Genomic DNA, 57,671 nt, shown 5'->3' with positions numbered 1-57,671 from the left:
GCGTCGAAGTCCTGTTGCTCGCGGTCCCAGCCCGGCATGTCACCCGGCCAGTTCGGACGGCCAGAGGCCACGGCCTCACGGTGGTAGTCGTGCATCAACCAGTCCCGGTGTTCGTTGATGTTCACGTACCGCACCTGATTCTTCATGCCCGGCCCGAGCAGGAAATACGGCAGGTTCGTGCCCGCGTAGGCGATCCGGGTCCCGTCCTCACCCGCCAGGCGGTCGAGCGTTAGCCAGCCGCGGTAATAATCGACAAAGATGGGAAAGAATCGCAGCGGCTCAGACATTCCCCAGGGAGTGGTCACCAGCCCTCCGATCAGAAGCAAGGCCGCCGTTGCTCCCACGGCCGTTGTTCTCACTCTGGCCTGTCCAGGACGGTTCACAGCCCGGCCGATCGCCGCCGCAGCCAGCACGGCCAGAACACCGATGACCCAGGGTCCGATTACCAGAAAAAACATCCGGATCAGGTCTGCCCACTCGCCCGCATCGACCGCCGCCGTCAGCGAATTCCACCAGTTGCCGCTCGGCATCAGCAGCCGGACAGGGCCGGGGGTGGTGTTCGGAATCATTGGAGAGAAGTCCCAGGGAATCTTCTGGTCCTCACCGAACCTCGCCCAGGGCCACCCCTGGCCCGTCATCGTATGCAAGGCGAGCAGCAACACCCCAAGCCACCGCAACACCTTCGACCGGTCCAGGAGCACCGCCACCGGCACCGCCGCCATCCCCACGGCCGGAAAGAGAAACCGCTGCTGGGTCCGATACGGAATGATTCCCCAGTAGATCACCGCGTTGATCACCGCCAAGGCCGCGATCGCCCAGACCCAACGTGCCCGCGCCTTCGCCCGACGCTTGCCGATCCTCCAGAACCCCAGCAGCGCCAACAGCCAGATCGGGGCCATCCTCGGATCGAACACCTGGAGGAACATGTCGATCCCCGATCGCCAGTCGCGGGGATCAAGGTAGTAGCGACTGCCTTTCATCACCTCGGGCGCATACCAGCCGGTCAGCAACGTTCGTCCGAAGGCCTCAACCTGCACCGGATACAGCGGATTCCCGGTCAGCCAGGCATTGCGAACATACCAGTACCCGGCCGTCAGCATCGGCGCAAGGACCAGAATTGCCAGATGCCCAACCTTCGATCGCCATCCGATCCGTCGCACGAGCACGGCCAACCCTACAGCCGCCAGCAAAGGGGGCACCAGCACCAAACCCGTCGGCTTGCATCCCCAGCAACATCCGGCCGCCAAGGCCCCCAGCGCAAGGGCTCGAGGTCCGCCCTCTCCCATCGCGTACCGTAGGAAGAAAAAGGCCGCCGAAAGATAACCAGCCTGTAGGATCGTATCGACATTCGCCTCGAATCCGAAAATAAGGTAGGGCGAACACGTCAGCATCCAGGCCGCGGCGATCATCGCCGTCGATCGCCCCGCCCCCACTTGCCGGGCCATCGCGAAAACGGCCATCCCGGTCATGACGTGAAACGGAGCCTGCCCGACCTTCGCCAGCAGGTCTCCTCCCCAACCGATCATCAGCCAGGCAAACCAGAGATCGCCGATCGCCGAGAAGTACGTCACGACATTGTCGCCAAACGGCGCAGCGATCAGATCAAGCGATCCCGATTCCCACCATCGGGCCGCGAACCAGAGGTGATAGATCGGTCCATCGCTCATCACCTTGACCGGCAACAGCAGCGACCGCATCCCAAGCAAGACCGACGCCCAGAGCGTCAAGCCAAGCGCCACCGTCGCGTCGAGGTGCCAGGTCGGATCGCTTTCCGGAAAGACCTCGTCTTGGTCCGTGTCCGGGATCGGCTTCGGCCATCGCTTTCGAGCCGCCCACCCGAGCGCCCCTCCCGTGATCGACCAGGACAGCAGTGGTCCCCGGCCGAGGACGCCCAGCGTCCCGAGCACCTCCATGCCGAGCGTCACCCAGGTCCAGGCAATCACCGCCGTGGCCAGCCATCGGACCACCCCTTTCGTTTGCCCGAAGCCGTGTCCGGACACCCAGAAGGCTCCAGCCAGCACCGGCGCATTCAAAAGGATCGTCCAGAGGAGCCCGAGGCCGATCGCGGTCATGGCGAAGATTCCTTCTCTGGTTTCCGCCCCACGGCGATCGTCGACAACGCAGGCCAGCCGGGAATGCGCTCGATCAACTTCGCCACCGGCAAGAGCAGATCAAAGAGCCTCATTTGCCCCGGAGAAAGCCGATCGCGCCCTAGGATCTTCCCGCTCACATACCAACCGACCGTCCCGAATCGATTGAAGCCTTGTTGATGGACGACCTCGAAGCCAGCGGCTTCCAGCTTTTGGCGCAATTCCTCCTCCTCGTAGCGCCGCTCGTGCCCGAGTGCCTGGTCGGTCGGCGTATAAAGCCAGGGGTGTTGCGGCACGAGGATGATCGCGTGCCCCCCGGGCTGCAGTACCCGGAAGAACTGTCGAAGAACCTCCTCATCCGGGGCGATATGTTCCAGGACATTCAAACAAACGATGGTATCAAGCCCTTCGGCCTCGATGCGATCGTAGTCGGTCGATCGGGTGAGGTCCATCTCGACCGTCTCGACGTTTTCAAGGTGGCCAAAGCGCCGGGAGATCATCTCGACATAGAACGTCTCGTTGTCGGTCGCGATCAGGCGATCACTGTCGAGCAGCAGTTCGGTCAGGTTCCCGATCCCGCAGCCGGCCTCCAGGACCCGGGAACCGATCCAAGGTTCAATCTGCCGGAGCAACCATCGATTCAGTCCCCGAGCCTTGCGCATGGCGACCAGAATCGCGTACCCGTCGTGCGTCGTGAAGCGGCGATCGAAAAACCGGCAGCGAATCATCACCCCGATCGCCCGCAAGCCGTCGACCCAGCGAACCTTCTTGCCTTCCAGATAGGTCCGACCGGCATAGCTGATTGCCACCTCGTACAACCGAACTCCCCACTGAGCGAGTCGGACGGTGAGCTCGGGCTCGAAACCGAACTTCCGGCTTTTCAGCGGGGTTTGCCGGAGCAGGTCGGCTCGGATCGCCTTGTAGCCGGTCTCCATGTCGGTCAGGTTCAGGTCGCAAAGCACATTGCAGAGCCAGGTCAGCAGCCCATTGCCCAGGCTGTGCCAGTAATACAGGACCCGGCGATACTCTCCGCTCAGGAACCGGCTGCCAAAGACTGCATCGGCCCGACCGTCGAGGATCGGCTGAACGAGTTTCGGCAGGTCGTTCGGGTCGTATTCGAGGTCAGCGTCCTGAATGACGACGATCTCGCCCTTCAGGTGGGGCAAGGCGGTCCGGATCGAGGCTCCTTTGCCCCGATTCCTGGAGTGATGCAGGACCCGAATCCTCGGGTCGGCCTCAGCCAGTTCCCGCAGCACCTCGTTCGACCCGTCCGTCGAGCCATCATCCACGGCGATCAACTCGATCGGTACTGTCAACGGCGCCTCGAAGACCCGACGGACAATGGTCCGCAAGGTCCGCCGCTCGTTATACACGGGCATCAGCAGGCTCAAGATCGGTCGAGAGTCGGGGTCTGAGTCGCTGAAGGAATCAGGCTCGGGCATGCGCTCGCTTCGTCTTCGTCAGGAACAGGGTGTTGGGGAAATCCGGTTGATCCAGCCGAAACGGGCGACGTGAGAGGGATCATGCCGGAGGCTCGCAAAAAAAGGGTGACAGACGCACGGGGCCGTCGTCCAGAGGGTTCCCGGCTCCAAGACAGATCGGATCGGCACGCCAGTCAAGGTCCATCCTGGTGTCCATGATCGTCATGAGCCTGAGGACGCCGCCAGCGACGATAGGTCGTCAGCAAGGATCGGGCGGCCCGCTCACTGCCGATCCGAGAGAGCAGATTGCCCAGCGCCTCGGCATGCATTCGAGGGCGATCGGCTCCAGAGGCGGGGGCCGCTCGCGGACGGCCAAGAATCACCGCATGCGCCAGCGCCGCGATCAGGGCCAGCATCATGAAATGAACGGCCACCATCCCCAGTTCCGGCACCTGACGAATCACCCGCCAGGGCGTCGGCATCGACGAATCGGCCCCCAGCAAAAACGACCCTTCGACAAACGCCACGTTTCGAGGCGAGGAGCCGACCCAATCGGCCACCTTCATCGTCAACGGTCGGCGAGCATGCGGAACAATCGCCGCGTTGAGCAGGAACGATCCATTGGCGACGACAAGCACCGCCGAGGGATCGCCATCCTCAATCGGGTCATCCCAGGACCAATCCATCACGATCACCCGATCGTCGTCTCCGGTCAGCAGGGCCGTTTCTGCGGGGCTACTGACCTCCAGAGCCCGGTTCAAGGGAAGGGCGGCGGCCTTCGGATCGATCCCTTCCCCCCACGGGCCCCCGAGATTCCCATTGGGTCCAGCCCCTCCGATCTGCTCGTCGAACCGGAACCAGTAGTCCGGATCGGCGGTCTGGAACCCCGGAGGGGGACCTTCCGATTCCCAGTCCGGAGCCCTCGTCAGCTTCTCCTCGATCCGATCGCGTTGATGCTCCGGGGCGTCCTCGGGAAGGCCCTTCAGTGCTGATTGCCAGTACTCGGCTTCGGCGCTCCCGTCGCGGCACACAAGGATAAGGCGACGACCGTAGCCTCCCATCTGCCAGTCGAAGTACCAGTCAGCCTCCTCCTGGCCCACAATCCCCGGCTCAGGAAGGAACCGGACGATCGTCTCGGCCCAGGCACCCAGTTCCTCGTTGAGCCGACGGGCCGCGCGGACCTCGTGCCCTTGATCGCGGAGCAACGAGGCAAACACTCCGGTGCCGTTCACACTCCGACCGGCGATCCGTCCGTAGGTCGTGTCGATCCGTGTTTCCCCACACCCCGAACCCACTGAGAGCAGGCCCAGGGCCAGGATCCGGAAGACCAGCCCGTTCGGTCCGGTTCGCTTTGATCGAGTCATTGGACCACCCCCGACGCAAACATCGCGTCCAGCGACTCGGCTTCCGCCCAGAGGGCTTCGAACTCCTCGGCATCGGGCTCCTGATGGCCGTAGTACACGGCTTCGAACATCCGGAGCGTCCGACCGACCACGCCTCGAACCACGTCATCCTCGATCGTCCGGACCAATTGCCGGCCAGTCCGCCCCGGTGAGAGCCGGATCATGCTCATCTGGTCAAGCACCAGCAATTGATGGGCAAAGAGCAAGACAACGGCTCGGCCTCGCTCGCCCTGTGTGCGCAGCTGCCTTGCAGCCTCCAACGGATCGGATTCATCAATGACGAGACCCGTCGGCAGTGAACCAACCCGAGCGGCCGATCCGATCACCTGCGCGGTTTTCGAGGTCGTTCGGGACTTCGCCTCCTCATCGATTCGGCGTTGCCAGGTCCGGGCCAGGTAGAGAATCAGGGCCGTCAGCCCTGCGGCGAGCAAGACGAAGATGATGAGCCGACCGAGTTCCTCCAGGTTCATCGAAGGCCAGTCGAACCACGATCTTCCTCCAGCCCCACGCAACCGAGGATTCGGCGTCGAGGGAGGCCGGGGAGGCATGACCGGACGGTACGCATCGTTCCGTTCGTCGTACCAGGGGAAGCTTCGGTCAGTAAATGCCTGGCGAACCGCTTCGACCGCCTCGGGATCGACCGAGGACGCATCGGAATCAGCAAACCCAAGCACCACGCTGAGCGGCCCGCAACCCACGACCAGAGCAATCCACCCGACCATTCGGCTTACCATGCGTCGGAGGCCTCCTTCATGGCCCGTCCGACCGCCCGAAGCCGCAACTCGACCTCCCAGCCTTCAAGACGGATCCGTTGATCGATGTACGTCAAGAATCGGACGATCGCGAAGAAGGCCACCGCAATCCAGACACCGACGAAGATCCATGCGTTGAACACAAAATCGAGTTCCGAGTAGCCCCAGGTCAGTTCCCCTTCGAAAACGCTCAGAACCTGTCTCGTCGCAAACCAGAAGGCCAGGGTGAACATGCCCCCGAAGGCCATTTGAATCATCCATTGCCCAAACAGCTCACCCCCGCGATCACTAGTCAGGTCGGTGCAGCGCGACCAGGCCCGTCGCCACTTGCCACGCTCCAGCAAGAGTACCTCGTTCATGAAGACTTGACGGACCGGGATCAACCATGCCAGAACCCAGGATAGAAGCAGTAAACTTCGCAAGAGAAACTGATACAGCAGCATCGGCACCAGTTGACGAAGCATCGTGCCGACCACCTGGCCCGGCCTCGGCGAGCTACCGAACATCATCGCCCCGAGCACAATCGTCAACGGGGCCGTGGCGAAGGGCGCTTCGAGCACAATCGCCCCCAGATGGACCATCGCCCGCCCATCCTCCACCTCCGACAGGATCCAGGCATTGAGCAAGGCCCAGGGGACAATCCCCAGTGCCGCCGTGGCCCCAATCGTGATCGGTCGGTGCCGTATCAGCACGAGAGCCAGGTCGAGGATATCCAGGTATGATCGCTCTCGAATCTGGACCAGGGTTCGATCAACGGCCACGATCTCGCTCCGAAGTGTTGCCGACGAACTCGGTGTCGCTTCTCGCGTCTCCTGCCACGCCTCGCCCCCCCGCCACCAGATACACCACCAGCAACAGCGTGCTGCCGATCGCCACCCCCGCCTTCCCCCAGTAGGGCATGGCCGAGGCCGAGACAAAGCCCTCAACGAAGGCTGCCAGCACGAACAGACAGACCGCCGTCCCGACAATTGGCAGCGAGGCCCTAGCTTCCCGAGCCAGAGAATCAAGCCGCCGCTGTCCCTTCGTATCAATCAGGCCCCAGCCGAGCCGCAGACCCGCCGCGCCGGACATGACGATCGCCGTCAGCTCAAACGGCCCATGCGCAGTCACAAACTCATAAAAGTTTGCAGCCGAGGGAGTCGTGGCCATGTGGCCGAACATCGTCCCGAGGACGATTGCCTGAAAACTCAACTCGTAGAGCGTCATGATGCCGAAGGTCAGACCATAGGCAAAGCACTTCAGGCCGATCGCTGCGTTGTGATTGATGTAGAACCCGGTCATGAAGGCATCTTCACGAGGCATTTCCGTCAAGGGCTGAGCATACATTGCTTCCAGATTGGCAAGTTGCTCCAGCCCGACAATCTTCTCAGAAAAGCCGGGTCTGCCGGCGCCCAGCAACCCTGCCAGAATCATCAGGCCCCAGAACACCACCGACGCCAGCTTCAAGAACGGGTCCGATCGCAACCGGCGCGGCACCACCTCCAGCAGCTCCGAGGCCCAGTCGCGGACCCGAAATCCTCGCGTTCGGTAGATCGAATTATGGGCCCGACCGACCAGCGCATGAAGATAGGCAACCGTCTCTCGGGGCAGGTCATACGCCTCGGCCAGCATCAAGTCCGCACAGGCCGCTCGATACAGCTCTCCCAGTCGCACAACCTCAGCGGCTCCGATCCGACCCTCGGGAGACGGCAATGTCGGGTCGTCCTGCTGCTCAGCCGCGATCGTCTGTTTCCAGGGTAACAGCCGACGGCCCCTCAACGCTCCGGCATGCTCGAAACGGATCAAGAGCGCGTCCAGCTCTCGCCAGACCTGCTCGCGACGGGCAAGGCGCTCGGCGACCTTCATGCGCGATCACTCCCCCAGGAAGACGCGGTGGTACAGGGCGCAGAGCACGGCATCCCCCGGTGCGTCGTCCGGCAATTCGTACGTCTTCCGGGCCGGACCGGCGAGATGGGCGGCCATTTCCTCTCGGCGAGACGGGCTAAACCGCTTCCGGTGTGTCACGTAATCGGCCAGTGCTCTCGAAAGTTCCGGCCCCGCGTCGATCCGGGCCGGCAATTGGGGCAACAGGGCGTCAACGACCCGGTCTTCCAGCAGCGCGACCCCAACTCGCGTCGGCCGCTGCTCGACAATCACCATCGTCCGCGCTGCCAGGTCGCCGAGTCGCTGAAACCGCCGGGTCAACATCATGCTGGCAATCGCAGGCAAGTACCCGAACGGCACGATTCCATCGAAGCACCAGAGCAGGTTTCTCAGGAACGCCTGCCCCCCGTTGATCGGCACCCCTTCGACCGAAACCACCCGGATCCCCATCGCCCGTTTGCCGACCGTCTGGCCGTTGAACACCCCTTCGAGCAAGGCTCCATACCCGAACCGAAGCCCGAACAGGATGACCAGAAACAGCCCGCCCCCCGCCGCCGTACCCAGCGCCAACAGCAACGACACCATCAGTCCCAGGAACAGAAGCATCCCCAGGACTCCCAGATCAATCAAATACGCCACCGCCCGCCGAAACGGCCCCGCCAGCGGATACTGAAAGGTAATCCGCTCCGGAGTGATCAGCCGGACGGTCGTATCGAGCGCCTCGCTCGTCGCTTCGAGGGCCGCCGTGGCCATGTTGCTCTCGACGCCGCAAGCCCCGGGCCGATTTCACGCTCCGGGCCATCCGGCGCGACGACTCGACCCGTCTTCAAGGTCGATTCATGCTATCCCCCCGACTGCCGATCGGCAACGCGCCGAACACCCTCGTTTGGTCAATCCAGACCCTGAGGGACCGGGCCGGTACACAATCAGACCGTCAAGGCGAGGTAACGGCTCAGCCCCCGGACTCATCCGTTCTGAGATGCCTCGGCACGTATTCTCGGAAGACGGTCGTGACCACGGCTCCGCGGTACAGGTCTTTCAGATACGCATCGACCAGCTCGGTTTGCTTGCGTGATTTCAGGAGATCGCGGATCTCATCCTGCACCTCCTCGAACCGCTTCCGACCGGCCGGGCGAACCGTTTCGAGCCGAACCAGATGGAACCCGTTCGGGCCTTCAAGGACCGTGCTGATCTGACCCGGCTTTAATTTCCCGAGGGCCGCGTTCACCGAGGCAACCGCATAACTTCCCGGCGCCGTGGTCCAGAGACCGCCGGTGTCGACATTTGGCCCCTCTCCCATCGACCGGGCAATCTCCTCGAACGGTGCCCCCTTCGCGATCCGGGCTATCGCCTCGTCCATTTTCGCTCGGGCCGCGTCCCGACTCGGATGATTGGCAAAACGCACGTGGATCTCACGCCATGTCAGTTGCGAACCTTGTTGGAATCGCTCCTTGTCCCGATGCTCGAAGTAATACGCCCGCATCTCCGGCAGATCGACGTGCACCTTCGAGGCGACATTCATCATCAGAAACTGCTGATAAATCGTTTCCAGCTTGAACGAGTCGAGGATTTCTTCGAACGATTCATTCCGTTCCGAGAGGACCCGCTCCAATGCGTAGCGGTCTTCCACGTTGTATTTCTTCAACAGGGCGGGAAGCCGTTCTTTCTCGAACAACTCGACGGCAAACTTGTTGATCAACTCCCATCGTTTCGCGTCCTTCAACTCGTTCCGCCTGGCCCGCTGAATGACGAGTGATCGGTCGATCAGGTGATCAAGCACGTTGGCCGCCAACGATTCCCGGACTCCGGGGGCCATTTGCATCTGGGGGTCGAGTTCCCGGAATCGTCGGGCGACCTCCGACTGCAACTCGTTCCACGTAATGATGTCACTCTCGACCCGAGCCGCCCATTCACCAACCGGCTCGCCGATGGGTAGCTCGACCTCTCGCTCCTCCCCTGTCGCATTCGGGTCGGTCCTGAATCCCATCCGAGCGTCCGACTGATCCGTCGCAACCTCAACCTCGGCCGAGGCTCGCATGACCTGCGGATCGACCCGAGCCGCGTCCGGAGAAGAAGGAAGCGGAGGGATCGCAAGCGATTCCTGAACAGGACTCTGCCCGTCCCGCTTCTCCTGATCGGCCGATGCCAGGACGTCCGGCATCTCGGCAGGCAACTCCGGCAGATCGGCGGGAACCGACGCCGGATCGTCATGCGCCGAGGCCCCTTCTGCCGGCGTTGAAGCAAGCCGGACGGGGGCTTCCGCAACCGTCGGGTGCTCAATGACCCGTTCCAATGTCTCCGCCGCCGGCTCTCCCATCGAAGCGCCATCGAGCATACGCGGCGGAAACGGATCGGGGCCGGCGTTGACCCGCTCCTGAATCGGTGGCAAGCCCGGAGGTAAGGCGGCAGGAGGCAAGCCCTCGGTCGGACGAAGCCCTTCCCGGTTCTGACTGCAACCGATCAAGGCCCCCGCAAGAATCCACAGGCCGACCAGGCGATTCATCGACACCCTCCTCCACGCTCGACGACCGGGATAACGGTCGATTCGAGCCACCGAATCCGGATGGAGCCATCACCCGTGTCTCAAAGGCTCGCCGAGACTCAAGACAACGACTTCAAGGCGCCCACCGAACACACGAGAACTCGTCGAACGGATGTGCGATCTGGTGATGCGGGGACGGGAAGCCGGGACAGTACGACGAGCCTCCCTGCTTGGCAAGTCCAGATTCAGCTCGTCCTGCTCCTTCTGGTCCGCGAGCGGCCTTGACCCCCTTGACCGCTCGGCTTATGGTACGCCCGCCTGAGCTACAGGCATCAATCCGAGGGAAGGAACCCGTGGGCACCGATCGCACCTGCATCCTGGTTCTCAACTACAACGGCCGAGACCTGCTGGCCGAATGTTTGCCGTCGATTCTCGACGCCGCGAAGCGTGCCCCCATGCCCTGTTCTGTTGAGGTGATCGATAACGCCTCCACCGACAAGTCGGTCTCCTTCCTCCACGATCACTGGCCTTCGGTCCGTATCGAGCACGAACCCAACCGCGGGCTCGCGTCATTCAATCGTGTTCTTGCTCGCCGCGATGAAGACGTGATCTTGCTGCTCAATAACGATGTGAAGCTCGACCCCAATGCCATCGCTCCCCTGGTCGATGCCGTTCGCCGTCACCCCGACGCTCTGTTCGCCGCCCCCCGCTGCTGGACCTTCGACGGCCAGACCTACGAGGGCATGCGCACTCGCGTTCGAATGCGCTTTGGCATGGTCCAGGGCTGCTGCCGCGTGCCTGGCTTCGATGCCCACATCGACACCCCCAGCCTGACCGCTGGCGCCGGGCCGATCCTGGCCGTCGATCGCGTGAAGTTCCTCGCCCTCGGCGGTTACGACGAGCTGTACTTCCCCGGCCGGATCGAAGATCTGGATCTCGGCTTCCAGGGCTGGATGCTCGGCTGGAAGGGGTATTATGTTCCCGAGTCGACTGCCTACCACCGTGGTTTTGGGTCCTTCGGACCTGCCTTCGGTTCGGCCGGCTGTGATCGCCTGGCGATCCGCAATACCTTGCTCTTCTGCTGGAAAAATCTCCGCGGCCGACGCCTGTTCACACATCTCTGCTGGCTCGCCGTCCGGTTGATCGCCGCGATCGCCCTGGGCCGGTTCGACTTCCTCAAAGCCTTTCGAGAGGCTCTTGGCAAGCTCCGTGAGGCAATGGCCTCGCGTCGCCGCGTCCAGACCGGGCATCCTGACTGGATGACGTGGCAGAATGCATTCTTCAAGGAATTCCAGTGGGAAACTCCTCGTCCGCGCCGGACGGTAGGACAAGACCATCCTCGGTCCTCCCCTGAGAAGGCTCACCGGTTCGTCGGCCTCGGCGTCTTGCTTCAAGGTCGGCAGACCTGACACGGACGACCGCTTCCACCAGCCATCGACCGACCCGCTCGACCCGCCGGCGCATGGAGGCGCCCGATGCCACGATCTCGGCCCTTGCCACCGCTGATCATCGACGCCCGCCCCCGAGGGCCAGAGGGGCCGATGGCTGGCGTCCCCTTGCTCGGCCGGCCGGTGATCGCCCACCTGGTCGATCTGGCCTCGGGGGTCGCAGCCCATCCCACGCTCACCGTCCATGCTCGTCTTGAGGAACACGAGACGCTCCGCGGACTCCTCGGCCAGGCGGTCCCTCGAAACACCGGCATTACCTTCGCCACCGGCCCCCCTCCGGAAGGGGCGGTAATTCTCCGAACCGACCGGCTTTATGATCCCTTTCGTCTGCGTCGTGTGGCGAAGCGCGGCAAGGATGCCGAGTCGGCGGTGGTCTGGCGCCTCGACTCACCGCATGGTCTGGCCGGGGCCGAGGCTGAGTTGGTCCGACGCCGCTGCTATCAACCGATCGGCCGCTTCTGGTCGGTCGGCCTGGCCGGAGTCCTTGTCCGGTTGTTGACGCCGACTCGAATCCGACCCCACGCACTCACGGTCGGATCGTTCCTGTTTATGATCACCGCCGCCGCGATGGTCGCCTGGGGATCGCTTGACCCTTGGCTCCGATGGTCCACGGCCGGGGCCCTGGCCATTGCCCTCGTCCTCGATGGTGCCGACGGCCGCCTCGCCCGACGCCAGGGGACGGCTTCCCCCCTCGGCCGATGGCTCGATACCACGCTCGACGAAAGCGGCGAAATGATCCTCCATGCTGCCATCGCCTTTGCCGCTTTCTCCCGGACCGGTTGGGCCGGTTGGCTCGGGGTCGGCATGGTCTTCGCCATGGGGAAATATCTGTTCACACTCAGTAACGACGAATGGAACCGCGCCGTCGGCCCACGCGACCGCTCGCCGGCAACACCCCAGGAACCGCTCGATGCCCAGCCTCAGCCGCTCAGCCCGACCTGGTGGGGCCGCAAGCTCGGCCATGCCGACATTCGCTGGCACCTCTGGATCGTTGCCGCTGCGGTCGGGCACCTGGAATGGGCGTTAGCCGCGTATGCCGCCTATTTTCCCACCCGCGCCCTTGCCGGCGCCATTCGAAAGGTAGGACCGACATGGCGAAGCGATCGCGCATCTCGGCCCTGATCATCGCCCGAGACGAAGCCCGGAACCTGCCCGGCTGCCTCGCCTCGCTCGGCTGGGCCGACGAGGTCGTGGTGGTCGTCGACGCCGCCAGCCGCGACGAAACCCTCTCCATCGCCCGGCAGCGGGCCGATCGCGTCATCGTTCGCCCGTTCGACGACTTCGCCTCGCAGCGTAACGCAGCCCTCGACGCCGCCAACGGGGACTGGGTCTTCGCCATCGACGCCGACGAACGCGCCACCCCGGCCCTTGCCGCCGAGATTCGTGGCGTCGTGGCCGATCAGAAAGCCCCTCACAACGGCTACCGCGTGCCGATTCGCAGCGAAATCCTCGGGCGTCCGTTTTCCTACTCCGGCACTCAGGACGACCGCCCCTTGCGCCTCTTTCGTCGGGGCCGGGGCTGGTGGTTCGGCACCGTGCACGAGACCGTCTCCCTCCGCGGTTCGTACGGCACCCTCTCGCAACCGCTCCTGCACCGCACCATTCCCACCATGAATGTTTTCCTCTCCAAACTGAACACGTACACGTCTCTGGAGGCGATCGAATTTGTCCGACGGGGTCGGCCTGTTCGCACCTTTGACTGGACCGTCCGCCCCTTCTGGACCTTCGCCAAGCTCTACGTCGGAAAGCGGGGCTACCGAGACGGTGCCGAGGGCCTGGTCTTTTGCGCCCTCTCGGGCGTCTCGGTCGCTGTCCGACACTGGAAACACCGCGAACTCGTTCTCCGGGCCGAAGCCCAGGGGAGGGCGGCGTGACGATAGCCCCCCGAACCTTCCCCCGGTTCGAAGCCGAGGTTGCCTGCCGTTTCGACGCCCTGGAGGCCCGCTTCAAGGACGAAGTCGCCGCCGATGATGTTCGGCTCGACGCCATCCTCCGCCACCTCGGGCCGCTCGAAGATCGCCTTGTACTCGACGCCGGCTGCGGCAAAGGCCGATTCGCGGCCCGGTTGATCGAACAGGGTGCCCGGGTTCTTGGCATCGACCCCTCGGTCGGCATGCTTCGGGCCGCCCACCTCCGTGGGCTACCGGTCGCCCGCGCATCGGCCAGACGCCTGCCCTTGTGTCAGGCTTCCGTCGATGCAGTGATCTTCGTCGAAGTGCTCGAACATATCGAATCTCATCGCCTCATGGAGACATTCCGCGAAGCCGCTCGGGTGCTTCTCCCAGGCGGCCGGATCGTGATCGTCGACAAAAACGCCGCCTCACTCGACCCGGTCCGCCCCTGGCTACCCGCCATCCTGGTCAAGCGGATCGACGAACGACGCGGACGGTGGATGTACCCCTCAGGATCGAATGTCCGAGAGCGCTGGTTCTGGCCTGGTCAGATACGGCGATGGCTCCGACACGCCGGGTTCACCAACATCCAGTCCGAGTCGCTCCTTGATCCGCTTGAGCGTCGATGCGTTGCCTTCCGAAGCGTTCCGATGACCCGGCGGTTCGTCGTCTGGTCGGCCACTCGACCGCAGGAAGGGAGCGGGCCATGATCATGAGCCTTGCATCCGTGTCACTCTCGGAGATGGCCACGGCAGCCGCCACCGGCCCGCCACTCCTGCCGCTCTTGCTGTGGAAAACCCCTCCAGGCCTGGAGTTAATCCTCCGCCAGGAAGGCATTCCCTTTGAAACGATCAGTGAACCGCACCCGATCATCCTGCATCGCGGTCGGTTCGTCCTGTTCGACAGCCAGTCCGAGGAGTCGTCCCTCGGCGTCCCCGTCGGCGTCGGTCAGGTTGCGATCGACATTCACGGACTCCGCGACGGCTGGGCGTTCGACCCGTTCGCCGCCCTGATCGACACTCAAGCCGGGCTTTGCTCCTGGACGATCGCAGGGGTATCCCTCACGGAGCGCGTCGCCGTGGTCGACAAGGGGAGCATCCGACGCGCCTTGCTCGCCCGGCTCCGCGAGGACGTCACGCGACTCGGCGGGCTCTGGATTCGCCTTGCTTGCTTCCCCTATCCCTACCGAGGGGCCTTCAACCTCCGGCTTGATCTCGACGAGCCGATTCCGACCGATTACCACCGCTTCGCCGAGGCCCGCCGACCGCTCGACGACTGCACCACTCACTTCGTCAGCACCGCCGCGTACGGCCTCGACGAAGCCGTGCTCACCGACCTCAAACACGTTGACACACAATCTCATGGACATTTTCACGTCGTCTACCGCGACCCGGCCAGCAACCGCCGCAACCTCGAACGCGCCCACGATTGCCTGATCGCCGCCGGGTTCGATCCCGTCGGCTTCGCCGCCCCCGAAGGACGATGGAACCCCGGGCTCGACGACGCCATCGAGCGGCTCGGCTACCGCTACTCGTCCGATTTCTCGATCGGCTACGATGATCTTCCCTTCTTCCCATGGCGGGGCGATCGCTTCTCAAACATCCTGCAAGTGCCGATCCATCCCATCTGTGAAGGCCTCTTCGTCGATGCCGGACGCGACGACGGCGCGAGCATCGCCGCCCACCTCGTCGAGGTCGTCCGCGCCCGGATCGACCAGGGCGAGCCCGCTTTCGTCTACGGCCACCCCGAGCGCCGCCTGGCCCGATTTCCGGAAGTCCTCGCCGCCCTGGCCCGGGAAATCGAGCGCTACGACCTGCTCTGGCGTACCACCTTGACCGAGTTCTCGCACTGGTGGGCCTGGCGAGGCCGACGCCGGTGGTCGGTCACGGCCCGAGGTGCCGGCCGGGTGGAGGTCGCCTTCGAGGACTGGAGCGACTCCTACCCCCTGACTCTCGAAATTGTCCGAGGCGCTCACGTCGCCAGCCTGCCCATGGTCCGCCCCCGTGGCACGCTTCAGCTTGACGGCCTCTCCTTCGAACGCTCGACCTCTCGGGTCGATCTGTCCACCCCGTCGCTCGTCCGTCGCCCCTTCAGCCTCAAGGCCGCCGTCCGATCCGCGATCGACTGGGAGACGGTCACCCCCGTCGACGAACTCGACGACTCCTCCCCCAGCCTCCTCCTCAAGAAAACCCTCCGCCGCGTGCGCGATCGCTGGCAATCAACGGGTTAAGCAGCGGTCGGCATTCGCTTCGATTCCCGTCACCGTTGATGGCCTGGTATTCCGAGGAGACACTGGCGCATCGGGCCACAATGGTCCGTACTGTGCCTCGAATCGGCCCGGCAGCACGAGGGAGATCGGCCATTGGGAAGCAACGACCCGAAGACCTGGGATCAGATCGAAGCCATCCGGAAGCGTCCTTCGATGTATGTTGGTGATGCCGGCCTCTTCGGCCTCATCCACTACCTCGTCTGCCCCGTGAGTCTGCTGCTGGAACGCCATCCGACTCGAATCGGAATTGAGGCGGGCGATGATGGCTTCGCCGTCGAGGCCGACGTGGTCGTGCCAATCGAAGACGCGCCGGACGATCGCATCGCACCGTTTGAAGCGGTCCCGACCGGAGAACCAGGACGGCACTTCGAAGGTGCGATCCTGACGGCGCTCTCCGCGCACCTGTCCATTGAGGTTCGCAGTGGGTCGCGAGCCGAACGGCTAGAGTTCCGCCAGGGGACGCGCGAGTCTCGCAGCGTCGAGGCGATCGAGCCCGCAGGAGATCGTACGACCCTCCGCTTCGCCCCCGACCCCGAGTTTTTCCAGGTGACCGACCTCGATCCAACTGTCTTCGCAAGCTTTGCGAGGAGGAACAGCGCGCTCCATCGCGGGGTCCGCTTCACGGTTTCGGCCGGAGGCACGAGACACGAGTTCGTCTCCGATCGAGGGATCGCCGACCTGTTCGACGCCGTGTCCGCGCCTTACCAGATCATGCACCAGCCGATCCGGATCGCGTCCGAGGACGGCCCTCTGACGCTCGAAGCGGTCTTCGCCTACCAGAGCTGGAAGGATGACACCCTCTGGTGTTTCATCAACAACGGCCGGGCCGTCGAGGGAGGAACCCACGAGGACGGCGTCCGCGAGGCCCTCCGAACCCTCTCCACGACCCTCAAGCCTCCGAACGGACTCTCCAACGGCGTTGTCGGCGTGGTCTCAATCTGCTATCCCCAGGCAACCTTCGAGGGCTGTATCAAGGCCAGGATCGGCAATCCGGAACTCCGTGAGCTCGTTCGCGACCTGTTTCTGCGCGAATCACTCGTCTGGCTCGACACCCACCCCGAGGCCACTGTTCGGCTTCGCCAGCTCCGGACCTTTACCTTTCCGGACTGGTGGACGCAGTAAAGTGCGAACCATCGAGTCACCCATCGTACGATCAAGAACGAGTTGCTCAGGCAGACGATGACACCACCCGATGACCCTGCAAACACCCTGGCTGATCGACGGAGCCCCTCGCAGGTCTCGTCGATGGACTGGCTCGGGCATCGCTCACTCGGCCCGATCGAATCCGGCGCGGTCCTCCTGCACGCGCCCTCCCATGCGTTTCAGTCTCCTGGCGGAGGAGAGGTCCAACTCGCAAGAACGGCCAGACATCTTGACGCCCTCGGCGTTCTCGTCCGGCCGATGAACCCCTGGGCCGATCGGCTGGAGAAGGCCCGGATCTTGCATCTGTTCGGCATGAGCCGCGAAGGGCTGGAGCTGGCGAAGGTCGCCCAGTCGCGAGGAGTGCCCGTCGTCCTCTCACCGATCTGCTGGTTCGAGCCCTCGGCGCTGGCCGCCCTGGCCGGAAGTCGCCTCAAGGCGGCAAGTGCGCTGGCGGCATGGGGGGTGAGACGGGCCGTTCCTCGTGTGCCGGGATGGCGGAAGGAGTTGTTCCGGCGATCGGATGCCGTCTTGCCAAACTCCGAGGCCGAAGGCGAGCAACTGGCCCGCCTCTTCGGACTCGACCGGCGGAAGCTTCGGGTCGTGCCCAACGGTGTCGAACCGACCGTGCTCGGAGCCAATCCGGAACCGTTTCGGGCGCTCATCGGGCTCGACGAGTTCGTCCTCTATGCCGGTCGCATCGAACCGAGAAAGAACGTCCTCGGGTTGGTGAAGGCTTGCGAGAAAACCCGCTTGCCCCTGGTTGTCGTGGGCGATCCGGTGCCAGGGAGCGAATCGTACGCCGAGCAGTGCAGGGGGGTGCCACTCGCCTCTGTGACCTGGGTGCCTCGGATGGACGCCGATGACCCCCTGCTCGCCTCGGCCTTCGCGGCAGCTCGGGTCTTCGCCCTGCCAAGCTGGTTCGAGACGCCCGGCCTGGCGGCGCTTGAAGCCGCCCTGGCCGGCTGCGCCATCGTCATCACCCCCTTCGGGTGCACCCGCGAATATTTCGGAAACTGGGCATTCTATGCCCGACCAGACAGGATCCAGGAGATTTCCAAGGCCTTGACCGAGGCATGGGAGGCCGGTCGGGGCAGAACTGAGCTTGCCGAAGTTGTCCATCGGCGGTACCTCTGGGCAACCGTGGCCCGAAGGACGGCGGAGGTTTATGACGAAATCGCCCCGACAGGATGATCGGGCGCCGAGCCCCGTGCCGGTGCGTCGCTATCGCTACAGCAAGTGGCGCTGGCGCGTCCTGGTCGGCACATTGGATGCCGTGGGGGGGCTCGCGATGCGCCTCTGGCGCGTCGTTCGGCCGATCCCAGCCTGGTCCGAGCCACGTCGAATCCTGGTCGTGCAGCTCGATCATCTAGGGGACTCGGTCCTCTCCAGCCCGCTTTTTCCGAGGCTCAAAGCGCACGCTCCCGACGCGGCGATCGACGTGCTCGCCTCGCCGAGCAATCGAGCCGTCTTCGAAGCCGACCCCCTCGTCGATCGGGTCCTCCTTGCCGATCGCAACTGGTTCGAGCGTCAGCCGGGCCGCTGGGCACTGGCTTCGGCCGTTTGGTCAATCGCTCGGATGATCCGCGGCAAAGGGTATGACCTTGGCATCGACGTCCGGGGCGATGTGCTCTCGGTGCTCGTCCTGGCATTGGCCGGCATCCCGCGTCGGGTCGGCTGGGCGATGGGAGGCGGCGGCTTCCTCTTGACCGACCTGGCCGACTGGGTCCCCGGCCGTCACGAGGTCCGTTCCCGCCTGGCCTTGCTCGACGCGATCGCCTTGCCTCACGCCGCAGGAGACGACCGGCCCGTTTCGGCCCGCGTCTCGGTCTACGTCTCCGACCGCGACCGCTCCCGGGTTGCCCGGATGCTCGCCGATGCCTGGGAATCGCCCGCTCCTGGCTCGACCCGATCGATGCGACGATCCGTGCGCAAGGCCTCGGCGGAACTAGTGATCGTCGGCCCCGGCACTTCAAGCAGCCTGATCGACGAGGACTTGGTCTGCGATCCGGATTCAGAAACCCACATCGAGGTTCACCCTCTCCCAACCCTCTCCCCCGCTCGCGGGGGAGAGGGTGGCCGAAGGCCGGGTGAGGGGGTCCGCTCCGCTCGGCTCGGCCGCGGGAACAACCTCGACACCGCTCCCAACGATCCCTCGAACGGCTCCGAGGCCGACTGGCTGCACGCCGGGCGGTTTGGAGCCTCGGCCCCGTTGCTCGCCGTGCATCTCGGTGCCGGGACGCCCGCCAAGCGCTGGCCGATCGAGCACTGGGACTCCCTGCTTGCCCGGTTCCTCCGCGACGGCTGGCGCGTGCTCATCGTCGGTGGCCCCGACGACGCCGAGCTTGCCGCCCGGCTCACCCCCCACGATGCCCTCCGCGACTGGACCGGCCGTCTGGCCGTGACCGAAACCACCGCCCTTCTGGAACGGGCCGACCTGTTCCTCGGCTCCGACAGCGGCCCGGCCCACCTGGCCGCCTGTGCGGGGGTGCCCTCGGTCGTCCTGTTCAGCGGCACAAACCGGGTCGGCCAGTGGCGTCCCTGGTCGCGCCGGAGCCTCGTCCTGCGGCACGATGTCCCCTGCAACCCCTGCCACCGCAAGGTCTGCCCGCTGGCCGATCACCCCTGCATGACCGGCCTCACGCCCGACCGCGTCTACCAGGCCACCCGCCGCTGGTGGTCGCGGATGCATCGCGCGGAGTCTCCCCATGCCCCGCTCTGATGGCCCGATCGAACTCAGCTCCCCCCGGATCGACTGGCGATCGTGGCTCGCCCTGGCCTGGGTGATCGCTTTCGGATCACTCTACGCCCGGATGGTCCTGCAGGAGCGTGCGCCCGGCCTCTGGGACCTGATTCGCGGGTTCCTACCCCTCGACTGATCCCTGAGCGGGCAAGCCCTGGGGAGTCGAAGTCGGGGGCGGACAGAGTCTCCGCAACGTGTCTGGCTCGACCGGAAGCGAGAGCTTTCTGACGCGAAAGTCGGCATACTGCACATTCCGGAGATTTGGGTGGGGAGAACCTTCCCCCCGAGCCGCCTGATCGCGGAACGTGTCGAGGTCCAGATCCACCGGCGCGGTCCAGGGAATCTCACTCTCCCCCAGCTCGACCAGCAGGACGGTTTGATCCCGCACCCCGTCGAATTCCCTCGTGTTCGCCGCCCGATCGGGCGGGAAGCAGGTCCCCGGCCCGACGAGGGCGACGACGCTCGTGAATCGGGTCGATCCGCCTTGCTTCGCCTGATCGGTCGGACACTCGAAAATCGACGGCATTTGATCGATGAGCCGGCGGTTGTTCGGCCCGTCCCACGGTTCATCGAACCGATACGAGGCGTAAAGCGCATGCCCCTCCATGTACGGCAGAACGAGCACCCGCCAGCTATGCCAGGGGCTCCCGTCGGGGCCAGGCACGACGGCCGGAGGCAACGTCCCGTATGCACTCTCGTAATTCGCCAACGCAAGGCTAAGTTGGCTGAGCACCCCGACGCATTGCGATCGCCGGGCCGCTTCTCGTGCCGAATTCACCGCTCGATACAGCCAGGTAATCGGCGCCAGGACGAGGGCGATCACAACAATCCGCCGCATCCATCCCCGAACCGTCAATTCGCTGTGGCCTGGGGGATCGCTCGGTGGATCAGCCATCGGTGTGGCCCTCGACCGAAAGCAGGCTTCGAGAAGGAGGGGACGAAAGAAAGAATGGAAGGCTTCCGCCCTCTCCAATCACTGCTCCCGAAAGCCTTTGTGTTACGAGGTCGCGGCCTGGCTCGCCGTTTCGTCCATCCGGGTCAGGAAGGCCCGAAACTCGTCGATGTAGGCCGAAACCTCGGGACGCATCCCCCCGTAAAGGTTTTGTTCCAGCATCAACAGGTCTTTCTCCAGGACGTTGCTACAGGTCACGTGCGTCCCCTGGAAATCGACCGATTGCCCGGCGACCGTCAGCAGAGACGACCGAGCCTCCTGCATCGCCCGGGTCGCCTCCTCCAGCCGCTCGGGGTGTTCCGACAGGCTTTCGAGATACCAGAGGTAATGCAGCCGCCAGGCGAGATCGACCTTCTGGCCCCCGTTGAACCGGAGAAAGGTGCTGCACAGGTTCTTCACATGGGCGAACGCGTCCGGCCCGAGACTCGGCACCACGCCTCGCTCGGGCGAAAGCGTCTGGATGTACGAGAACGGGTCGAGGTCCACCAGGCGACCGTTGACCATCGCCACCTTGTGGTAACAGTCGGTCGGCCGATACTGCGAACGGACCCACTGCGCATCGAGCGCGAGGTTCCAGCTCCCGAAGATCAGGTCATCGGGCGTCAACCCATCGAAGCGAGCCGTCTCGTATCCGCCGAAACGCCACTGGTTGGCCTTCAAGGTCTCGTACATCGTGGCGAAATAGAGGGGGTCAATCGGATATAGGTCGAAATCGTGCAGGATCGCGTAACGGCTTCGGCAGGCGGCCAGCCCTCGGGTCCAGTTCATCGCCGAGTAGAATTTCGACTGATTGACCTTCTGGGTGATCCGGCCCGAAATCGGCGCGAGAAACTGCATGTCGAGCGGCAACTCGGGGAACCGCCGCCGGATCCCTTCAACAAAAGCATCGCCTCCCGGCTGCTCGATCCGGTCGAACACCACATGCACCCCGACCAGATCATCACGCTTCTGCTGACTGACAAACCGCAAGTTGACCGCGAGCAGGTGGCGGAGGTCCCACGGAACCCCCAGAATAACGCTGAATCCGGGACTGGGCTGATCCAGCTTCGACCACGTCAGCAAGGGGTTGAGGACCTGCTTGATCAGCTCGCGCTTGTTCAACATGGAGACGCTCGAATCAAGAACCAGGAGGAATAGGATTTTCGGCCTGGGGCTTCGAAAATCCTGCATCGTCGTGTGTCAATAGTCCTTCTGATCTTAGCTTCTCCGGCGATGGTTGACAGTCCCCCAGCCATCGGCGATTCCCAAGAGTCCCCATCACCGCCCCCCAACCCCTCTCGATTCGAGCATCCGGCAGCCCGCTCGACTCCCCTATTCCAGAACGACGCGAATTCCAGACGCCGCCCTGACTCCCCTCTCGACCCAAACACGGATGGGCCACGCGGTAGGCGCGGTTACGGGGGCTCTGATACCTTGAACGCAAGGCATCGGCCCTCGACGATCGGGCCGAGCAAGGGGAGTCGTGCGCACCGGAGTCGCGCAGACTCCCCACGCAACAGATTCCCATGAGTGATTCCAATAGCCAACGGGACGGACATGGCCGCGGTCGACCCCTATTCTCCCTGCCCGTGCGGAAGCCAGGAAAAGTACAAGTGGTGCTGTCACAAGGCTGAAGATTGGGCCTTGCGCGCCGAGCGCCTGATCCGCTCCGAGCAGTTCGACCAGGCCCTCAAAGTCATCGACGAGGGGCTCGCGGGCAAGGCCAAAGGGGCCTTCTGGCTCCTCATGCAAAAGGCCATCGTCCACGAGCGTCGCGACGAGCCCGAGCCCGCCCGAGAGGCGGTCAACGCCATCCTTCATGCCAGGCCCGACCACCTCGGCGCCCTGGCCCATCGGGTGCAATCGACCCTGATGGCCGAAGGCCCCGAACCGGCCGCGGCCGACCTTCAGGCCGCCCTCACCGCCATGAAGCCGGAAGACCGCCCCAAGTTCGCCGGCGTCTTCCGCATGGTCGGCGTGATGCTCGTCCGATCCGGGAGCATCCCCGCCGGCATCGCCCACCTCGAAATCGGGACCGCCGCCGATGCCGAGGACGACCCGATCGCCCAGCCCGCCCTGCGATCCCTGATGACCGACCCCGGCGTCTCGGCCTGGCTAAAAAATCCGTACGACCTGATGACCACTCCTCCGGGGCTCGATCCCGAGGCGCACAAGCGGTTCGAGGCCGCGCTGCAAGCCGCCGACGAGGCCCTCTGGGGCCAGGCCGCCGCCGGGTTCGAAACCCTCTCGGCCGACGGCGTTGCCGAGGCCGACCGCAACCTCGGCCTTTGCCGCCTCTGGATGGCCGACGATACCGGGGCCATCGCCGCCTTCCGCCGCTACGCGAAGTTCACCGGCCCGACCGCCGAGGCCGTCGACCTCGAAGCCCTCTGCCAGCAGATTGAGCCGATCGGCGACGACGATCTCATCGAGCACGTCCGCCTGACCTGGCCTTTGAACAACCGAGACGCCTTGATCCAGGCCCTCAAGAACGCCGAGCAGAACGACAGGACCATCGTCTCCGAAGGCGCCGGCGTCCTCGACCCGGACGACCCCGAAGCCGAGGAGGTCGAGGCCTTCACCCTGCTCGATCGCCCTCGGCCCGAAGCCCGGACCGGCATGACCCCCTCCGAGATGGCCCGCGTCGTCGGCCGGGCGATCATCGGGCAAGAGAGCGTCATGCTCGACGGCTTCGACGTCGGCAAGCAATTCGATGATTTTCGAGAGCAGTTCATCACCCTCGCAGCGGAGAACATCCCACCGGCACAGCCACGCACCGACGTCCTGGAGAAGGTGGCTCGCGTCTCCCTCGCCATGCGCACCGAATGGGCCGTCCCCGAAGGGCTCGACCCTGAGGAGACCCGCCGCATTCAGCGCGAGGAGCAGGCCCGGGTGATCCGCGAGGTCTGGCCCGAGACTCCCTTGCCGGGGCTCGGCGGTCGGACCCCTCGCCAGGCAATCAAGGACGGCAACGCCCAGATCCCCCTTCGCGCCTCCTTCTGCCAGCTCGACGCCGGCCGGGTCAATCCGAACCTCGACCTGCCCGCCCTCCGAGCCGAGTTGGGCATCCCCGGCGAGCCGACCCCCGACCCGGCGACCGTCGACATCGAGCGGACCCACCTGGCCCGGCTTTTCCGCATCCCGACCGCCCAGCTTTCCGACGACCGCCTCTGGACTCTTTTCCTCCGCAGCCGGAGCTTCGGCCAGCACCGCGCGTTGGAGCAAGCCGCTCAGGCCCTGGTCAACCGGCCGAACCTGCTCGAAGCCAAAGCTCCCACCGAGCGTTACGCCGTCTTCGGCGATCTGGCCAACCTCACCGCGACCCGCAGCGACTTCGCGGCCGCCCTCGCCTGGATCGAGCAGGCCCGCCGCGACGAACCCGCCGCCCACCGCGCCGCAAACGCCCCCCGGTGGGACTTCCTCGCCCTTCGCATCCAAGCCCGGAACGAGCCCCCCGAGCAATGGGTCCCCGAGCTGGCCGTCATCCTCGACCGCTACCGCGAAGACCGCACCGCCAGCCAGACGGTCGTCTCGAACCTGCTCGACATGGGCCTGATGCAGATGGTCCCCCACCCCGACCAGCCCGATCAGGTCATGCTCGACAGCCGACCGCTCATGTCCCTGATCTCCCGCTACGGCCCCCGCGTCACCACCGCCTCGGGCGCCCTCGGCGTCTCCGCCTCCCGGCCTTCGATCTGGACCCCCGGAGGCTCGAGCGGCACCGGCGGGGGAGCAGGCGTCTGGACCCCGGACGCTCCCGCGTCTTCGGGGCAGGGGGGCGAGCGCAAGATCATCCTGCCGGGCCAGTAAGCCCGATCGTGTGTCTCCCCATGTAGCACCCCAGGAGTATTTCCGAGTTTTGAACAAGGCTCCTGGGTGGGCCCGGCTACTCGCCAACTGGGGCGGCGCAGCCGCAAGAGGCTGCGAGAGGACGAACCGAGACCGCTTGTCGCCCTGCAACTCTGGTTGGCGAGTGCGCAACCGGGGCCACCCCAATCCTGGGACCTACTCGGCGAATGGCCAGGAACCGTCGAGTCGAGCTCGCTGGGGTCCCGAAACCCACTCGCCCTGACGAATTGACGTTCGAGACAATGTGCTTCGGATATCTGAAGCACCATTGAGGTCGGCCAACCCGACCCGAGGCGACTTGAGTGATGGCTTCCGACCTCCCCCCCCAGGCCGCCGAGGCCGCCCTGTCGCTCGTCCACGAAGGCTGGCGGCAGCTCCAGCTCCAGCGCCCGCTGGCGAGTTGGGCCTGCTGGCAGCAGGCCATGCGTCTCAAACCCGGCGACCGCGCCGCGGGCGAGGCCCTTGACCGCCTCGCCGATTCCGACGAACTGCCCGAGGTCGCCCGCAAGCCCCGACGACTCGAAAACCCCGCCGACGAGGAATCCCGAAGGCGTTGGGACGAGACCTTCCGCTCCCGCAACCTCGCCAACCTCGCCGACGCCCTCGACGCCTTCGAGGAACTCTCCGAGGACGAGCCGACCGACGCCGCCGCCTGGTCCAACCGCGCCCTCTGCCTCGCCTGGCTCGGTCGGAATGAGGAGGCAATCGACGCCCTCGACTACCTTGTCCACCTGACCGCCTCGTCCGATCCCGACCGCGCCGCCGAGTCGTGGGCCCTGGCCGAGATCCTCCGCCACGGCGCCGGGGCCGAGCCTCGGGCCGACGACCTGAACTACGCCTTCGAGCTTCCCTGGCCCGACGACGCTCCCCCCCCGTTCGACGCCGACGAGGCCGCCGGGGCCGTCCGGGTCATGCCCATGCCCGTCGACCCGATGACCTTCCAACCGATGGCGCCCGGCGCCCGGATCGTCGAGTGGCTCGACCGCCCGATGCCTCCCGCCGATCCCGAGCCGGCCGCCTCTGAGCTGCCGATCGTCCGCGCCGTCGTCATCCTCAACGAGGGCGTCCTCCGCTGCTCCAGCCTCCAGCGCGGGGCGATCGAGGAGGTCGAGCGCACCATCGAAGGCCGCCTCGGCCGCGGCCTCGAATTCGACCGCACCATCTCCCCGTTACCCCTGGCCATGCTCGACGCCGCCGTGGCCACCGTCCGCCTCCCCGAAGGACTTGCGATCGACGCCCGGAAACGCCTCCAGGCCGACGCCATCGCCGCCTACTTCGAAACACGATGGGTCAACGTCCCCCGAATCGGCCTCGGCGCGGGTCTCGGAGATGACGAAGGCCCTCCTCAGCGCTCCCCACTCGACGCCGCTCGCCTCATCGCCGAAGGAGATGACGTGATGCGGGCCAAGCTCTCCGGCGTCATCCTCGTCCGAGAGCAACTGGCCCGACGCCCCCGATCTCGCGAGCTATACCTCGGCTACGACTTCGATCGCCTCCGCCGCCGCCTCGGAATCGACCCGCTCGACGCCCCTCCCGCCGGCGTCGACCTCCCTCTCCAGCCCCGGGACGATTGACGTGACCTTCTCTCCGACCGAACCCGCATTCCTCAACGCCCTGAAGTGGACCGCCGACGGCCTCATCCCGGCCATTGTCCAGGATGCCGAATCGGGCGACGTCCTCATGATGGCCTGGATGGACCGCCCCGCCATCCTTCGCACCCTCGAAACCGGCCAGACCCACTTCTACTCCCGATCCCGAGGCCAGGCCTGGCACAAAGGCGGAAGCTCCGGCCATGTGCAGCACGTCGAGGAGATCCGGATCGACTGCGACGCCGACGTCCTCCTGATCCGCGCCCGGCAGGTCGGCGGCGCCTGTCACGAGGGCTATCGTTCCTGCTTCTTCCGCAAGGTCTCGCCCGACGGACAGCTCGAAACCATCGGCGCTCCCGTCTTCGACCCCGGCACGGTTTACGGCCAGGGGCACTGATCGCGCGTCGGTCGATTGCCCCTCCGATCGTCGCTTCTCCCGAACATCTCTCCCCGAACCCGGGTCGAGTTGAGTAAACTAGTTGTCTCCCCGCCCCAACGTGCCCGCCAACGCACGAGCGCGATTCAACAAGGAACCTGTACGATGCGCAAGCCGCGCCTCATGGCCCCCGGCCCCGCTCCGGTCCCCGAAGAAGTCATGCTGGAGATGGCCAAGCCGGTCATCCACTCCCGAGACCCACGCACCAAAGAGGGAATCAAACAAGCGGTCGAAGGTCTCCAGGAGATCCTGAAAACCTCCAACGACGTCGCAATCCTTGCTGCCACCGGCACCGGAGCGATGGAAGCCGCCGCGCTGCACGCCGTCCCGCCCGGCAAGAAGGCCCTGGTCCTCAACGCCGGATGGTTCGGCCTGCGATGGTCAAAGGTCTGCCAGGCCCACGGCATCCCGTTCGAGCTGCTCGACTTCGAATGGGGTCAGCCCGTCGACCCCGACCGCGTGGCCGAGGCCCTCAAAGGGCGCTCCGACATCGCTGTCGTCATGGGGACCCTCAGCGAGACTTCCACCGGCACCGGCCACCCGATCGAGGCCATCGGCAAGATCGTCGCCGAGACCGACGCGCTGTTCGCCGTCGACGGCATCTCCGGCGTCGGTGCGATGGAGTGCCACGTCGACGCCTGGAAGATCGACTTCCTCTGCGTCGGCTCTCAAAAGGCCCTGATGCTTCCCCCCGGCCTGGCGTTCGTCACCGTCAGCCCGAAGGCCTGGGCCGTCATCGACACCTTCGAGCCGAAAGCCTTCTACTTCGGCCTCAAGGCCGCGAAGAAGAAGCTGGCCGACTGGGATACGCCCTACACCCCGGCTCACACCCTGATCTTCGGCCTCAACAAGTCCCTCAGCATGATCCGAGCCGAGGGAATCGAGAACGTCTGGGCCCGCCACAAGGCCATGAGCGAGGCCTGCCAGGCCGGCGTCAAGGCCCTCGGCCTCGAACTCTTCAGCGCCCGGCCCGCCGAGGGGCTCACCGCCTTCGTCGTCCCCGAGGGCATGAAAGACACCGACATCCGCAAGAAGCTCGACGAGCGATTCGGCATCACCGTCGTCGGCGGTCAGGACAAGCTCAAGGGCAAGATCGTCCGGATCGGCCACATGGGCTACAACGACGAGGTCGACGTTGTCGGCGCTCTGGCCGCCCTCGAAATGGTCCTCGCCCAGCTCGGCCACGACTTCGAGCCCGGTGCCGGCGTCTCCGCCGCCCAGCGGGCCCTCATCGGCCAGGGAAGCCCGGTCGGCGCGGCCTGAGTCCCCCGTTGAATCTTTGCTCCTCCTCTCCGCGTCAGGAGAGGAGGAGCTTCGATCGCATCTCCTCAGGTGGCGATGCGATCCCCGCCACCGGACCATTGATTCCCTTCAAAACGATCGCAAGTGGAGCCTGATCGACGTGCCCTATCGCGTACTGGTCACCGACAAAGTCTCTGAAGAAGGTCTTGCCCTGCTCAGGGCCGAACCCGACTTCGAGGTCATCGTTCGAACCGAACTGGCCAAGGACGTGCCCGGCCTGAAGGCCGCCCTGGCCGAGTCCGATGCCCTGGTCGTCCGCTCGGGAACACAGGTCACGGCCGACGTCCTGCAAGGCCAGACCCGCCTGAAGGCCATCGCCCGCGCCGGCGTCGGCGTCGACAACATCGACGTCCCGGCCGCGACCCAGAACGGCATCGTCGTGATGAACACGCCGGGCGGCAACACCGTCTCAACGGCTGAGCACACGATGGCCCTCATCCTCTCGCTCGCCCGCAACGTGCCGCAGGCCAACGAAAGCCTCAAGGCCGGCCGCTGGGATCGCAACAAGCTCACCGGACGACAGCTCGAAGGCAAGACCCTCGGCATTATCGGCATGGGCCGCGTCGGCCAGACCGTCGCCAAACAGGCCCTCGGCTTCTCGATGCGGGTCATCGGCTTCGACCCCTTCCTCTCCGCTGAACGTGCCACCGAGCTGGGCATCGAAAGCGTCCCGCACCTGCACGACCTCTGGGGCCAGTGCGACTACATCACCCTGCACACCCCCCTGACCGCCGACACCCGCAACCTCATCAACGCCGAAACACTCAAGCAGATGCGCCCCGGTGTCCGGATCATCAACTGCGCCCGAGGCGGCCTGATTGATCCCGAGGCGTTGAAAGCCGCCCTCGACTCCGGCCACGTCGCCGGGGCCGCCGTCGACGTCTTCGATCCCGAGCCTCCCCCGGCCGATCACCCCCTGGTCAACCACCCGAAAGTGGTCGTCACCCCACACCTCGGCGCCTCGACCGAGGAAGCCCAGGTCGCCGTCGCTGAGGAGGCCGCCCGCCTCCTGGCCGATTTCCTCGCCCGCGGTCAGGTCCGCTTCGCCGTCAACATGGCGACCCTCAACCGCGCTGAGATGGAAGACCTCCGCCAGTACCTCGACCTGGCCCGCCGTCTCGGCATGCTCCACGCCCAGATGGACCGCGGCATCATCCGATCGGCCACCCTCCGCTACCGAGGCGAGGTCGCGGCCAAGAACACCCGGCTCATCACCGCCGCCTTCGCCGCCGGCTGGATGGAAACCGCCCTCCAGGGTCAGGTCAACCTCGTCAACGCCGAGGCCCGCCTGAAGGAACGCGGCATCACCCTGACCGAGGAGAAATCGACCGAGCCCGGCGACTTCGCCTCAATGATCCAGAGCGAGGTCGTGACCGACCGGAAAACCTACGTCGCCTCCGGCACCACCTTCGGCCGCGAATTCCTCCGCCTCGTCCGGCTCGGCCCCTATCGGCTCGATGCCCACCTCGACGGCACCCTGTTCATCTTCACCCACAACGACCGCCCCGGCCTGATCGGCGCCATCGGTACCGAGTTCGGCAAGCGAGGCGTGAACATCGCCCAGATGAACGTCGGCCGCGAGACCCAGGGGGGCGAGGCCATCGGCGTCGTCAACCTCGACGCCGTCCCCGACGAGGCCGCCCTCAAGGCCGTCTCCGAGCTGCCCGACATGCTCAGCGTCAGCCTCATCCGCCTGCCGGCCCACAACGAGCTACCGAGCTGGCTCCAGCTCTGACGCACCCCCTCCAGATCACCTCTGGCACCGGGATTGCACCCCGATCAGTCATGAGGAAGTGCGGGTTCGATGGATCGATCCTTCGATCCATCGGCCTCTCTTCGGCTGATCCGACGTCCCCGAGGTGATCTCATCATGCCCCGCTCCACCACCGACTCACCCCCCAAGACTCCCCAGGTCCAACTCGACCGCGAGGCCTGGGTGCGGACGGTGGCTCTGGTCATCATCGCCACCGTGCTTGTCCTGGCCGCTAGCACCCAGATCACGGGCCTGATCATCCCCTTGATCCTCGCCCTCGTCTTCGCCATCGCCTTGCACCCGGTCGCCCAATGGATCGAACGCCGAGGTCTGGGCCGGGGTGCGGCCAGTATCCTCTGCACGGCGCTCATCGCCTTGATCTTCCTGGGTGCCGTCGGCCTGGTGGTCGCCCAGGCCGGTCAAGTCGTGCGGAACTCCGACCGCTACTTCGAGCAGTTCAGCCAGCTTGCCTCCAGGGTCACCGGCACCTTGAAAGATGTCCCGGCCCTTGGCGCTCTGACCGAACCGGAAGTGATCACTGGCGGCGCGGCCGAGGAGCAGTTCAGCGAGGACGCTTCCAACGAGGACCCCTCTCGACCTTCGGCGGATTCGGAACCGAACACCAACGCCGGCTCCGCAGAATCCTCCAGCTCGGAGTCAGGTACTCAATTCACCTCGCAGCAGTACTGGACCCAAAAGATCCGAGAGAATGCCGGAGCGATTGGCCAGTGGCTTCTCCACAGCGTCGGTGGAGTCCTTGGCGTGCTGGGCCAGGTCGTCGTCTTCCTGTTCCTGATCCTCTACATCCTCTACACCCGAGGCCTTTGGTCGGAGCGGATCATTCAGGCCGGCAGGGCCTTGGGCATGGAGTTGAAGGGGAAGGACCTCGAGCGCATGGGCCAGTCGATTAGCGGCTGGGTCGGCTGCGTCCTACTCGTTGCAACCGGCTACGCGGTCACAATCACCCTCATAAGCTGGTTGATCGGTCTTCCCCAGTGGGGACTCTGGGGCCTGATGACCGGCCTGCTTGTTCTGATCCCTTATTTCGGAGCCCTGATCGCCGGCACGATGCTGGTGATCGTGGCCGCGATCACCACCCAGGCGTTCTGGCCTCCTCTGGTGATGCTGGGCGTCTACATCCTGCTCCAGACCCTGGAAAGCTACGTCATCCTGCCGATGCTCTACGGCGACGCCATTTCGATCGACCCGCTGGCGGTTCTCGTCGGTGTTCTCTTCTTCGGCTTCCTCTGGGGTCCGCTCGGGTTCGTCACCGCCTTGCCGGTCATGGTCCTGATCCGGGGCTTCGTCGAGGCCACCCCCGGCTCCACTCCGATCAAGGCCCTGTTCGGAACCGACGGGAGAAATTCGTAGACCGCCCCAACCCCTCAACCCTCTCCTCCACAAAACACCACCGGCCCCTCAGCCCTCCCCCCGCTCGTGGGGGAGCCGGTGGCCGAAGGCCGGGTGAAGGGGCCTCCGCCAGGTCAAACACACCGCGAGAGGCACGCTCGAACAGCCCAAGCGTCCCCCTCCTCCCACCAGGAACAGAGCGAGAGGAGGGGATCGAGAAGAACGTTTTCAAGCATCCTCAATCGAGCGACACCGTCACCGTCTTCTGCTCGATGTAATTGTCGAGCGCCTTTTCGCCCAGTTCCCGGCCAATGCCACTCGCCTTGAACCCGCCGAACGGCGCGGCGGCATCGAACACATCGTAGCAATTGACCCAGACCGTCCCGGCCCGCACGCGGTTGGCGATGGCGTGTGCCTTGCCGATGTCTCGCGTCCAGACCGCCGCGGCCAGGCCGTAATCGGTCGTGTTGGCCCGCTCGACGACCTCGTCGATCTCCCGGAACTTCAGGACCTGCATGACCGGCCCGAAGATCTCGTCGGTGGCGATCGCCATGTCGTCCTTCACATCGGCGAACACGGTCGGCTTGATGAAATACCCCTTCTCGCCGAACCGCTCGCCGCCAGCCACGCAGCGGGCCCCTTGCTCCTTGCCTTTCTCGATGTAGCCGAGGATCTTGTCGAACTGCTCGCGATCGACCTGCGGCCCCTGCTCGGTCTCCGGGTCGAACGGATCACCGAGCCGGCGGGCGCTGCTCTTGTCGGCCAGACGTTCGACCATCTCGTCATAGACCGATTCCTGTACGAACAGCCGGCTGCCCGCGCAGCAGCATTGCCCCTGGTTCAGGTACAGGCCGAGCATCGCACCATCGACCGCCTTCTCCAGGTCGGCATCGGCAAACACGATGTTCGGGCTCTTGCCCCCCAGTTCCAGCGTCACCCGCTTCAGGGTGTTCGACGCATTCCGCATGATCAGCTTGCCGACCTCGGTCGATCCCGTAAACGCGACCTTATCGACCCCCGGATGATCGACCAAGGCCGATCCTGCCCCCGGCCCAAATCCGGGGACGATGTTGATCACCCCTTCCGGAAACCCCGCCTCCATCGCCAGCTCGCCCATGCGGAGGCAGGACAGGGGGGTCTGCTCGGCCGGCTTCATCACGATCGTGCATCCGGCCGCCAGCGCCGGTCCCCACTTCCAGGCGACCATCAGCATCGGGAAGTTCCACGGGATGATCTGCCCCGCGACCCCGACCGGCTCTTTCCTCGTGTAGCTGAAGAAGTTCCCTCGAATCGGGATCGTCTGCCCGTGAATCTTGTCGGCCCAGCCCGCGTAATACCGCAGGCAATCAACCACCAAGGGCAGGTCGCCATTCCTCGCCTCGCTGAGCGGTTTGCCGTTGTCGAGCGACTCCAGCGCCGCCAGCTCGTCGATCTGCGACTCCATCAGGTCGGCAAGCTTATTGAGGAGCCGGCCCCGATCCCGGGCGTCCATCGTCCGCCAGGGGCCAGTGTCGAACGCCTTCCGAGCAGCCTTGACCGCCAGATCAATATCCGCGGCGTCCCCCTCGGCCACCTGGGCGATGACCTCCTCAGTCGCCGGGTTGATCGTCTCGAAGGTCTTGCCGCTGAGGCTGTCACGCCACTGACCGTTGATCAGGAGCTTCGTCTGAAAGGAGCGATTGAGCGTCGGTCGGGCCTCGGTCGCCGTGGCCATTGGGGGACCTCCGTTCTCGGTTCAGTCTGAATCGTCAAAGGGGCGGAGAGGAACCCATCCTCCCGATCGATCCTCGGGAAAGGGCACTCGATCATCTTATCCCTCCGGCTCCGACCGGCTCAACCCGTGCGATCGGCCGAGCCGCTTTGTTCAACAACGGGGCCGGTTCTTGCTTACACCGGGAATTCCCGCGTGATAGAGTCAACGTTCCGGCGTGGGGTCGCGCCGGGCGATCCGATCGACTTTCCTCAACCGCGCGGAGGCCATCCCTGATGTCTCAGGACAACCGCAACGACGCCCGCCCTGATTCGGTTTCTCGTCGCCAGTTTGTCCGCACCGTCGGCGGTGCGGCCGCCCTCAGCGGCCTGGCCCCGCTGGTCAATGCACACGCCGCCTTCATCGGCGACGGGCCGAGCCAGAGCAGCGCGGCCGAAACCGCCGCCGCTCGGCTCTTCGAATCGCTCAAGCCCGAGCAGCGTGAGGTCCTCTGCTTCCCCTACGATCATCCGCTTCGCACCCGGATCAGCGCCAACTGGGCCATCACCGACCCGACCATCGGCCAGCTCGACACCGAGCAGCAGATGCTCGTCGAAGACATCGTCCGAGGCGTCACCAGCCCCGAAGGCTACGACCGCTTCCGCATCCAGATGGATCAGGACTCCGGCGGCTTTGAGGAATACCACATTGCCCTCTTCGGCAAGCCTGGCTCCGATCAGTTCGAATTCGAGATGACCGGACGCCACCTGACCCTCCGCGCCGACGGCAACAGCAACCCCGGCGCGGCCTTCGGCGGCCCGATCGTCTACGGCCACGGCGAAGGGGACGCCAAGAAGGGCCTGCCCGGCAACGTTTTCTACTACCAGACCGTCAAGGCCAACCAAGTCTTCGGCGCCCTCGACGGCAAACAACGCGAGCTCGCCCTCGTCGAGAAGGCCCCTCGCGAAACTGACGTCTTACTCCAGGGCGAAGGCGGCACCTTCCCCGGCATCTGCCTCTGCGAACTGTCCAGCGATCAGAAAGAACTGGTCCAGTCCGTCATCCGCGTCCTCCTCGACCCGTACCGCTCCGAAGACGTCGAGGAAGCCATGTCCATCATCGAAGCCGGCGGCGGCCTCGACGCCCTGCACATGGCCTTCTACAAGGAAGGCGACCTCGGCGACGACAGCGAATGGGACATCTGGCGCCTCGAAGGCCCCACCTTCGTCTGGCACTTCCGCGGCGCTCCTCACGTCCACACCTACGTGAACATCGCCAAGAAAGTCTAAGCCTCCCGTCCTCCCAACCCCTCTCCCCCACACCGGGGGAGAGGGTGGCCGCAAGGCCGGGTGAGGGGGCCAGCGGCACGAACGCGAGGCCCGGTGTGCCGCGCGAGGCCCACTCAATTCATTACGCGGCGGAAAGGTCCTGGAGCGGCTTGCGCCGTCGTCCGAATCTGGTCCAACCGGCCATGATTAACGCAATCCCGAACAGACCGTTGACGATCGTTGTGGGCTCGGGAACGACCGAAGGAATCAGTTCGGCATCAATGGTAAAGGCCAGATCGACAAAATCCTGATCCGAGGAACCTGTGCGTGTCAGGTCCTCAAACGTGAATAGCGTCACCCCATTCCCGACAAATGACAGCATCTGATCAAGTTCCCCTGGATTCGCATCGGTGATCGAAAACAAAGGGGACCGTAATAGATTGTCGCTGGTCTGCGAGGGATAGAATGCACCAGGATTCGCCTGGAAATTCGCTAGGGTATTATTCGGGATCAGAAAGAACCCGAGCGTCGTTCCCGCCGCGACGGTAAAGCTTCTCGAAACGATGGGATTGTCAACCCGATCGTCGAACACCTGCACTGCACTCGACAATGCCTGAGTCGCCCAGAGCTGCTTCTCCGTCACAGGGTTCGCAGTGGGGACACTTGCATCAAAGAAACCGAACGTATACAGAAAAGCCCCTGTGTTTGCCACAAAGGTAAATGTAAGGTTCGTGTTTGAACCGGGTGCCCCAGGAACTTCGAACGTCAACGCAGTCGTTTCTGAGGCGCTATTCGTACTTCCGATACCAACCTGATTGAGCAGATTGGATACGTTGCCTGAGTTCAGCCCCGAAGGACCAAATTGTGTCACGATGTCGGCGTCCGCTTGCTCAGCGATCATGAAGAGCATTGGAACAACGAACACGGCTGTCTTCCATCTCCACTGAATCAATCGTTGATCAATCATAAATCTAGTCTCCTCCGGCCACTGTGCGATGGTGTCTCCTCCACCAACGGAGGACATCCGACTAGCCTCGTCCAGGCCGGTAGCCGGGATCTTGATTCCACCACATGAAGACAGCAAGCGTTATCTTTATCTGTTACGAAAAACAACACAAAAAGCAGTGTTCGAAACGTACGCAAAAACCGCTCTGAACTTGAGGGCAAGGTCGCTTCCAAACTACAACGGTATTCGTGTTCTCGAATGATCAGCCTGGTTTTCCATTCCGACCGACCTGAGTTGAGAATACGGATTACCATTCGCTCCTCCGGCGTTCTTCTCGTGAGTCACCACAACGCCCCTCACCTCCCGAGGCGCCCCCCATGACCATCACCCGACGCTCCTTCGTCCGCTCCGCTGCCGCCGCCGGGGCCTTCGCTGCCATGCCCGGGATCCTCCAGGCGAAGCAAGATCAGACCTACTCCACCGCCCTGATCGGTTCCGGTTGGTGGGGAACGAACATCCTCCGCGAAGCCATCGCCTCCGGCCGATGCCGCCCCGTCGCCCTCTGCGATGTTGATGAGTCGCAGATCGCCTCCTGCAAGTCCACTCTCGGCGGCATGCTCCCCGATTCGATCAAGATCTACAACGATTTCCGCGAGCTACTCGACGAGCAAAAACCCGACATCGCCATCGTCGCAACCCCCGACCACTGGCACCCGCTCATCACGATCGCCGCGTGCGACGCCGGCTCCCACGTCTACGTCGAAAAACCGATCGGCCACACCATCCTCGAAGGCAAGGCCATGGTCGCCGCCGCCCGACGCAACGACCGCGTCGTGCAGGTTGGAACCCACCGCCGCGTCTCGCCGCACAACATCGCCGGGATGGAAATGCTCCGCGACGGCACCGTCGGCGATGTCGGTATGGTCCGCGCCTTCGTCCACTACGGCGGCGGTCCCGAGGAACCGAGCCCGAACGAAGCCCCCCCCGCCGGCCTCGACTGGGACCTCTGGTGCGGCCCCGCCCCGCTTCACCCCTTCAATCCCAAGCTCCATCCGAAGGGGTTCCGCAACTTCCTCGACCTCGCCAACGGCACCCTCGGCGACTGGGGCATCCACTGGATGGATCAGGTGCTCTGGTGGTCCGACGAGGTCGCCCCCAAAACCGTCTTCTCCACCGGCGGCCGACCGATCGCCGGCCCGGCGATCAACGACGGCGATCGCCTGACCACCGACGCCCCCGACCATCAGATCGCCGCCTTCGAATTCGAGAACTTCTCCCTCTCTTGGGAGCACCGCCGCTTCGCCGGCAACACTGCCGAGAAGACCCACCCCCAGCAGGCCGTCGGATGCTACTTCTACGGCACCAACGGCACCCTGCACATCGGCTGGCTCGACGGCACCACCTTCTACCCCCGCGACGCCAAGCGCGCCGCCGTCAACATCCCCGCCCAGCTTCACGAGCCTGACCAGCAAAACATTCGCGAACTCTGGGCCGACTTCCTCGACGCCATCTCCTCCGACCGCCGACCCGTCTCCGACATCGAGATTGGCCACCACTCGACCAACCTCAGCCTCCTCGGCATGCTTTCCTACAAGCTCGGTCGCAGTATCCACTGGGACCACGACACCCACACCATCCCCGGCGACGCCGAGGCCAATGCCCTCCTCCGCCGCGAGTATCGCTCTCCCTGGATCTATCCCGTCTAAACCTCACCGAGACTCCAACTCCCCATTGGGCCGTCTTGAGGATTGCCACGATTCCCAGGACGGCCCGATTACCTCACATTCCTTTCCGCGTTTCCAGCTCCTTGAGAATGCCGACCAGCAAATGCGGCTCTCGCTTCTGCATCAGGTGCTCAATCCGGGAGGCCGGAAACTCCATCTTCGTTAAAATGTCGGCCGCCTGCTTCCAGAGCCGGTCGCTCTTTTTCCCCTCGGCCAGGTAAATCTCGGCGATCAGGTCGGAAAGTCGCTGCGACTTGATCGCGTCAAAATTCTGATAATATCGCTTAATGATTTTCTGTTGATGCGGCGAATAATCGCGGTCGGCCATTGATGTAAGACTCCGTTCCGTGTTCGACTCAATCAAATGATGGGGGCTTGCGCAGCTTCTTGGTGGTCGAGCGTTGCTTCTTCTGCTCGGCACGCCGCACCTTCGAGCCGAGCGTCGGCTTGGTCGCGATCCTCGGCTTCGGCGGCGTGGCCGCTTCCAGCACCAGATCGCGGACCTTGTCCAGGCAGTCGTCAATGTTCCGCAGGCGATCCCTCGTGCGCTGTGAGGAGACGATCAGATCCCCGTCACTCGTCAGCCGAGAACCGATCTGACGCATCAGCCGACGGCGGACCGGCTCGGGCAGGCTCGGGCTGTCTCCGGGCCTCCAGCGCAGGACGGCCTTGGTCGCCACCTTGTTGACGTTCTGTCCGCCGGGTCCGCCGGATCGGATGTAGTCGAATTGGAATTCGTCCATAGGGATCGAAATCCGGTCGTTGATCCGAAGCATGCCCGTCCCCTTCGATGCGTCTCGAAACCACGAGACAAGCCCCCCGGCTCGACGTCCGGGGGGCTCGCTCGATCGTTCCAACTATCCTAACGACCGCAAGGGGGGGCGGTCAGGTTCAGATTCAGAATCGAATTCCACCTCGGACCGATCCGATCAACGGGCCGATGTCCCGTGCTGGCCATAGTCGATCGTGATGGTCGGGGCCGCCACCGGTCGGGTCGAAACCGCCGGCGACACAGGCATCCGGATCGACGGGTCTCGCAACGTGGATTGCGGGGTCGCGGCTGATGCCCCTCCTCGGTTCGCCAGGCTGATCACCGGGCCACTTCCCAACGTCACGCCGGGAGACTGGGCCACAGCTCCCGCCAGGGTCGCCGCCGGGGCCGGCTGGCCGAGCAAAACCCGAGGCGGAGCCACCGGAGCCGGAGCCGGAGCCGGCATGGGTGTCAACTGTCGACCCAGGGCCGCCTGTGTCGGCACCGAGCCGAGTGTTCCGTGGATCGCCGGTCCAAGCACTTCCTTGAGTCTGGGACCCTGCCCCGGTTGCAGCCCTTGATAGAGCGACAATGGCTGCGGCGGAGCATTCGGAGCCGGCTGAGGAGCCACATTGATCCCGGCCATGAACATCATGGCATCGCGATTGAAGATCTCGAACGGGCTCTCGAACTTCGTCCCATCGTTCAGCTCGCCGGTCAGGGTCACCATCGTGGCCCCGGGCGGCAAGGGGTCAAGGTCGGTGCTCAGGAAAACGTACGTGGCATCCAGGTACGGGTCCCGATTGGCAAATCCTGTGAAGACCGACACCGGCTCAGCCCCGGAGAGGCGCACCGTCGGCGTCGCGATCTGCTCGACATTGAACCGAGGCGCCCCGAACACGTTGACCCGGACCAGTTGCGGATGCGCCGTGTTGACCACCCGGTGCTGGTGCGGATTGACCAGGATCTTCGGCTCCAGCGGCGGGCAGGGCGGCGGGGGCGGCGGCGGCGGCGGCGGGGGCGGGGGCGGCGGCGGCGGCGGCGGCGGCAGAATCGCATCACCAAAGGTAAACGGCAATGGCGGAATCTGCGCCTCGCTGATCCCGTCGTCCTGCGCCGATCCGGCAAAGGCCGAGACCTGCAGATCGGTCTCCGGAGTCAGCGTCCCCCCTGTCTGCTGGGCATAAAGCTGCGAGAAGTTCCGGACCTCGAACTCGAAGTTCGGCGCCTCGGGCGTATTGGTCAAGAACGACGAGCCGATGAACTCCGGCAACATCGTGCCGAAGCCCCCCCGCAGAGGGTCGCTCGAATACTCGGCCACCATGTAGGTCTGCCGAAGCGGCTGAAGCGTCACGGGGTCGATCCCGCCGTTCATCCCCGCCACCACGTTATCGCTCAGCGTGGTCGGGTCGTTCAGGTCGTCGTTCCCCAAAAAGTCAATGCTGACATACATGTACTCCGACCCCCCGAGCAGCATCGGGTCTTCGAAGAACAAGGGCAGCGCCTGAATTTCCGGGGCAACCGTGCCCCCGTTCAGGTTGTTGTCCGCATCGCCGGCAATGACCGGCTGGCCGGTCTTCTGGTTGACCGGCTGCTGCATCCCGAAGTACAGCGAATCATTCTCCGGACTGTACGACACCCGGATCGCATCAAGCTGGAAACCAGAGACGCGGATGAACTCACCCAGTTCGGGCGGTTCGGCCGGAATGATGGGAACCAGGTAATCTGGGTCGCCTGGTTCGGGAGTGAGGACCACAACACCTGGACTTGTTGTTTCTGGAAAATCGATTAAAACGTTTCCCGTGAAGTCGACGCTCATGAGTTGTCGATGATCCAGATGCTCAACTGCGGCCCCTGAGCGTCGTCGCGTTTTCCGCGCGATCGGCTCTCGGCGGGGTCGCCAGGAAAGCATGGCCTGGAGGATCTTCCTGATCGCGGTCATGGCGTCCTCGTCCTTTCTCACGGGAGGCCCGCGCCGGAGGCGGCCCCGGGCATGACGCGTATCGGGCCGCCACAGTGGCGGCCGGGCCGGCGCGCGACGCAGTCCGACGATAACCCCAGGAGGGGGAATCGATGGCCAACGCCGCCGGGGAGTGGAGCTCTCGCTCGTCGGCCCGCGGCACGACCCGAGCCAAGACCACTCCTCGATCGATCGTTCGGTGTCCCGGGCTGTTCGCTCCGAGCAGAATGCCCGGTCCCGATCAGCCGCCGAGACGTGGAAGGAGACACGGCATGCGGCAGCACAACTGCCCCATCTTGATAGCGGTCGGTTTCGGCCTGATCCTGGTCGCCAGGACGGCCTCGGCCGGTGCCATCCAGCTGACCGGGAACGTTGAAAACGACTTCCCAATCGAGCCCGGCAATGGCATCGTGGTCATCGTTGATAACCCCGATTCGTTCGGAAACCCGAGTCCCGGCGACGTGGCGCAGCACGCCTCGTTGCCCGGCACGACCGGATGGAACATCAAGGACCTTCGCCTGGCCTATGATGATACCTCCGATACCATGTATTTCGGCCTGAACTTCTGGGGAGTCGCCGGCGATGCCGATGGCGACGGGATGCCCGGCCAGCTCTCCGCTCCCCTCGGCCATGATCGACCGAGCCTCGGCGGACTGGAGGCAATTGTCGTCGCGCTCGACCTGAACCTCGACGGCACCCCCGACGTGATCGCCGGAGTTCCGGCGAACAAGTCGAGCGTTGGCAAGGGCACCGACCACTTCACCGTCGCTCAGTACAAACAATCCCCCGCCGGTATGGCCTTCAGTTTCGGTGATACCCTCACCGAACACCTCGGCCAGCTCGCCTTCGACCCGTCGGCCGAGCACCCCGACTTCCAGTTCACCATCGGCAACTTCATGCAATTTGAAGGCCTGGTGCCGGAAGACGGCTTCGTTGTCAGCGCCTTTGCGGGCGCTCCCGACGATGTGATCGCAGGGGAAGACTACATCTCCAGCACCCGCATCGCCTTCCCCGGTCGCGAACAGGGCGGATCGGGAGATCCTGTTGTTCCCGAGCCGACGACCGTCCTGGCCTGGGCCATGATGGCCGGAGGAGCCATCGCCTACCGGGTTCGCACCCGATCGCGACGAACGCTCTGATCCGATCATCACAACTCGGGCAGCCATCGCTCGAACTCCATTCCAATGAGGCGGGGCCCCCATCCGTGGGGTTCCGCCTTTTTCTTTCGGCCGATCCGCACCCGAAACTCCCGCGCTCAACCCGGTTCGAGACACCCCCGTCTGCGCCGTCCGTCATCACCGTCGAACGTTACGCTGCCCTTCGCCCCACCGCAGCCCGCAACCTCAACCCGACCCTTCGCGTTGCATGGCCGTCTCCTGCTCGATACGCTTCGATTGAGCAGCTCCTCTCCCCCACTCCCCTGGGATTCTCGCGCCCGACCCCCGCGGGGCCATCGCTCTGGAAGGGAAACGGACTCATGGATCGCTCAACGCGTCGACCACCGATCGCCCTGCTTGCCCTGCTCCTTCTGGGACTCGCCGGCCCCATCGCGCCGAGCCTCGGTCTGCAAACCGACGACGACAAGGCCCCCACCAAGCCCCGACGTCCCGACCTGACCGACCCGGTCATCTGCCTCAATGTCCGAGGCTTCCGCAACTTCATTCCTCGCGACGAGCCCATCCTGACCCCCGACCAGAAGCTCGAAATCTATTACGAGCCCTTCAACTTTCTCATCCTGCGCGACGCCGCCAGCGGCCTCTATCGAGCCCATCTGGTCCAGGACGTTCACATCCGACGCGCCGGCAGCACCCGACGCCTCCAATCCCTCCCCGCCGCCATCGACTACTCTCCCGAATCCGAGGAACCTCCCACCTCGCTCTACCTCCACACCACCGTCTCCCTCAAGGAACTTCCCCCCGGCGCTTACGAAATTGATCTGGTCCTCCGCGATCGCCTCGGCGATGGTCCCTCCGAAACCTTGCACACCCTCACCTTCCAGGTCGTCTCCTCCCTGCCCGACGATCGCTGACTGCGGGCTTTCCCCCCATCCCAGTTCGCCTGTCCCGATTCCCAGCAATTGCCTATGATCCGGCCCTGAGCGGTCTTCGCCTTGCCGACCGAACCCCAACCCCTTTCCCCGCCTGCGGTGCGGGGCGTCCGCTCTCCACCCTCTCCCCCGACCCCGCGGGAGAGAGTAGCCGCAGGCCGGGTGAGGGGATTCCCTGGTCGAACGCGAAGCCTTGCGATCCGAACGAGGACCCCTCTCCCCAACCCTCGCTCGCGCAAGATCCCTTGAATCTTCGATCCACTGCCTACTGCCTACTGCCTATTGCCTACTGCCTATTGCTTGCAAACTCTGCTCGAATGACCCCCGGCCCTTCGCTCGGCCGGATTCCGGTCAACGACGAGGGCCGTCCTGATGTCTCGAACCGTCGCCTGCGTGGTCGGAACACGTCCCGAAGCCGTCAAGATGGCTCCTGTCATTCTGAAGCTCCGCCAGGCCGGGGCCGAGACCGGTCTTCAGGTCCGGGTCGTCTCGACCGGACAGCACCGCGAGTTGCTCGATCGCGCCCTGGCCGACTTTTCCTTGCAGACCGACGACGACCTGGCCCTCATGCGCCCCGGTCAAGATCTTGTTGAGCTGACCAGCCGATGCCTCATGGCCCTCGGCCATTGGCTCGACGAGCACCGGCCCGACCTCCTGATTGCCCAGGGTGACACCACCACCGTCTTCGCCTCGGCGCTGGCCTGCCACTACCGCCACGTCCCCTTCGTGCACATTGAGGCCGGGCTGCGCTCCGGGTCGCTCGCTGAACCGTTCCCTGAAGAAAGCAACCGCATTCTCACTGCTCGCCTGGCCGATCTGCACTTCGCCCCCTCCGACGCCGCCTGCGCCAACCTCCTCCGCGAAGGGATCCCGGCCGATCGGATCCGGGTCGTCGGCAACACGGTCATCGACGCCCTGCGATGGATCGAGGCCCGTCCCGTTCCGTTGCCCGTCGAGCCGAGCACCGATCGCATGATCCTCATGACTGCCCATCGTCGCGAAAACCTCGGCCTCCCCCTGGTCCGAGCCTGCCGGGCCGTGGCGAAGCTGCTCCAGATCGACACCAGCCTCTGCCTCGTCTTCCCCGTCCACCCGAACCCGGACGTCCGATCTGTCGTCTCCCGAGAACTCGGCGAACTCGATCGCGTCCACCTGATCGAGCCGGTCAACTCACCCCAGTTCGTTGCCCTCATGAAGGCAGCCCGCCTGATCCTCAGTGATTCCGGGGGCGTGCAGGAGGAAGCCCCCGCCCTCGGCCGACCGGTGCTTGTCCTCCGCGACCGCACCGAGCGCCCCGAGGCCGTCGAACAGGGCTCCTGCCGCCTCGTCGGCACCGACCCCAACCTCATTCTGACCGAGGCCCTCGCCTTGCTCTCGCCGACCGCCGCCCCACTGCCGCCGTGTTTCCCCTACGGCGACGGCTTCGCCGCCGATCGCATCGTCCGCACCCTGGCCGATCGCTTCCACGTCCTCGACCTCGACCCCAACGCCCCGTCAATCCCTCCCCTCTCACTCGCTCCCCAGGCCGCCTGAGCCCCAGGTAACTCCTGGTTTGCCTTGCACGTGGATTCCGTGGCGGATTCGGTGACGGATCGTTATCCTGAACCGCTCGAATCCCGTTCGAGCCGGCGCCGTCGATCCATCGAGGTCCCTGGTCTCTCCCGATGCATGCCTTCGAAATGATCGGCTCCCGAGGACCGGGAGCCATTCGACCCATCTATGCCCTCTTCGGCGACGACCCCTTCCTCCGCCGTGAGGCAACCCTCGCCATCATCCGCGCCGCAATGGACCACGGCGAGGCCACGGGCCAGGTCGCCGACGACGAGGACGAGCTGGGTGTCTCCCGAGTCGCCGGCCCCCAGGCCGAGCTGGCCCGCGTGCTCGACGAGGTCCGCACCCTGCCGTTTCTCGCCCCCCGTCGGGTCGTGATCGTCGAGGATGCCGACCCCTTCGTCACCGCCAACCGCAAGGAGCTGGAAAGCTTCGCCGCCCAGCCCAGCCCGACCGGCGTCCTCGTCCTCTCGGTCAAGTCGTGGCCGTCGAACACCAAGCTCGCCAAGCTCGTCGAGCAGTACGGCGCCTCGGTCGATTGCAAGGCCCCCCGCGAACGCGAGCTGCTCGGCTGGCTCGGCCGCCTCGCCTCCGACCGCTGGGGCGTTTCCCTGCCCGACGACGCCGCGCGCTTGATGATCGAACTCGTCGGTCCCGAACCCGGATTACTCGCCGTCGAGGTCGATAAACTGGTCGCGTACGTCGGCGATCGCCGATCTATCTCCAGGGACGACGTCGGTCGAATGGTCGGCGCCGGCCGGACCCTCGAAGTCTGGGACATGATCGACCGGGCCACCCTCGGCGATGCCGCCGGTGCCCTCACGGTCCTCGATCGCCTGCTGACCGCCGGCGAGGCCCCGCAGCGCCTGCTGGCCGCCCTGGCCACCTCGCTCCGCAAGGTCCACCACGCCGGCAAGCTCCGTCAGGCCCGTCGCGACCTGAACGACGCCTGCCGATCGGCCGGCATCCCCCCTATGGCCTTCGAGAAGACCGGCCGCCAGCACGCCCACCTCGGCCCCTCCCGCGTCGATCGCCTCCCCGTGGTCCTCCTCGAAACCGATCTGGCCTTGAAAGGATCGTCCACCCTCAACGAACGCGCCATGCTCGAACGCCTCCTCCTTGGCCTCGCCCGCCCCCGACGTGACTGATCCCACCCAATTCGATCGCGCCGGCTCTCTCGTGAATTCTCCAGGGCGAAAGCACACGATGATGAAAACTTCTATGCATGATGATCACATTGCGCACTGCGTCGCCAAGGTCGTCGAGCTTGTCTCGCTTGAGGCCCCCGATCGCCGCGCATTGCTGCAACTTGGCTACAATCTCGGCCGGCTCAGCGAACTGACCGGCCTCGGTCGAGGTCCTTTCTGGGACTCCTGGAAAGCTCCCGTCTCCGACTGGGATCAACCCTCGCTTCGCTCACTCGCTCAGCAGTTACAAATGAACCCGCGTTGCCTCCCATCGAGTCATCCAGAAGTCCCCACCCCATCGGAATAATCCCGACAGAATTTCAAACTTTCCTGCCTGGTCCCTTGTGAACCTGGCAAACATCCTGTTTACTATAACAGGTTCGCTGGAGTGACGGTGATTGTGCATCATCCCACGCATGAGCGATCTGCAACGGCGCAGAAACATCCTCGTGCGAGCCGACCGAGAACCCCGGAACGGCGAAGCGACCCATGGAAGAATTCGCGATTTTACTTGCAATTCGCCCTCGGATCACTCCACAATGGAGCCGCTCAGACCCAAGGGCAAACGTGACTCCCTCCTGGATCGCTGACCCATCGCGATCTCGACTCTCCGCAACAGATCTCAGGAGTGATGGAATATGAGGAGCAACCTTGGGAATGGTTCGACCTCATTTCTTCAGCAGGTCGAACATTCTATTCGGCAAACGACGCATGGACGGATTCGTGACCTGGCCGTCGAAGAGGTGCAGGGCCGTTATGTCGTCCGAGGGAGGGTTCCCTCGTATCACACCAAGCAACTGGCGCTGTACGCAGCGCTGGAATTGCTGCCGAGCGATCGGTTCGATATGAACATCCTCGTCTCGTAAGTCATCCGAGGGTCCTTCTCCCTCAAGGCTCGACCAGCCGGCCTTCGTTTCCCGGCTGTCGAACATCACTGCGTTCTTCCATCCACACGACCCCAGGGTTCCGGGGCTCGGTTTCCTTCTGCGCCAACGAATCGCGGCTCGGCTTGTCGCGATCGCGGCTTCCGGCCATAGTGGAGCAGGGGTCTCCTGCGTGCAGGCCCCCGTGCTGTTCTGACAGGAGCGATCGGGGCATGGGCGATCTCCCGGGCCTGGCCGGTCGGTTTCTCACGGGTCGGCTCGCTTGTCCAGCGCCCTTCCCGAGTTGACCGGCCCTCGCCTCCAGGTCCTGCTGCCCGGCCCCCAGCCCGGACCGGGAGGACTTGGCTCGATGATTCGTCGAGGGATCGATCTCAAACGCCGGCCAGGATTCGGCGTCTCGTGTGTGCTGGTGCTGACCCTGTCAGGAATCCTCGGCGCTACCGAGCCTCCACAATCCCCGCCTCAGGAGCGTACCACCCGAGAAGCCTGGGACGCCGTCTTCATCGGCGGACGCAAGGTCGGCCACATCCACCTTCAGGTCGAGCCCGTGACGGCCGGAGACGGTCACGAACTGCTCCGTATCCAGGTCGATTCCAAGCTCACGCTCAAGCGGCTCGACAATCAGGTGATTATCGCCACCCGCTACGGCACGATCGAAACCTACGAAGGCCAGGTCCTCCGGCTCGACGCCCGAAGCCTTGCCGGGCCGAACGAAACCCGAGTCTCCGGTGACGTCCTGAATGGGGTCATGCCCCTGACCCTCACCGCCGGAGGCCGGCAAACCCGCGTCGAGCTCCCCTGGCCCGACGACGTCCGCGGCCCCTACGGGCCTGAGCTAAGCCTTACCCGATCTCCCATGCAGCCCGGCGAGCGCCGCGAGATCAAGACCTTCATCCCCGACCTCAACCAGATCGGCCTGACCATCCTCAACGCCAAACAGCTCGAATCGGTCGAGCTGGGCGGGGGGACCACCATCGAGTTGCTCCGCGTCGATTCGCAGGTCAAGGGCCCCGACGGTGCCCCGCTGCCCGGCATGGACGCCAGCTACTGGGTCGATTCCGGCGGCCAGATCCTCAAGAGCCGCACCGACGCCTTTGGCGGCATCGTCACCTACCGGACCACCGAACAGGGAGCCCTGGCCCCCGGCAGCGGCGGCTTCGACATCGTCAAGGCAACCATCGTCAAGGTCGCTCGGCGGATCACCCAATCCGACAACGTCCGGGCCGCCACCTTCCGCGTCGACCTCACCGGCGACACCCCGGCCGAGGAAATCTTCCCGCGCGACGAACGCCAATCCATCCGCCGCGCTGGTGACGGATCGGTCCTGCTCGACGTCCGCACCGCCGGGCCTCAAGCCGGCGCGGCCGGCCCTGCGTCGGTCGCCCCGGAATACCTCGCCCCCAATCCGATGATCAATAGCGAAGACCCGCAGGTCATCGCCCTCGCCCAGCGAGCCCTGGCCAACGTCGCCCCCGACCCCTGGGATCGTGCCCAGGCCATCACCCGATGGGTCGCCGACAACGTCCGCGAGAAAAACTTCGAAACCGCCTTCGCCACCGCCCGCGACGTCGCCCGAGACCTGAGCGGCGATTGCAGCGAGCACAGCGTCCTGACCGCCGCCATGTGCCGCGCCTCGGGCATCCCCGCGCGAGTGGCCGTGGGCCTGCTCTACGTCGATGACCTGGGCGGTTTTGGGTTCCACATGTGGAATGAGGTTTATGTCAACGGTCGCTGGGTCGCCGTCGATGCCGCCCTCCGTCAGACCGACGTCGACGCCACTCACCTGAAGCTTAACGCCACCAGCCTCGACGGTGTCTCTCCCTACGCCCAGTTTCTCGACGTCGTTCGCGTCTTCGACAAGCTGACGCTCGACCCCATCCAGGTCCAGTAATCGCCCACTCCTGGCCCCGATCGCCACGCCGAGCCCCTCGGCGTGGCACGCTCCCTCCCTCCCACCGCGTTCCAGGAGCGTTCTTTCCTTCCGATCGGTCGTCCTCCTCCTGCTCCGTCACGTGCTCCCGCCAGGCCAAATCCCTCCCCAGCTCACCCCGCTCGCCATTACCTCCAACCCCCTTCCACCGACCTCCATTCTCCAGCTTGCCAGGGAGAGCCGTTCTGACTCCCGGCCCATCCCTTCGTATCCGCTCCCGAAACACCCCGTCGTCTTCCCGATCGAAACGCGCTTGCGTGTCAATTCCGGAAAGATGCGGAAACTCTAACGCCGCTCAGCGTTGGGGAGAGGCAAAAAACGTCCGCAGAAGAGGCGTCCGGGGTCGGATTGGCCTTGATTGTCCTACAAATCGAGGCGTAGGATGTGCCCCGCGCGACCAATCGGATCACGGATGAGCCGACCGCGCCCGAGGTTCGATGCGGCAGCACGGATGGGACATCGGGACGAACCACCTCAAGGAGGGGGGACCGAGACTGCGATGATCGTCAAGCTCGACGGTAGCAAGCGAGGACGAGGTCCTACCACGGGAGCCTCCTCGCGAGGTCTCACGACTCCGGCCTTCGATGCCGAGGCCCTCGATCAGGGTCTGGCCGCCACCCGACAGTGGCTGCTCGACCAGCAACGCGACGACGGCCACTGGGTCGGCGAGCTCGAAGGGGACACGATCCTCGAATCCGAGTTCGTCCTCCTGCTCACCTCCCTCGGCCGCGAAGATGATCCGGTCGTCGCCAAGCTCTGCAATTACCTGTTCGAGCAACGCCTGCCCGATGGCGGCTGGGCCATCTACCCCGGCGGGCCGTTCGACCTCAGCGCCTCGGTCAAAGCCTATTTCGCGCTGAAGCTCGTCGGCATGGACCCCGAGCATCCCGAGATGGTTCGCGTCCGTCAGCGCATTCTCGACGCCGGCGGTGCCCAGGCCTGCAACAGCTACACCCGCTTCTATCTCGCCCTGCTCGGCCAGATTTCCTACGACGATTGCCCGTACGTCCCCCCCGAGCTGGTCTTCCTCCCCACCCACCTCGGCCTGAGCATCTACGACATGTCGTCCTGGACCCGGACGATGGTCGTCCCCCTGGCGATCCTCTCGGTCCTTCGACCCGTCCGCCACCTCTCCGCCGAGCAGGGGATTGCCGAGCTGTTCCGGCCCGATCTGCCTCCCCCCTCGCGTCGGACCGAGCAAACCTGGAGCTGGGCCAACTTCTTCGTCGCCTGCGACCGCCTGATGAAATGGGCTCACCGGATCGTCCCGAAGGCCGTCCGACGCCCCGGTCTCTCCGCCGCCCACCGCTGGATGGTCGATCACTTCGACCGCTCCGAAGGGCTCGGCGCTATCTTCCCGGCCATGGTCTACTCCGTCTTCGCTCTCCGCGCCCTCGGCTACGCCGACGACCACCCGCTCGTCCGCCAGGCCATGCAGCAGCTCGAAGACCTGATGATCGAGGAGCACGACTCGGTCCGGGTCCAGCCCTGCGTCTCTCCCACCTGGGACTCGGCCATCGCCATGATCGCCCTGGCCGATTCCGGTCTCCCGGCCGATGACCCCCGCATGCTCCAGGCCGCCCGATGGCTGCTCGACCACGAGATCCGCACCCCCGGCGACTGGCAGCGCCGACGCCCCGGACTCGAACCGACCGGCTGGGCCTTCGAGTACCGCAACGACTTCTACCCCGACATCGACGACACCGCCATGGTCCTGCTCGCCCTCGGCCGGACCGCGCTCATGCGGTTTCCCGAAGGCCAGGCCGTCACCGATCGCGCCGTCGCCTGGCTCCTGGCCATGCAAAACCGAGACGGCGGCTGGGCGGCCTTCGATGTCGATATCGACAACCAACTGCTTACCAAGGTCCCCTTCGCCGACCACAACGCCATCCTCGACCCGAGCTGTGCCGACATCACCGCCCGGATTCTTGAGATCCTCGGCACCCTCGGCTACCGCGCCGATCACCCAGCCGTTGCCCGAGGCCTGGAGTATCTCTGGTCCACCCAGGAGCCCGAAGGTTGCTGGTACGGCCGCTGGGGGGTCAATTACATCTACGGCACGTGGCAGGTCTTGCTCGGCCTTCAGGCAATCAACTTCCCAATGGATCACCCGAACGTCCAGCGAGCGGCCGACTGGCTCGAATCGGTCCAGCAAGAGGACGGCGGCTGGGGCGAATCGTGCCTCAGCTACGATGACCCCGCCTGGATGGGCAAGGGCGTCACCACCGCCTCGCAAACCGCCTGGGCAGTCAACGGCCTGATCGCCGCCGGCCGCGCCCAAAGCGCCCGCGTCCGACGAGGCGTCGCCTTCCTGCTTCGGACCCAGAACCCCGACGGCACCTGGGACGAACCCCAGTTCACCGGCACCGGTTTCCCGAAGGTTTTCTACCTTCGCTACCATCTCTACCGCATCTATTTCCCCTTGATGGCCCTGGCCCGCTACCGATCAGCCATCGCCGCAAATGCCCCCTCCCGCGTCCACGCCGGAGCCCTCGCCTGCGGCGTTCCCGCCGATCCCCGCCCGCTCGACATGTAACAAAGCCCGCAAATCGCCCCCTCCATCCGACGCCACACGCCTTGCAGGCCGACCTCAGCCTCCCGGTCAGGCCTTTCGCTCCAGCCGTGCTCTGCGAGAGGAAAACGAGGGCGGCTCGCCCCTCACGAGTCTTCTGCCTCCCCAACCCTCTCCCCCGCTCACGGGGGAGAGGGTGGCCGCAGGCCGGGTGAGGGGGAGCTTCTGCCCATACCTCACGCGTTGCGATCCACACCCGCACCTCTCTCCCCGCGAGCGAGCAGCGTCATTCCGAACTCAACCCTCTCCGAGTAGGTGGCCGCAGGCCGGGTGAGGGGGCTCCCTGCCCAAACACACCGCGACAATCCCCCCAAACCGCCCCAGCCGATCCGAAATCCTTACCCCGCCTCTTGATTTCGCACAGCCCCTTCGGCCATCCTTCAAGACCGTCCGTCTCCTCCCGTTCCGCCTCGCCCCGCGATCGAGACGCATGAACCAGGTCCTCCCCGCCCCCGAACCCGCCGACGTCGGGATCGTGATCGCCCTGCCCATCGAGGCCGACCCGATCGTCGAACTCCTGCACGAGATCCGCACCTACTCCGACCCCGAAGGCTCGAACCGCGCTGTAACCGAGGGCGTGCTCGGCGGGAACACCGTCGTCACCCTCATCGTCTCCGGGGTCGGCCGATCCCTCGCAACCCGAGGGGCGAAGCGCCTGATCGGCGGTCATCGGCCCAAATGGCTTCTCTCGGTCGGATTCTGCGGCGCCCTCGACCCCGACCTCAAACGCAACGACGTCTTCTTCCCCACCGAGATCGTCGACGCCAACCGCCCCGATGATCCTCCCCTGACCATTCCCTTCACCCCTCCCGAATCCTCCCCCTCCTCGAAAATCCGCATTTCCTCCGGCCGTCTCCTGACCGCGTCGAAGATCGTCCGCACCGCCGCCGAAAAGGCGACCCTTCGCGATCGGTTCTCCGCTGACGTCGTCGACATGGAAACCGCCGCCGTGGCCTCCCTCTGTGCCGACCGCAGTCAGCGCTTTCTGGCCGTTCGCGTTGTCAGCGACGAGGCCAACACGGACCTTCCCCCCGAGGTCCTCACCGTCATGGGCCCCACCGGCGGCTTCCGCCTCGGCGCGACCCTCGGTGCCTTGATGAAACGCCCGAGCAGCGTCAAGGACCTCTGGACCCTCCGCGAACACGCAATCGAGGCCTCCGACCGCCTCGCCGAGGTCCTCCCCGGCATCATCGCTCAGCTTTCCTGATCGCTCGTCAATCGCCTCACTCGACGAGAGTCATGAGACTCCAGCCAGTTTCTCACGTCGCACTCCCTGGGCCAAGCCTGCCACGCATCGCCGTCCACCGTTGAGAGAAAGCTCCCGCGCTCCCGTTTCCCCCCCAATGACCCCCAATCCCCCACAGTCTTCTTCAACGGCGAGGGTCTTCCACAAAGCAAGACAATCCCAGAGGTCGCGCGAAACCAGGGATCTCAGGAAAAAATTGCGCGAGCATCCACTCTCGCAACACGATTGACGTCACCCGTTCGTTCGCTTGCCCTGAACGGTGAACGACAAGGGGTGACACAGGTTGTCTGGTGGCACCGGTTCAGTCCTCGGAACCCGTGGTTATCAATCCCCTTGCCAAAGCAAGGAGGCCGCCTCCCCACCAACCGGGGTCACGATGCCCCCCCGCCACTCCGACCCTCCGCTGGGAAACCCCATCAAGGACTCAAGGGCGAGCCGGGGTGGCCGCCTTTTCAGGCGTCCCTGACGATTCCTCGGCGCTGGGTACCGGGACGCCCACGGTCGACGACGCCGACTTGCGAATGGTCCGCTGTTGCGGCGGAATCGGCCGATCGCGCAGGTTCGCCCTCGGCCCGGCCTTGAGGCTATCCATCGCCATCGCCGCGGTAAACGCCACCAGGACCACCGCCACCGGTCCCAGCAGCAGCGCATGCGACGCATGAAACTGCATCACCAGGCAAAACAACACGAACCCGGCAATCGCCAGCATCGCCGTGTACGCGATGTCGGTCGTCACCATGTTCACGCTCGACGGGTCCCACCACGTCAGGAAGCCTGCCAGGGCCAGAGAAGACGCCCCAACCTTCAGTCCGGCGAACGGCGTCACCTCATCATAAAAGTACCTCTGACCGTACTCCGTCACGATGTACGAGGCCACAAATAGCAAGAGCCAGTAGATCAAGAACATCCAGAGCCAGAACATGGCGGCGTCCCTCACCGATCGTATCAGCGCTGCGCGACGTGGCGAGCCTCCGAGGGCTCGCTTCCCCTCTTGCGTCTGCCGTTGTCACCGATGGGTCTTGCACCATCCTACCTTACGGTTTGCCGATCGCCACCGTCTGCCCCCTCGGTTCCAGCCCGCTTCGGATCACTCGTTGTTCAGTTTTGTGACTATTTCGCCCCGATTTCCTGATGATATCTGGTGTGGCTCCGAACACTCGATCGCACGTTGGCTTCTGGCGGTCCCCTTTCTTGGCTCCCTTGATTGGCTTCGCAACACCAAAAGGACTCCTCTCATGGCTTCCACCTCCGACCCTCGACCCACCGGCCCTCGCTCCGAAGAGGGCAAGGCAACCAGCTCGCGCAACGCGGTCACGCACGGCCTGACCGCGCGTCGGCCGCTCAGTGACGAAGAAGCCCAGCGCCTCATCGTCATCGCCGATCGCTGGGTGGCCAAGCACCTGCCGCAGACCGATTCCGAGGAAGCCCTCATCCGATCGGCCGCGATGGAATACGTCCGCTATCTCCGCTGCGTCGACGTTGAGGAAGCCCGCCTCCAACCTGCCACTCGCGAGGCAGTCCGTCAGTGGGAAGAAAGCCGACGCCACGCCATCCGCCGCAAGGCTCAGGGCCTCCGCGACGATCCCGAAACCGTGGTCGCCCAGTTGCAGGAAAGCGCCTTCGGCATCGACTGGCTCGTCCGACACTGGCAGACCTTGCTCCGCCATCTGGACTCCGGCCGAGGCTGGATCGGCTCCGATCTGGTCATGGCCCTTCGCCTCATGGGCCGACCTTCCGAGCCACCCCCGCCGCACGATGTGGACGCCCGACGCCTCTGGGAACTCGTCTCTCGCGTCTCCCCCGCAGCGCTTCAGCCCGGCACCCCGCCCGGCCTCACAACCGACGCCGACTCCCTCGCCCAGCTCCGCGCCCTGATCGTCGATCAGATCGAACGCCTCCAGTCCCTCCGGCCGGTTGCCTGGGACGAGGAGGAAGGCCCTCAGCGCCTCGCCGCCGAAACCGCCGCCCTGATCGACACCAGCAAGGATGGTCAGCTCCGCCACCGCTACCGCCGCGACGCCCTTCGAGACATGCAGCGCAGTCTTTCGATGGTCGTCAATCTCAAGGTCGAACGCTCAAAGATGGACACCCGCATCCTCCAGCAAGACCGCCTGGCCGCCTCCACCCGCTCCTCCTCCGGTGCGTACCGGAGCTCGTCCTACGACGAGCCAGCCGCCACCGATCCCCGGCGCTCCTCTGCCGAACCTCCCCAGTCACGAAACGAACTGCCAACGCCCCTTGCAGACGCCCCGGCTGATCGCCATAACCCGAACCGGGACAAAGCCAATCGTCCCGAACCGCCCGCCGGTTCTTCCCGTGATCCTCAGCGCACCGACCCTCAACCCGATGCGCACCCGGGCGCACCGAGCAGCTCTCCGCTCCCGTCGATCGAGTCCCCTCCGAACCGCATCGAGCCGCTCGAAGGGGGCTGATCAGCCCGCAATCGCCACCCGCAGACCGTTCGAAACCCTTCCTCGCGGAGGCCGAAAGCCTTCCGATCGCTCAGCGTGCGCCCGCCGCATCCGGTCGGCTCGGGGTTGCGGGGCGTTCGCAGATCGCCCTCGGAGTGGTAGAATCGCGGGCATTGATCGCCGTCCCACCGCCCCGGGTGTCCGTCCGAGACCGGGTTGAGCCCGGCCCCGGAACCGACCCCACCCTCCGGCCCATCGAGACCGCCCCATGATCTATCTGAGTGCCTTCGCCGACGAGATCTCGGCCGACCCCTCCGAACAGCTCGACACCCTCCTCATTCACAGCATCCGCTTCGTCGAGTTCCGCTCCATCTTCGGCACCAATGTGCTCGACCTCACCACCGAGCAGCACGAGCAGTTCCGCACCATGCTCCAGGAACGCGGCATGGGACTCAGCGCCATCGGCTCTCCCATCGGCAAAATCAAGGCCGACGAGCCGTTCGAGCCCCACCTCGACCGCTACAAGATCGCCCTCGACCTCTGCGACTTCTACGAGTGCCCCCGCATCCGGGTCTTCTCCTACTACATCCCCGAGGGGACCGAACCGGAGGCCCACCGCGACGAGGTCATCCGCCGCATGACCGCCATGGCCAAAATCGCCGAGGAGCGCGGCGTGACCCTCTTGCTGGAGAACGAGAAAGGGATCTACGGCGACACCGCCGAACGGGTCAAGGACCTGCTCGACGCCGTCCACTCCCCCGCGCTCGGCCATGCCTTCGACCCGGCCAATTACCTTGAAGTCGGCCAGCCGGTCGACAAGGCCTGGTCGATGCTCCGCGATCGGGTCGCCCACTTCCACGTGAAGGACTACGACACGAAGCTCAAGAAGAACGTTCCTGCCGGCGAGGGTGAGGGCATGATCCCCCAGCTCATCGCCGACGCCGTGGCCAAGGGCTTCGACGGCTACTGCGTGCTCGAACCCCACCTCGTCGTCGCCGAGGCCAGCTACGGCTTCACCGGCCCCGATCGCTTCGGCGATGCCGCCGTCGCCCTGCAAACCGCCCTGTCTCGCGAAGGAGTCACCTACGCCTGACCCGCTTCTCCGAACCTTCTCCCCGCCCGCGGGGGAGAGGGTGGCTGAAGGCCGGGTGAGGGGGCTCGACCTTCGGGAACCAAAGCAGCTCGTGACAACGGCTCAACTCAATCTGGTCGATCCGCTTTCCGGTTTCCGAGGGCTGAAGACCATGCTCATCACCAGGATCAGCAGCATCCCGCTCCAGAAAAACCAGCTCGGCATCTCCAGGTTGTGGGCGAGCCATTCCGGAACCTCGTCCTTCCAGCCGCCCGTCAGACGCTCCTCGCCCCGATACAAGGCGTGATGCAGGCCCGATCCGATCAGCTTCAACCCGATCCAACCGACCAGCAGATACGCCCCGACCGCCAACCCCTTGAACCGGTTCAGCAAGAGCAGGAAGTACCCGGCCACGAACCGCATCGTGATGATCCCCAGGACCCCCCCGATGTAGATCACCCAGGTCTTGAGCGTGAAGAACCCGAACTCCACATCATGCAGATGCTCGGGCATCCCGTCGGCAATGGCCACGGCGGCGAGGATCGAGTCGATCGAGAAGGCAATATCCGCCATCTCGACTCCCGCGACCGTGGCCCAGAAGCCCCCGCGATGGCGCCGTCGCTTCGGAGGGGCACTGCGTTCCGACGCTCCGGCCTCGTGCAAGACTGGCGCAACCTGCCCCTCGGCCAAACTCGCGTCGTCGTCGTCGTAGTGCGGTTCGTCTTCTCCCGTCCACAGATGTCGGACAGCCAGTTGCAACAGATAGATGCCGCCGATCACCTCCAGTTGCCAGTAGTCCAGAATCCTCGCCGCCAGCAAGACGGCGATGAACCGGAAGACGAACGCGCCGATGATCCCGTAGCGCAGGGCCTTTTTCTGCTGCTCTCGGGGCAGGTGGCGGACCATCACCGCCAGCACCAGCGCATTGTCGGCACTGAGCAGCCCTTCCAGTGCGATCAGCGTCAGAATCGTCCCGCCCAGCGTCATCCAGTCGGCAGTGGTCAAGACCTCAAACAAGGCAAGGAACTCCAGAAGGGATCACGGTCGAACGTCGTGACGCAGGCGGCCGATGAGGAGCGGGGGGGCATTGCAGCCGATCGATTGCCGACCGACACCGACTATCATGGGGACCGATGGCGTCAAAGGTCAATGCGTCCCGGTGGGTCGATCCCACCCGGCCCAGACACCCGACCGGATCACCTCGAATCGAGCCTCATCCCTCGGAGCCTTCGCATGCGACGATCATCCCCGACTGAGCCGAGGCCGCCGCTTCGATGGTTCGTAACCCTTGCGCTGCTGGGTGCCTCGGTGCTCATCCGGCCCGCACTCGCCGACGAGCCGAAGCCTTCCGACAACCCACCAAGGCCCGAGCCGACGGACCGCAAGGACAGCCCGGCCACCGACGGAGAAAAGGCCGACCCGCCTACTCCTCGTCGCGTCGGCCCGACCGTCCGATCGGTCAACGCCCTGGCCGATCAGCGCCGCCCCTCGGCGGGCGATCCGTACGACGGTTCGATCGACTGGCGGAGCATCCCCGCCTGGCAGCAAACCTCGTTCTTCGGCATCCGGGCCAAGGGGTCCTTCTTCGTCTTCGTCGTCGATTGTTCCGGCAGCATGGACGACGACCTGCGGATCGACCGGGCCCGGCAGGAACTCCGACGCTGCATCAACAGCCTGCGATACCCCCAGCGCTTCCTGGTCATCTTCTTCAACAACCAATCGATCCCGATGGCCGGCGGCATCCCTCAATCGGCCGACACCAAGAGCAAGCGAGCGGCGATGGCCTGGCTTAACTCCATCGTCCCCGAAGGCGAGACCGACCCCCGATCCTCGATGAAGCTGGCCCTCGGCCTCCGACCCGACGCCGTCTTCCTGCTCACCGACGGCGAATTCCCAAACGGGACTGAGACGACCATCCTCAGCCGCAACCCCGATCGCATCCCGATCCACTGCATCGACCTCGGCGGCAGCCGAGGCACCGAGCAGCTTCGCGCCATCGCCGAGGAGTCCGGCGGGCGCTACCTTGCCCGGACCGGCTCCCCCTGAGCCAGCCGTCCCACCCGTTCGCTCGTTGACAAGCCGGTTCCTCGAACCGTCCGGCAAGGAGCAGCTTACTGCCCGGTCGATCGCGAGCCGTTCGGTCCCCCTCGGATCGGCATTCCTTCCGGGAGGGGGCGGGCGGCGATGGTGAAGCCGTACCCGTGCAGCACGTCCCAGAGTCTCCGATAGAGCGGGAACCCGTCCGGATAGACCCAAAGGGTAATGGTCGTCCGACCCGGATTCAGGCGCTGAATGACCCGACCAACCTCGGAGGCGGGAGACAGGGCCAGCTCAAACGGCTCTCCCCGCTGGGCCCTCGTCGGCACAACCTCGAACCCCTGTAGCCCGTACGAGGCTGAGACTGCGGTGGGCCGCCTCGGGTCGGCCGACAGCCCGACCGCCGTCGGCCCGATCTGGTACGACATCGAGAAGGCCCCGATCGGCCCGACCGTCCCGGAGACCCCCCGAGCCGTCGGCCCGGTCATCCGCAGACGGAGCTTCGCATCGGCCTGGGCCTTTTCCAACAAGCGATCCAGATCAATGAATGCGACCCGATCCCCCCGGATCTCGAAGTGGTATTCCTCGCCGGTGATGGTCCGGGCGACCGGGCTTCGACTCGTGTTAAGCGCCTCTCTCGGCGGCGGCGCGGCCTCGATCGCGGCGATGACCCGGTTCAATCGGTCCCGTTCTTCGAGCAGGACGGCGATATTCGCGCGGGCCTCGGCCACTCGCTCGGCCTCGCGACGAAGCTGCTGAGCCGACTCGACTGCGGTGCGATCGGCGGCAAGGGTCCATAGCTCGGACTCTTCCCGAGCCGCGACGAGGCGAGCTTCGTCTTGCTCGGCGGCAGTCAGGGCGGCCTCAACCGCTTTCAGGTCCTCCTCGGCCTGGGCCAGGGCGACAGGATCGGGGCCGATTGGCTCGGGCTCCGGTTCGGGATCGGGCAGGGGGGGCGGCTCGGGATCGGGCACCGCCTCCTCGGGCAGGACGACCGGCAACGGTTCCGCCGTCGGCTCAGCCTCGACCACCACCGGATCGACCACCACGAGCGGTTCCGCCTCCGGCTCTCGGACAATCCAGGCTCCCAGGCCGACGATCACCAGCACCAGGGCCGTCGCTTCCGCCAGCACCCGCCCCGGCGATTTCCAGGTGACCTCGTCCGATCGGCTCGACGATGTGACCATGCTCATCACCAGCGCTCCGATCCAAAGAGGGAGAAGGTTCTCGGCTCGCTCGCCTGCCAGGTGATCGGCCACTCCGGCTTCGCCAGCTCGACCTGGCTTCGGGCCGACCAGTACAGACCATACCCCCCCGGCTCGACCAGGAACCGGACGGTCGGCACCGGATCGCTCGCCGGTTGCTTCCGCCGCTCCGAAGCCGCAACCGCCTCGATCGCCTGCACCAAGCGCCCGTCGTCGTCCTTCACCGTCTCCTCGCTCAGGCGGTAGCCGCCCGGGTGAATCGTCACCCCCTTGCGGCCACTGGCCACCACCACCTCGATCCGTCGCCGACCGAAACCGCCGGCGGAACCAAACCCCGACCCAGAACCCAACGCCTGGCCAGAGATCGGCGAGGCCGAATCGCCCGATGCCCCTTCGTTCCCATTGCCGGAGGCCGGCCGAGACGCTCCTCCCGCCAACGGGTCGGACGGGTTCGGCTCTCCCGAAGGCAGCCCGGCC

General features: G+C 65.0%; 49 protein-coding genes (2 of these 49 running past the window's edge). 29 read left to right on the top strand and 20 right to left on the bottom strand.

The features are described from left to right. The 8 genes from HG800_RS09225 to HG800_RS09190 form a co-directional block, all read right to left on the bottom strand. Positions 1-2,072, bottom strand: the 5' portion of a protein-coding gene (locus tag HG800_RS09225; RefSeq protein WP_169976070.1) for a glycosyltransferase family 39 protein. 181 nt of this gene lie to the left of the window's left edge; only the first 2,072 of its 2,253 coding nucleotides appear in the window; its start codon is at positions 2,070-2,072; its stop codon lies off the left edge, out of view. Continuing rightward, the gene (locus tag HG800_RS09220) at positions 2,069-3,532 is read right to left on the bottom strand and encodes a glycosyltransferase (protein ID WP_169976068.1); all 1,464 of its coding nucleotides are present in this window, start codon (positions 3,530-3,532) and stop codon (positions 2,069-2,071) included. The genes HG800_RS09225 and HG800_RS09220 overlap by 4 nt, the downstream gene beginning before the upstream one ends. Before the next feature lie 173 nt (positions 3,533-3,705). Continuing rightward, on the bottom strand, positions 3,706-4,875 hold the full coding sequence (locus HG800_RS09215; protein WP_169976066.1) for a DUF4350 domain-containing protein: 1,170 nt from the start codon (positions 4,873-4,875) through the stop codon (positions 3,706-3,708). Further along, positions 4,872-5,648, bottom strand: a complete 777-nt coding sequence (locus HG800_RS09210) for a DUF4129 domain-containing protein (protein WP_169976065.1) — start codon at positions 5,646-5,648, stop codon at positions 4,872-4,874. Before HG800_RS09210 ends, HG800_RS09215 begins: the two co-directional genes overlap by 4 nt. Beyond that, a complete protein-coding gene (locus HG800_RS09205) occupies positions 5,642-6,427 on the bottom strand; it encodes a hypothetical protein (protein WP_169976063.1) in 786 nt (261 codons plus the stop codon). The genes HG800_RS09210 and HG800_RS09205 overlap by 7 nt, the downstream gene beginning before the upstream one ends. Further along, positions 6,417-7,511, bottom strand: coding sequence for a stage II sporulation protein M (locus tag HG800_RS09200; RefSeq protein WP_169976061.1), 1,095 nt, complete (start codon positions 7,509-7,511; stop codon positions 6,417-6,419). Before HG800_RS09200 ends, HG800_RS09205 begins: the two co-directional genes overlap by 11 nt. A 6-nt stretch (positions 7,512-7,517) precedes the next feature. Then, positions 7,518-8,282, bottom strand: a complete 765-nt coding sequence (locus tag HG800_RS09195; RefSeq protein WP_169976059.1) for an RDD family protein — start codon at positions 8,280-8,282, stop codon at positions 7,518-7,520. A 199-nt stretch (positions 8,283-8,481) separates the two neighbouring features. After that, positions 8,482-10,032, bottom strand: coding sequence for a peptidylprolyl isomerase (locus HG800_RS09190; RefSeq protein WP_169976057.1), 1,551 nt, complete (start codon positions 10,030-10,032; stop codon positions 8,482-8,484). Between the two features lie 332 nt (positions 10,033-10,364). On the opposite strand from HG800_RS09190, the gene HG800_RS09185 reads away from it, so the two are divergent. The 9 genes from HG800_RS09185 (at position 10,365) to HG800_RS09140 (ending at position 19,639) form a co-directional block, all read left to right on the top strand. Further along, positions 10,365-11,420, top strand: a complete 1,056-nt coding sequence (locus HG800_RS09185) for a glycosyltransferase (protein WP_315852003.1) — start codon at positions 10,365-10,367, stop codon at positions 11,418-11,420. A gap of 66 nt (positions 11,421-11,486) precedes the next feature. Next, positions 11,487-12,581, top strand: a complete 1,095-nt coding sequence (locus HG800_RS09180; RefSeq protein ID WP_169976052.1) for a CDP-alcohol phosphatidyltransferase family protein — start codon at positions 11,487-11,489, stop codon at positions 12,579-12,581. Further along, positions 12,551-13,333: a glycosyltransferase family 2 protein gene (locus HG800_RS09175; RefSeq protein WP_169976050.1), complete on the top strand. Its 783-nt coding sequence runs from the start codon at positions 12,551-12,553 to the stop codon at positions 13,331-13,333. The genes HG800_RS09180 and HG800_RS09175 overlap by 31 nt, the downstream gene beginning before the upstream one ends. Beyond that, positions 13,330-14,061, top strand: coding sequence for a class I SAM-dependent methyltransferase (locus HG800_RS09170; RefSeq protein WP_169976048.1), 732 nt, complete (start codon positions 13,330-13,332; stop codon positions 14,059-14,061). The genes HG800_RS09175 and HG800_RS09170 overlap by 4 nt, the downstream gene beginning before the upstream one ends. Positions 14,062-14,063: 2 nt before the next feature. Then, on the top strand, positions 14,064-15,581 hold the full coding sequence (locus HG800_RS09165; RefSeq protein WP_235963491.1) for a hypothetical protein: 1,518 nt from the start codon (positions 14,064-14,066) through the stop codon (positions 15,579-15,581). Between the two features lie 132 nt (positions 15,582-15,713). Continuing rightward, positions 15,714-16,742, top strand: coding sequence for a hypothetical protein (locus HG800_RS09160; RefSeq protein ID WP_169976046.1), 1,029 nt, complete (start codon positions 15,714-15,716; stop codon positions 16,740-16,742). A 42-nt stretch (positions 16,743-16,784) separates the two neighbouring features. Next, on the top strand, positions 16,785-17,954 hold the full coding sequence (locus HG800_RS09155) for a glycosyltransferase (RefSeq protein ID WP_235963489.1): 1,170 nt from the start codon (positions 16,785-16,787) through the stop codon (positions 17,952-17,954). After that, entirely contained in the window at positions 17,929-19,482 is a 1,554-nt protein-coding gene (locus HG800_RS27305; RefSeq protein WP_235963487.1) for a glycosyltransferase family 9 protein, read from the top strand. The genes HG800_RS09155 and HG800_RS27305 overlap by 26 nt, the downstream gene beginning before the upstream one ends. Next, a complete protein-coding gene (locus tag HG800_RS09140; RefSeq protein ID WP_169976044.1) occupies positions 19,469-19,639 on the top strand; it encodes a hypothetical protein in 171 nt (56 codons plus the stop codon). The genes HG800_RS27305 and HG800_RS09140 overlap by 14 nt, the downstream gene beginning before the upstream one ends. Here the strand turns inward: HG800_RS09140 and HG800_RS09135 are convergent. Beyond that, positions 19,625-20,398: a DUF1559 family PulG-like putative transporter gene (locus tag HG800_RS09135; protein WP_169976042.1), complete on the bottom strand. Its 774-nt coding sequence runs from the start codon at positions 20,396-20,398 to the stop codon at positions 19,625-19,627. The two genes, HG800_RS09140 and HG800_RS09135, sit on opposite strands and share 15 nt — an antisense overlap. Before the next feature lie 102 nt (positions 20,399-20,500). Next, on the bottom strand, positions 20,501-21,559 hold the full coding sequence (locus tag HG800_RS09130; RefSeq protein WP_169976040.1) for a hypothetical protein: 1,059 nt from the start codon (positions 21,557-21,559) through the stop codon (positions 20,501-20,503). A 432-nt stretch (positions 21,560-21,991) separates the two neighbouring features. On the opposite strand from HG800_RS09130, the gene HG800_RS09125 reads away from it, so the two are divergent. The 6 genes from HG800_RS09125 to HG800_RS09100 all read left to right on the top strand — a co-directional run bounded on the left by HG800_RS09125 (position 21,992) and on the right by HG800_RS09100 (position 30,734). After that, positions 21,992-24,244, top strand: coding sequence for an SEC-C domain-containing protein (locus HG800_RS09125; RefSeq protein WP_169976037.1), 2,253 nt, complete (start codon positions 21,992-21,994; stop codon positions 24,242-24,244). Positions 24,245-24,588: 344 nt separating this feature from the next. Then, positions 24,589-25,857 (top strand): hypothetical protein, encoded by a 1,269-nt coding sequence (locus HG800_RS09120; RefSeq protein WP_169976035.1) that lies wholly within the window; start codon positions 24,589-24,591, stop codon positions 25,855-25,857. A gap of 1 nt (position 25,858) precedes the next feature. Further along, positions 25,859-26,269: a phosphoribosyl-AMP cyclohydrolase gene (gene hisI, locus HG800_RS09115; RefSeq protein ID WP_169976033.1), complete on the top strand. Its 411-nt coding sequence runs from the start codon at positions 25,859-25,861 to the stop codon at positions 26,267-26,269. 144 nt (positions 26,270-26,413) lie between these two features. Further along, complete coding sequence (locus HG800_RS09110) at positions 26,414-27,571, top strand: pyridoxal-phosphate-dependent aminotransferase family protein (protein WP_169976031.1); 1,158 nt, start codon at positions 26,414-26,416, stop codon at positions 27,569-27,571. Between the two features lie 139 nt (positions 27,572-27,710). After that, complete coding sequence (serA, locus tag HG800_RS09105) at positions 27,711-29,345, top strand: phosphoglycerate dehydrogenase (RefSeq protein WP_169976029.1); 1,635 nt, start codon at positions 27,711-27,713, stop codon at positions 29,343-29,345. Between the two features lie 135 nt (positions 29,346-29,480). After that, complete coding sequence (locus tag HG800_RS09100) at positions 29,481-30,734, top strand: AI-2E family transporter (RefSeq protein ID WP_169976027.1); 1,254 nt, start codon at positions 29,481-29,483, stop codon at positions 30,732-30,734. 217 nt (positions 30,735-30,951) lie between these two features. Here HG800_RS09100 and HG800_RS09095 read toward each other — a convergent pair whose 3' ends face one another. Next, positions 30,952-32,427 carry an aldehyde dehydrogenase family protein gene (locus HG800_RS09095; protein WP_169976025.1) on the bottom strand — a complete coding sequence of 492 codons (1,476 nt, stop codon included), beginning with the start codon at positions 32,425-32,427 and terminating at the stop codon, positions 30,952-30,954. Between the two features lie 272 nt (positions 32,428-32,699). Between HG800_RS09095 and HG800_RS09090 the strand changes: the two genes are divergently transcribed. After that, a complete protein-coding gene (locus HG800_RS09090; RefSeq protein WP_169976023.1) occupies positions 32,700-33,692 on the top strand; it encodes a DUF3500 domain-containing protein in 993 nt (330 codons plus the stop codon). A 121-nt stretch (positions 33,693-33,813) separates the two neighbouring features. On the opposite strand, the gene HG800_RS09085 is transcribed toward HG800_RS09090, so the two are convergent. After that, positions 33,814-34,638 (bottom strand): DUF4114 domain-containing protein, encoded by an 825-nt coding sequence (locus HG800_RS09085; RefSeq protein ID WP_169976021.1) that lies wholly within the window; start codon positions 34,636-34,638, stop codon positions 33,814-33,816. Positions 34,639-35,000: 362 nt separating this feature from the next. Here HG800_RS09085 and HG800_RS09080 point away from each other — a divergent pair, with 362 nt between their 5' ends. Continuing rightward, positions 35,001-36,323, top strand: coding sequence for a Gfo/Idh/MocA family protein (locus tag HG800_RS09080; protein WP_390622623.1), 1,323 nt, complete (start codon positions 35,001-35,003; stop codon positions 36,321-36,323). Positions 36,324-36,396: 73 nt separating this feature from the next. Here the strand turns inward: HG800_RS09080 and HG800_RS09075 are convergent, their stop codons facing one another. The 3 genes from HG800_RS09075 to HG800_RS09065 form a co-directional block, all read right to left on the bottom strand. Next, complete coding sequence (locus HG800_RS09075) at positions 36,397-36,669, bottom strand: hypothetical protein (RefSeq protein ID WP_169976017.1); 273 nt, start codon at positions 36,667-36,669, stop codon at positions 36,397-36,399. Positions 36,670-36,697: 28 nt separating this feature from the next. After that, positions 36,698-37,117 (bottom strand): alternative ribosome rescue aminoacyl-tRNA hydrolase ArfB, encoded by a 420-nt coding sequence (gene arfB, locus HG800_RS09070; protein WP_169976015.1) that lies wholly within the window; start codon positions 37,115-37,117, stop codon positions 36,698-36,700. 153 nt (positions 37,118-37,270) lie between these two features. Continuing rightward, positions 37,271-39,034, bottom strand: a complete 1,764-nt coding sequence (locus HG800_RS09065) for a hypothetical protein (RefSeq protein WP_169975499.1) — start codon at positions 39,032-39,034, stop codon at positions 37,271-37,273. A gap of 290 nt (positions 39,035-39,324) precedes the next feature. On the opposite strand from HG800_RS09065, the gene HG800_RS09060 reads away from it, so the two are divergent. The 6 genes from HG800_RS09060 (at position 39,325) to HG800_RS09035 (ending at position 44,703) form a co-directional block, all read left to right on the top strand. Further along, on the top strand, positions 39,325-40,191 hold the full coding sequence (locus HG800_RS09060) for a hypothetical protein (protein WP_169976013.1): 867 nt from the start codon (positions 39,325-39,327) through the stop codon (positions 40,189-40,191). Positions 40,192-40,529: 338 nt separating this feature from the next. Continuing rightward, positions 40,530-41,081, top strand: a complete 552-nt coding sequence (locus HG800_RS09055) for a hypothetical protein (RefSeq protein ID WP_169976011.1) — start codon at positions 40,530-40,532, stop codon at positions 41,079-41,081. A 390-nt stretch (positions 41,082-41,471) separates the two neighbouring features. Further along, a complete protein-coding gene (gene wecB, locus HG800_RS09050) occupies positions 41,472-42,632 on the top strand; it encodes a non-hydrolyzing UDP-N-acetylglucosamine 2-epimerase (protein WP_169976009.1) in 1,161 nt (386 codons plus the stop codon). A gap of 131 nt (positions 42,633-42,763) precedes the next feature. Next, positions 42,764-43,798 (top strand): DNA polymerase III subunit delta, encoded by a 1,035-nt coding sequence (gene holA, locus HG800_RS09045; protein ID WP_169976007.1) that lies wholly within the window; start codon positions 42,764-42,766, stop codon positions 43,796-43,798. A 58-nt stretch (positions 43,799-43,856) separates the two neighbouring features. Then, complete coding sequence (locus HG800_RS09040; protein ID WP_235963483.1) at positions 43,857-44,144, top strand: hypothetical protein; 288 nt, start codon at positions 43,857-43,859, stop codon at positions 44,142-44,144. 331 nt (positions 44,145-44,475) lie between these two features. Then, positions 44,476-44,703 (top strand): phospholipid-binding protein, encoded by a 228-nt coding sequence (locus HG800_RS09035; RefSeq protein WP_206352206.1) that lies wholly within the window; start codon positions 44,476-44,478, stop codon positions 44,701-44,703. A gap of 22 nt (positions 44,704-44,725) precedes the next feature. Here the strand turns inward: HG800_RS09035 and HG800_RS09030 are convergent, their stop codons facing one another. Continuing rightward, entirely contained in the window at positions 44,726-44,935 is a 210-nt protein-coding gene (locus HG800_RS09030; protein ID WP_169976005.1) for a hypothetical protein, read from the bottom strand. 48 nt (positions 44,936-44,983) lie between these two features. On the opposite strand from HG800_RS09030, the gene HG800_RS09025 reads away from it, so the two are divergent. The 3 genes from HG800_RS09025 (at position 44,984) to HG800_RS09015 (ending at position 50,430) form a co-directional block, all read left to right on the top strand. Then, positions 44,984-46,612, top strand: a complete 1,629-nt coding sequence (locus tag HG800_RS09025; RefSeq protein ID WP_235963481.1) for a transglutaminase-like domain-containing protein — start codon at positions 44,984-44,986, stop codon at positions 46,610-46,612. A 538-nt stretch (positions 46,613-47,150) separates the two neighbouring features. Beyond that, positions 47,151-49,187, top strand: coding sequence for a squalene--hopene cyclase (gene shc, locus HG800_RS09020; protein WP_169976003.1), 2,037 nt, complete (start codon positions 47,151-47,153; stop codon positions 49,185-49,187). A 466-nt stretch (positions 49,188-49,653) separates the two neighbouring features. Then, a complete protein-coding gene (locus HG800_RS09015; protein WP_169976001.1) occupies positions 49,654-50,430 on the top strand; it encodes a phosphorylase family protein in 777 nt (258 codons plus the stop codon). A 463-nt stretch (positions 50,431-50,893) separates the two neighbouring features. On the opposite strand, the gene HG800_RS09010 is transcribed toward HG800_RS09015, so the two are convergent. After that, positions 50,894-51,391 carry a hypothetical protein gene (locus tag HG800_RS09010; protein ID WP_169975999.1) on the bottom strand — a complete coding sequence of 166 codons (498 nt, stop codon included), beginning with the start codon at positions 51,389-51,391 and terminating at the stop codon, positions 50,894-50,896. A 313-nt stretch (positions 51,392-51,704) separates the two neighbouring features. On the opposite strand from HG800_RS09010, the gene HG800_RS09005 reads away from it, so the two are divergent. Together HG800_RS09005 and HG800_RS09000 are read left to right on the top strand one after the other, a co-directional pair. Next, a complete protein-coding gene (locus HG800_RS09005) occupies positions 51,705-52,901 on the top strand; it encodes a hypothetical protein (protein WP_169975997.1) in 1,197 nt (398 codons plus the stop codon). Positions 52,902-53,148: 247 nt separating this feature from the next. Next, positions 53,149-53,973 carry a sugar phosphate isomerase/epimerase family protein gene (locus HG800_RS09000; protein ID WP_169975995.1) on the top strand — a complete coding sequence of 275 codons (825 nt, stop codon included), beginning with the start codon at positions 53,149-53,151 and terminating at the stop codon, positions 53,971-53,973. A gap of 102 nt (positions 53,974-54,075) precedes the next feature. Here the strand turns inward: HG800_RS09000 and HG800_RS08995 are convergent, their stop codons facing one another. Then, positions 54,076-54,969 carry a TerC family protein gene (locus HG800_RS08995; protein WP_235963479.1) on the bottom strand — a complete coding sequence of 298 codons (894 nt, stop codon included), beginning with the start codon at positions 54,967-54,969 and terminating at the stop codon, positions 54,076-54,078. A gap of 216 nt (positions 54,970-55,185) precedes the next feature. Here HG800_RS08995 and HG800_RS08990 point away from each other — a divergent pair, with 216 nt between their 5' ends. Next, on the top strand, positions 55,186-55,998 hold the full coding sequence (locus HG800_RS08990; RefSeq protein WP_169975993.1) for a vWA domain-containing protein: 813 nt from the start codon (positions 55,186-55,188) through the stop codon (positions 55,996-55,998). Positions 55,999-56,063: 65 nt separating this feature from the next. Here HG800_RS08990 and HG800_RS08985 read toward each other — a convergent pair whose 3' ends face one another. Together HG800_RS08985 and HG800_RS08980 are read right to left on the bottom strand one after the other, a co-directional pair. Next, positions 56,064-57,182: a hypothetical protein gene (locus tag HG800_RS08985; protein WP_169975991.1), complete on the bottom strand. Its 1,119-nt coding sequence runs from the start codon at positions 57,180-57,182 to the stop codon at positions 56,064-56,066. Then, a protein-coding gene (locus HG800_RS08980) for a hypothetical protein (protein ID WP_169975497.1) crosses the window boundary here: on the bottom strand, positions 57,182-57,671 show its 3' end. The gene runs 1,763 nt beyond the window's last position; only the last 490 of its 2,253 coding nucleotides appear in the window; its start codon lies beyond the right edge, outside the window; it ends in the stop codon at positions 57,182-57,184. Before HG800_RS08980 ends, HG800_RS08985 begins: the two co-directional genes overlap by 1 nt.

The sequence above is a fragment of the Tautonia rosea genome (assembly GCF_012958305.1).
Taxonomy (GTDB): Bacteria; Planctomycetota; Planctomycetia; order Isosphaerales; family Isosphaeraceae; genus Tautonia; species Tautonia rosea.
Note: the sequence above shows the minus strand (reverse complement) of the source record. Positions and strands in the feature narration are given on the sequence as shown.

Coding starts and splice junctions, on each gene's coding strand:
- HG800_RS09220 (WP_169976068.1), bottom strand. CDS start 3,532: ATGCCCGAGCCTGATTCCTTCAGCGACTCAGACCCCGACTCTCGACCG.
- HG800_RS09215 (WP_169976066.1), bottom strand. CDS start 4,875: ATGACTCGATCAAAGCGAACCGGACCGAACGGGCTGGTCTTCCGGATC.
- HG800_RS09210 (WP_169976065.1), bottom strand. CDS start 5,648: ATGGTAAGCCGAATGGTCGGGTGGATTGCTCTGGTCGTGGGTTGCGGG.
- HG800_RS09200 (WP_169976061.1), bottom strand. CDS start 7,511: ATGAAGGTCGCCGAGCGCCTTGCCCGTCGCGAGCAGGTCTGGCGAGAG.
- HG800_RS09195 (WP_169976059.1), bottom strand. CDS start 8,282: ATGGCCACGGCGGCCCTCGAAGCGACGAGCGAGGCGCTCGATACGACC.
- HG800_RS09190 (WP_169976057.1), bottom strand. CDS start 10,032: ATGAATCGCCTGGTCGGCCTGTGGATTCTTGCGGGGGCCTTGATCGGT.
- HG800_RS09180 (WP_169976052.1), top strand. CDS start 11,487: ATGCCACGATCTCGGCCCTTGCCACCGCTGATCATCGACGCCCGCCCC.
- HG800_RS09175 (WP_169976050.1), top strand. CDS start 12,551: ATGGCGAAGCGATCGCGCATCTCGGCCCTGATCATCGCCCGAGACGAA.
- HG800_RS09165 (WP_235963491.1), top strand. CDS start 14,064: ATGAGCCTTGCATCCGTGTCACTCTCGGAGATGGCCACGGCAGCCGCC.
- HG800_RS27305 (WP_235963487.1), top strand. CDS start 17,929: ATGACGAAATCGCCCCGACAGGATGATCGGGCGCCGAGCCCCGTGCCG.
- HG800_RS09140 (WP_169976044.1), top strand. CDS start 19,469: ATGCCCCGCTCTGATGGCCCGATCGAACTCAGCTCCCCCCGGATCGAC.
- HG800_RS09135 (WP_169976042.1), bottom strand. CDS start 20,398: ATGGCTGATCCACCGAGCGATCCCCCAGGCCACAGCGAATTGACGGTT.
- HG800_RS09130 (WP_169976040.1), bottom strand. CDS start 21,559: ATGTTGAACAAGCGCGAGCTGATCAAGCAGGTCCTCAACCCCTTGCTG.
- HG800_RS09125 (WP_169976037.1), top strand. CDS start 21,992: ATGGCCGCGGTCGACCCCTATTCTCCCTGCCCGTGCGGAAGCCAGGAA.
- HG800_RS09120 (WP_169976035.1), top strand. CDS start 24,589: ATGGCTTCCGACCTCCCCCCCCAGGCCGCCGAGGCCGCCCTGTCGCTC.
- HG800_RS09110 (WP_169976031.1), top strand. CDS start 26,414: ATGCGCAAGCCGCGCCTCATGGCCCCCGGCCCCGCTCCGGTCCCCGAA.
- HG800_RS09100 (WP_169976027.1), top strand. CDS start 29,481: ATGCCCCGCTCCACCACCGACTCACCCCCCAAGACTCCCCAGGTCCAA.
- HG800_RS09095 (WP_169976025.1), bottom strand. CDS start 32,427: ATGGCCACGGCGACCGAGGCCCGACCGACGCTCAATCGCTCCTTTCAG.
- HG800_RS09090 (WP_169976023.1), top strand. CDS start 32,700: ATGTCTCAGGACAACCGCAACGACGCCCGCCCTGATTCGGTTTCTCGT.
- HG800_RS09085 (WP_169976021.1), bottom strand. CDS start 34,638: ATGATTGATCAACGATTGATTCAGTGGAGATGGAAGACAGCCGTGTTC.
- HG800_RS09075 (WP_169976017.1), bottom strand. CDS start 36,669: ATGGCCGACCGCGATTATTCGCCGCATCAACAGAAAATCATTAAGCGA.
- arfB (WP_169976015.1), bottom strand. CDS start 37,117: ATGCTTCGGATCAACGACCGGATTTCGATCCCTATGGACGAATTCCAA.
- HG800_RS09065 (WP_169975499.1), bottom strand. CDS start 39,034: ATGACCGCGATCAGGAAGATCCTCCAGGCCATGCTTTCCTGGCGACCC.
- HG800_RS09060 (WP_169976013.1), top strand. CDS start 39,325: ATGCGGCAGCACAACTGCCCCATCTTGATAGCGGTCGGTTTCGGCCTG.
- HG800_RS09055 (WP_169976011.1), top strand. CDS start 40,530: ATGGATCGCTCAACGCGTCGACCACCGATCGCCCTGCTTGCCCTGCTC.
- wecB (WP_169976009.1), top strand. CDS start 41,472: ATGTCTCGAACCGTCGCCTGCGTGGTCGGAACACGTCCCGAAGCCGTC.
- holA (WP_169976007.1), top strand. CDS start 42,764: ATGCATGCCTTCGAAATGATCGGCTCCCGAGGACCGGGAGCCATTCGA.
- HG800_RS09040 (WP_235963483.1), top strand. CDS start 43,857: ATGATGAAAACTTCTATGCATGATGATCACATTGCGCACTGCGTCGCC.
- HG800_RS09035 (WP_206352206.1), top strand. CDS start 44,476: ATGAGGAGCAACCTTGGGAATGGTTCGACCTCATTTCTTCAGCAGGTC.
- HG800_RS09030 (WP_169976005.1), bottom strand. CDS start 44,935: ATGCCCCGATCGCTCCTGTCAGAACAGCACGGGGGCCTGCACGCAGGA.
- shc (WP_169976003.1), top strand. CDS start 47,151: ATGATCGTCAAGCTCGACGGTAGCAAGCGAGGACGAGGTCCTACCACG.
- HG800_RS09015 (WP_169976001.1), top strand. CDS start 49,654: ATGAACCAGGTCCTCCCCGCCCCCGAACCCGCCGACGTCGGGATCGTG.
- HG800_RS09010 (WP_169975999.1), bottom strand. CDS start 51,391: ATGTTCTGGCTCTGGATGTTCTTGATCTACTGGCTCTTGCTATTTGTG.
- HG800_RS09005 (WP_169975997.1), top strand. CDS start 51,705: ATGGCTTCCACCTCCGACCCTCGACCCACCGGCCCTCGCTCCGAAGAG.
- HG800_RS09000 (WP_169975995.1), top strand. CDS start 53,149: ATGATCTATCTGAGTGCCTTCGCCGACGAGATCTCGGCCGACCCCTCC.
- HG800_RS08990 (WP_169975993.1), top strand. CDS start 55,186: ATGCGACGATCATCCCCGACTGAGCCGAGGCCGCCGCTTCGATGGTTC.
- HG800_RS08985 (WP_169975991.1), bottom strand. CDS start 57,182: ATGAGCATGGTCACATCGTCGAGCCGATCGGACGAGGTCACCTGGAAA.